Here is a 56,464-nt window from a genome sequence, read left to right on the forward strand (position 1 = left end):
GATGAAAAAAATACTGTGGATGAGCGGTCTGGTTTTGGTATTGATTGCCGCTGGATATGTCGCCTTGCCGTTTTATTCCATCGAGCAATTGCAACGTGCGGCGAAAATGGCTAAATCCGATCAGCCGCAGGTTAGAACTGAGAGTATCGACACGTTAGAGCATTATGTCGATTTTCCTGTTTTACGTGACAATTTAAAGATCCGCATACAGCAGCAACTTAGGAACTCCCTAAGTAATTCTATTCCTCAGGAATTTGATGAATTACTGAGTGCTGGTGCAAATTTCTTTATGGATCCACTTTTACAACAGTTTATTACTCCTGAGGGCATTGCCGACCTTCTTCGTGGGGGAGAGGATCTGGAGGCATTTCAGCGGGAAATTTATCGACAGGGTAGTGAAACACCGGATATTTCCGGGAATGAGACTTCTGCAGCGGAAGAAGATGAAGATTCCTGGCAGCGCATGGGGTGGCATTTTACCGACCTCAATCATCTGAGTGTTGAATATGGTGAGCATGGCCGCCCTGAATTGCGTCTGTTGATGCAACGCAATGGTCTGCGCTGGCAACTGGTGGATATCCAGCTAATTGGTGATAAAAGTGGAGAGAGTCAGGAATGGAGATAGAAAATTCAGTCAACGTCTTTGGCGATCCACTGGTGCCTTGTAGCCTGGACCCGAAGACAGGCTTCTTTCGCGATGGCTGCTGTAACACCTGTAAAGAGGATCTCGGTTCTCACACCGTTTGCGTTGCCGTGACTGATAAGTTCCTGGAATTTTCCCGCAGTCGCGGCAATGACTTGAGTACGCCGGTAGAGGAGTTTAATTTTCCCGGTTTAAAGGAAGGGGATCGTTGGTGTCTCTGTGCCGCGCGCTGGCTCGAAGCGGAGAAATTGGATATGGCTCCCCGGGTATTTTTACAGAGTACACATGTGAAGGCGCTGGAAATTATTCCTATGCAAACATTGCGTCGCTATGCGCTGGATTTACTTTAGTTAATTGGGTGGATCAGCTTCTTGTCCACCTATTAACTCCCTTCAAATGGCGGCACGTCCCTGTGTCGCCACGCTACAGACAAGATAGCTACTCGGAACTTAAGAAGGCAGGAAGTCGATTGAGTAGTTCTTGGTAGTACTCTCAACGTTGGCAGAACCAAAATTGATCATGCGGATTCTCGCCAGCAACTTGCGTTCAAGTGCCGGGTTATTGAGCTCGCTCTCTACCAATTTGATCGACGCGATAGCACCATTCGGTGCGATCACCAACTGTACGGTGAGCCTTCCCTGCAGAGTTGGGTCCCTGCGCAACGCACGGTTATAGATTCCAATAATAGCCTCTTTATTGGCTTCCATAACACTGCGAATGGAATCGTCGGTACGTATGGATTTTTGCCCTCTGGCCTTGGCCACCGCTTCATTGGCTGAACCCTTTGCCTGGGTACTTTGCACTCGGGTGTTCTCACGCCCGGCCAGTGAGACACCACCGGTATCGCGACTCACTCTGCCGGCGGCAACGCCGCCGCTGGAGGCTTTTGACTTATCCGCGATCATACTGCGTTCTATTTTAGTGGCAGTAGCATTCCCCGAGCTGAGCTGGCCCCGGCTAATATCCGATGTATTAAAACTCTCGCGCATATCCAACAGATCATCGGCGAGTGCATTCAGGCCGCTATTGGCCGCTTTCTCCCGGGCCTGCTGTACTTTGGCAACCGGGGGATTTTCAACCTTGCGCGGCTTCTCCACAGGCTTGGGCTTGTCGGGTGTTTCCGCTTTCTTTTTGGGTTTCTCTTCGGGCTTTTTCTTTTCCTTGGGCTTCTTTTGCTCTTTGGGTTTCGGCTTTGGCTTGGGTTTTGGCAATTCCTTTTTTTCCAAAATCACTTTGGCCAGCTGTGGAGGTACCCTTTCGGCCTGCTCCCGGGTGAGTTCGGGTACTGGCGCCAGTGCAACGGCAATACCACTGATTGCCAGGGCTATCAGGCCACCGCGCAGTAATTTGATAAATCGCTGATCCTCCTCTCTCGAGGCGGACCAGGGAAGTACTGTTTCCTGTAGTTGCCAGGGGGCGTAACTAATGGTTGCTGTACTCATATCAGGATTCCACCCCCGAAGGATCTTCCGGCGCTGTTTGTTCTACGGCGAAAGACATATCGCGGAAGTCTGCGGCTGCGCAAGTGTGCATGATCTGCTTTAGCAATTCATAAGGAACTTGTTCATCACCTAAAATAGTCACTGCTCGGCCCAGAGTTTTCTGGGCTTCGCTCAGCTCTCCCGCTCGTTCAGCACGATATTCAAGCTCTGTTACCAGGGCCTCAATATTCTCTGCGCTGGGATCGATATCATCGATGTTGGCGATAAATCGGTCCCCGACAAACAACTGTTTATTGTTGACCCGCACTACAGTAGTCACCTCGGGCTTCTGTTGTGAGGTGGACTTGGGCAGTTTTATGGTTTTATCAGTCTGCAGAACCTGAACATCACTGGTTGAGTTCACCAGAAGGAAAAATACCAGGATGGTGAAGATATCCATCAGTGATACCAGGTTCAGTTTTGACTGCTGCTTTTTTTGCCTTTGCCTGCGCTCTTGCAGTTTTGCGGCTGCATTTATCTTCATAGTTTGGCCCCGCTATTTTGTCTGCTCCGGTGCATCGCCGAGAGATATCTGGGGGAACAGTTCTGCATCAACAACAGATGCGGCCACTACAGCCCGGTAGCTGCGTGCAGTATCCATGGCGGCGACCAGAGTTTTGTAAGGCGTTCCCTTTTCTGACAGGATCACCAGATCATCTTTGTCGATAGATTTTTCCCGCAACTGCCGTTTTATCTGCTGTAAAACGACAGATATCGTGGCGAAATCCGGTGAGTTTTCCTCGTGTGGGATGCGTTTAACCCGCTGTCCAGCGGGATAATTGATATCGACATACTGCGTGCGCAAAACGAGTTCGAGCTGGCGGTTTTCCTCCACACTACTGGAGCTTCCGTCACTGATACCCGGCAGATTCAACTTGAGCACTGAGATATGGGAAAACACCATATTTAGTAGTAACACTGGAACCAAAATGGTCATCAAACTCATAAACGAGGTGATATCAAGTTCTGCTTCCTCATGTCCACGCCGGCGAATATTTATGTTCAGCATGGCGGTATCCCTTAGCTGTTAGCGGTGCGTTGTTCCGCTTTCTGTGGGCGTCCCATGGTCAGCAGATTAAGGAATTTAACCCCGGCCATTTGCAAACTATCGACAATCTCATTGGTTTTATTTTGTAGCATTGAGTTAAACAACAGCAGGGGAATGGCAGAAATCAAACCGAATGCTGTAGTGTTCATCGCTACGGAAATACTGGTGGAGAGCATGGTCGCTTTTTCAGATGGGTCGGCACTGGCTACTGCAGTAAATGCAGCAATCAGACCCATAATAGTGCCGAGTAGGCCCAGCAGAGTGGCAATATTAGCGAGAGTGGCCAAGTAACTGGTGCGTTTTTCCAGACGGGGAACAGCTTCGAGAATCCCTTCCTCAATAGCCAGGGCAATATTTTCCTCGCGCTTGGCAAATTGCAAAGTGTTGATGCCCGCTGCGGCGATACGGCCCATTGCTGCATCGTTGTCTCGGGCCAGCTGCAAGACACTTTGATAGCTGCGTTTTTGCAACATGGGCAATACTTGTTGATACGCCTTTTTATTGGCATTCCGCGCGCGTGATAAAAATATCCAGCGCTCTACTACCATTGCCAGTCCGATAACCAGGACCACTGCAATTGGGTACATGAAGGGTCCGCCATTTTGGAAAAAACGCAGCATCGCTTGAGTGAATTCCATGATTTAATTCTCCACAGATAAAGTTATAAATTTGTAGTGCAAAGGGAGAGCGATTGAGTTCCCACCCTTGGTGTATAAAGAGGGCCGCGGGACGTTGAAGCCTGCTGCGGCGGTTCCATGTCTTCGCTGTATAAATTAAGCAGTGCCGCTTCCATACGCCGCAAAAAATTATTTTTAATTTTGTTGGGCCAGCCTAATCGGTTTTTTCCTGTTCAGCTTGTAACAGCTTTATTTCCCGCCGAAATTCAGAATATTCCTGATGTTCAAATACAGAGGAGAAAGTTTGCGGCAGAACGCTGTCGAGCCTTTGTAAACTGTCGGCTTGCTTCCAGGGAATGATATATAAAACCTTAGGTTGTTCCTGACTGCCAATTACGGTGGACTCCAGCGCTGTTATTTCCTCTGCTGTTGCGCCGTATGCAAAGATAGACAGGCTCAGTATGAGGCTAGAAAATAATTTCATTGTTAAAGTCTCCGCTCCAGCTCGAGTATCCATGCACTGAGCAATTTATCCTGTTCAGTACCGGAATCTTGCGCTGCCATATAATGCTGAAGGGCACGCTCGGGTTGTTGCAGGTAAAGGTCGTAGAGGATTCCCAGGTTGCGGTGTGCATCGGCATAGTGTGGCCAACGCTCTATGGCGGCGTTGTAGTATTGCTCTGCATCTTCGAACCGCCCCCGGTCACGCATCAGGGCGGCAAGACGATTCCAGGCAAATACATTGTTATCGTTTACAGCAATAGCCTGGCGAAAGCTGCGCTCGGATTCCTCGTATTTCTCGCCGGACTGTTGCACGATTGCCAGGTTAAGCCAGGCTCCAGAGAGCTCCGGCCACTTTTCAGTAATTTGGAGCAGTTGCGATTCAGACGCAGGTAAATCATTTGCCTGAAAATTCTGGCGAGCCAGTTCCATTGCCGCACGGGCCTGTTGCGGTACTCTTTTACCATCCCGCAAGTAGGGGTTCTCTGTCAGTTGTTGCGCGGCGTCACTATCTGCGGGCGATGTCGTCTTTTGCAGGCCGCTACATGCAGAGAGTAGAAAAACCAATAGCGCAGTAGTGAATAACCGTGCGATTGAAGATAATTTATGGGCGCTAAATTCAGTGCAGTGCATCACTCCACTCCAGGGTTTTTTCTTCTTTTTTGTAGCGTGCGGGTAACAGCTCTCCCAGTGAATGGAAGCTGCGTTTAACCCAGTCGTCGTAAATACCCTCAACCGTGCGCTGGATATTGGCCTCGTGAAGCTCTATAGACTTCTCCTCAAAGGGATAGGCCTGTTCCTCCAGTAGAATTTCGTATTGTTCCAATTCCAGCTCGTTCAGGTTTTTAGGGCGCTGTGAGTCCATCAGGTCACGGCTGAGCTGTCGGTACACTTCCGCGAGGCGATAGTTTGCTTGAGGGGTGAATTCTGCGATGCCAAACTCCAGGACTTTGCGGTAATCCGCCACGGTGGTTTGCATGGCCCGCTTTTTATTAGCGAGACTGGTCTTTAACGGCAAGCGCAGTGCCAGTTCAGCAAATTTCGCATAACTTTGTTCCGCCAGTTCACTTTGAGAATAAGCGGCCAGGTAACGCCCGCGGGGTGACTGCAGCGAGTTCTGTGCAAGTTGTTGTAGCCAGTAATTCCGCTTAGTGGGCTTTTTGGTCTGAGCGTAGATTTCGACCAGCTGAAATTGCGCTTCCAGACGTTGCTCAGCGGGCTCTGGCCACAATTTGCTGTAGTTGCGATAGCTTTCAATAGCCCTGTTGTACTCACCGGCTTTTTGCAGGTTTTCTGCAGCCATAAACAGGGATTGACGGCGAACTTCCCGATCCGGATCTGTAGCGGCTAATTGCAGTAATTCTGAGGCGGCAGCCGCCGGCATTTCCAGAGCTTCAAAGATAACGATGGCTTTGGCAGCCAGTGTCGGCGTCAAGGTGTGCGCGGGATAAAACTGGCGGAAATCAGCGAGTTCTGTGCTGGCGCGCTGCCACTGCCCTAATTGAATAAGAAAATTAATCGCATCATATTGGGCGGTGGCCGCAACCTCTGTGCGCCCGCTATCGCGGATACGCAGCAGGTGATTGAGGGCTTCCTCACTGGGAGCGGCATCCTCACTCTCGCGCTGGGCCAAAATGATTTCTGCCTGGCGATAGATGGATAACTGCAATTGGCGCAATGCGTCTTTGCGCAGCTTATCGTCTGGCTGGTAGCCGAGCGCGCGGGTATAGGCAGCCTCTGCCTGGGGATATTGCTTCAGGGAAAAATGGCTGTGGGCCAGTATTATTGCAATACTTAGTTGCTGTTGCCTATTGGCTGGCGGTTGCCATTGATCGGCGTGCTCGGCAGCGGCGATGGCTTCGGCAAAGCGCGATTGTTGTAACAACTTATCGGCAGCGGCCAGCTGTACTGGCAGAGCTCTCGGGTCTTGGGGCCAGCTCTGTGCAAATTTCAGGCTCGCTTCGATATTGCGATCGAGCCACAGGATTTTCTGTTCCGACTCTTGATCCGGAGTTTGTTCATGCACTCTGGCTGCACTGAGGATGGCTCCGTAGCCGGCTTCGGCAGCATACTTGGGATCTTGGTATTCCCAGGCTACCTGGCTGTAAGCGCGCCAGGCGGCGGGGTGATCTGCAGCCTGTTCAAGACACTCTGCCATTAGGAAAACCATGGAGGGCGTGCGCGGGTCTTGTGGAAAAGTCTGCGCGTATTCCCGATATAAAGCAGCGGCACTGCGATAGGCACCCAGTGATTGTGTGCTGACAAGGCGGCGCTCTTTCACTTTACTTGCGGGCAGCTTTGCCACCTGCTGAGCTAATTCTTGTGCGCGGGCGTGGTCAAATTGGGCCAATTCGTACAGCCATGGTTGCAGGGTTTTGGCTAATTCCTGCTGCTGAGTTTCATCTGCTGCTTGCCAGTAATCACTGTTCACACCATAGCGCCGTACAAAGTCCCGCTTCGTCGGCAGAACTTCTTTATGTAGTCTCCCCGCTTGCAAGGTTTCGACGGCGAGAAGATGGAGCTGTGGGGCCTGTTGGGTTTGCGGGTAGTGATTTACGAATTGTAAAAAGGTATCGGCACTGTTGCGGAACAACTCTTTTTCCCGATACCAGGTGCCGAGTGCGCTGTATAGTTGGTGCTGATAGGGACGTGGCTCTCCATTGAGGTTAAAAGACTCAATGGCTTCAGCGCCGCCCAGGTAGCTGAAGTTTAATGCGAGCCCACGCAGGCTGTCTTCACGCAGGCGCTGTCGTCCAACAGGGAGTTCCTCTTCTTGTTCCTCGCTGTGCAAAATATCCAGTGACTGGAGAAAAATTTCTGTGGATGCGCGGTAATTGCTCGATTTAAATTCTGACCAAGCCAGCATATAGCGAGCATTATCCGTAAATGGACTCGGCCCCTGCTTGAGCAATGCTCGGAAGTCTCGGGCGGCGCTGGGGTAGTCTTTGCGGTTAAATGCCGCTTCGCCACGGCGGAATAACACTTCGCCAATAAATGGTGAATCCGGTGAGCTGCCAGCAATCTTTTCCAATGCCTGTAAGGCTGCAGGCATTTCCCCATCCAGTGCCCGGGCGCGAGCTAAGCGATAGAGAATATAGTCATCTTTCGGACGCTGTGCGGATAGGCTCTGGTAATAATCGACCGCGCTGGAGTAGTCGACAATAGTGTCAGGGTTGTCGGACTGTTCTTGCTCCAGTCGCTCCATTTCCAAGTCCGCCAGGCGCAGATGGATTTTCTGCTGAACCTTTGGGTCGGTATGGCTCTCCAGTGCTGTGCGGTAACTTTGCACCAGGTTTTCCAGCGCGGCAGCGGTTTGTGCGGGCGGACTTTGCGGCGCCTCTTCCTGAGGGTTGGGGGCGGTAGCTCGGGGCAGGTCAGCGAGGGTTTGTACCGGCTGATTGCCACAGGCTGTCAGGGCACAGCAAATACCAATAGCCAGGGAGCGCAGGGTAAACACAGCAGCCGGATGCGGGGCGTTATTCATTGTCTGAGGCCCCGGTATTATCCGTGTCACTGTCAGCCTGAGAGGCTGCGGGGATCGCCTGCATTTCAGCGTCTTGCAGACGTGCGATAGCCAGTCGTGTGTGGGCCATATAATTGTGAATTTGCTGCTGCTCTCTACCCAGCTGAGCGATAACCTCTCGGCGTAGGTCGGCTTCAATTAATTCGCTGGCTCGACCTATCGCCGCTTGCTTAGCTGGAATTTCGTCACCGGCGGTGACCACCCGATAGGCTAGTTGGCGAAGTTGTGGCCCCCGCTGTGCTTCGGTATCTGTTTTCTTGCGTTGTTCCCGCCCCCTGCGTAACTGCTCTTCGAGCAGTTGTAGGGATTTTTGCTGCTGCCACAACTTCTCGTGATACTGTTCACTGGCTTGCCAGAGCAAAATCCCCCGGGCTTTCGCCAGGGTTTCTGCTTGTTGTTGGCTGGCCTTGCCGCTGTGCTGGATTTTTTTAAGACGTTCTTGAGCGCCGGTGAGAATTTCCAGTAATTCGAGGCTTTCACTTTGATCATCCGGAGTGGCGGTGGTCGACAATAAAGTGAGTGCGTCGCGCTCCTGTTCAATATCCTCGAGAGCTGCCCTCAAATGATCATATTGCTGTGTTGCCATCTGCAATTGCTGGTCAAACTGGGCGCTATTGTAGTTATCAATAATCGTTGTACGGCGCAGGTGACGCTCTTCGATAAGGTCGGCAAATTGGGGTAGTTTATCTTGCCAGGTCTGTAGGACCTGGGTGAGCTGCTGCAGATCGCGCAGCTCGGTGAGCCGCAATTGGAAGTGGTCACTTTGTAGGATTGGCCGCAGAAAGTGTTGGTTATCGCGCAATAGGGGAGAGGCCTGGGCTAGTTGTAACCAGCCATAGCGCCAAGCCTCGCGCTGAACAGGATCATAGGCCAGCGGTTCCGTCGCCAGGTCTTGCTGTAACTGGTGTAACTCAGTGAGCGTTTCCAGGTAATAAGCTTCAGCGCTTTGATATGCTCTGAGGGCTACAGAGCGATTTTCCAGTTTTTCGTAACCATAAGGCAGGGCTACCATCGCTTCCCGTGCGGCGGGACTGTAGCGGTGTTTATCCAGTAAAAATTGCAGTGCGTCTATGCCCGCTTGGTAGTCCTCACCATTGATAGAGGACCAAGCCATTCCCAGGAGTGCGCGAGTTGCCCAGGGCGTGTTGAGGCGAACCCTGGAAAAGGCTTCTTTAGCTGCGCTGTGTTGCTCTGCAAGAGCCAGGGCGTACCCCATACCAATATGGGCTTTATCAATGAGTATGGGAATTTCAGATGAAGGAATATCAATTGTTTCTGCAAAATCAACAGCGACTTGATATTCGTGAATTGCTGCAGGCAATTGGCCGGACCTGGCAAAGGCAGCGCCTAAGTTGATATGTCCCAATAACTTTTCCGCAGGGTATAAATCGCTGGTTTCCAGTAATTTTTGAGCCGTGGTGAGGTCTTTATTGCGCAGCGCTAAGTTGAGAGGTAGAGAGGACTCCTCGGCAACCCCTGACTTTTCCAAGTGTGCTGCTGCGCTGACAAAATCACCGTTCAGGTAATTTAATTCGGCCAGCTTTAACCAGGCAGTGCGGCGATATTTTGGCGCAGCCTCGACATTACTCTGCTGTTCAAAAAGTTCAGCTGCTCGTCTATGTAAACCAAACCCTAGGCTGATCCCGCCCTCTATCAATGCGGCGTTATCCCTGTGAATTTGAATTGAATCCCGCTGTTGAGCAACCAGCAGTGTGCTCAGGGCATCAAAGTAATTCCCTTGAAAATACTCGTAAAGCGTAGCGCCATAAGCCAGGTCTTGAGCCCTTTGGTATTTTTGTGGGGCTCGCTGCTCATTGCTGGGACCGTTTGTTTCGGCCACAGTATCAGCTTCCTGAGCGCAAAGGTTACTTGCGGCAAGGATGAGCGCCAGGGATAGGGTGCGGGTAAAAGATGGGTAGTACATGGCTAATCAGGGCGTTGGCCACTGCACCAACTCAAACTCCGGCTGTTGTTTTCCGGAGTTGTCTGAGATAACCAGTTCAATAACGGCGGGCTCATCACTTTTATTCAATTCCAACTTGGCTGCCCGCTTGTATTCGCGCCCTTCGGGCCCAAGGCCAGTTATAAAAGCAGAAATAGTGTAATCACCGGATTTTAGGTTGCTTTTGTAAAGCGGTTGAATACCACCGCGAATCAACGCTTCCCGCTGATGTTCCGTATACAGATGACTTGCACTTAACTTGTTATCGATGTGTAGCTTTACTGCATCCAAAGTAAAATAGTGGCCTACATCCATAGACACATAAAAGGCGATTTGGCTCTGTGCGGGATAGAGCAAATCTTCTTCAAGAATCAATAAATCCCTGTTTAATTTAAGTACATCGCGCTTTAATTCTTCCAATTTCTCCGCAGAGAAATCGCTTTCCTGAGCCTGCACAAACGCAGAGCCTAAAAGGCCGATAAATAAAATAAAGCACTGAAAGGGGCGTCTCATGGCAGACCTTTTGATAGGAATTGGCATTATTCTTTGGTCGGCGCAAATTATGTCAGGGGATCAACGATCTGATGTGATCTTGTTGGCAAATTTTCTATGAAGATAAAACGGATTACTCAAAGATTCTCCAAACCGCGACTGAAAAACAACTTCCGGTTACTATCTATAACTACTGCTTCAAATTGGGGCAATCGATTAATAAGTGCCAAGCCTTTCTCTTTTCCCAGAACAAACACACTGGTAGAAAGGGGGTCGGTATCAAAGCCGCGGGGGCCAATAATGCTGACACTAATCAACTTATCAGTGTCTTTTGCAGAAGTTTCCGAGGGTTTTCCTGTGGATGGATTAAAAATATGGTGCACTCTATCATGCTGCTCATCAATAAAATAACGCTCGTAATCACCTGAGGTAGAGATAGCAATATCACGCAGGGGGATAACCGCAGCATTTTTACTTTTTTCACGGGGGTGGCGAATACCCACTAACCAGGGTTGCCCCTGTTTATCTCCCAGCATGCGTGCATCGCCACCGGCACTGACGCTGGCGCAGCAAATGTCTGCCTGCTTGAGGATCTCAATTGCCCGATCAACCGCATAGCCTTTGGCAATGCCCCCTAAGTCTATTTTTGTGTTTTTGTGGCCAAAACGGAGTGTATTGGCCTTTTTATTCAGTTTTAAGTGGCGGTAATTCAACGCTTCTAACAACGAGTCTGTCAGCTGGGCGTCTGCCTGTTTCTGCTGGCGAAAATCATAGTGCTTGCCCAGGGTGGCGTAGCTGATATCGAATGCACCGTCGGTGAGCTGGCTAAACCAAAGGGATTTATCAATCAGGTTGGTGAGCTCTTTGGAAATATTGACGTTTCCCCGGCCAGCTGTGCGGTTAACGAGTGATAGTTCACTGTTTTTCTTATAGGGCGAGAGCTGATCGTCAAGTCGATGAAACTCTGTCATGACCTCTTCAATAAGGTGCTCAGCCTCATTGTCGTCTTCGTGCCATAGTTGCAGGCGAACCTGGGTTCCCATAATTGCACGTTCAGCGTAGTGCCATTCGGCCACAGAAGGAATCGCGCAAAGTGTGGCACCACACAGTAATAGTGATTTAAAAACGCGGAACATCACTTATCCAACTTAAATAATGGGGGCGAAGGCAGTCATACTGTCTTGTAAGTTACTATCGCCGAGACCGTGATTCGGAAATAAGGTTGAGAAATTACCTTGCTCCCCGTGCAGGGCCATATAATTGAGCACTACAGTTTCCACTAATAAATTGACGTTGTTAGCGGCTGGGGTGGATGTTGTTTCTACGTCACCGGAGCTGCGCATATAGCCGAGTTGCTGGTGAATCGCCTGCTCATCCGCTGTGCCACCGAGTAATTGTGGTCGGCCCGCCGGGTTGTATACCAGGAAAAATGAGGCGGCTGTCTGTTGGTCATCGCCAGTCCAGACGCCTTTGCCACGGCCTTCTACCGAGTCGTCCAGCATTCCGTTGGAGAAAACGGAACCATCACTAAAAACGTAAATCATCAGGGGCTGGTTGCGGCGGGCGGCATACTCCAGGCAAGCGCCAATACAGCGCCCAGCGCGCAAATCGCGAATCTCTCCTGTGGCGCGGTCGCCGGTATGGTAGTCATAGCCACCCATGGTAATAGTGCCTGCACCGGCATATCCATTGACGACCAGCTTCATCACTGAGGCGGTCTTTTGGAACTCTCTGTCTCCACTCAATTCTGAACTGGTAAAAACACCGGATGGCCCGACGATATCTGGATCGGATTCGGGATTTAAATCGGCCGGGTTGCCAAAGCGATCAGCCAGGTCAGCACTTTTCATATAGCCGCAACGCACCAGGTCTTTAATGACTGCATCGGTGCTGACTTTAGTATTTACGTTGCTGAGTTTCGCTTCGGAGATGCGGTACATGGACTCCATCACTGCGACAGTGTCCTCCTGACTGAGCAGCCCCACCAGGTCTCCTACATCTACAAGGCCGGTAACGTCGGAAGAGCGATCCACTTTGGTGGGGCGAACTTCGGGGTTGATCATGGCGGAAGGAGCCATGGAGTTGCCACCGGAATCACTGGAGCTGGAGCCGATCAGGGCCAGCAGGGAACCGTTGGCTCCCGCCTGGTTAATACCGTACATGGGATTGTGTGGGTTGTTGCCTGTATCATTTTCCGAGCGAGCGGGAATAACTGCGCCGTTGGTCGCCGATGCTGTGCCAGCAGCGATTTTTTCCAGAATGCCTCGCAACATGCCGCTGTCACTATGGAAGGCGAGACCCAGGTCAGTATTGATAAATTCATCACCGAGGGAGGGAACCATATCTCCGGGGAGGCCTTGCTTGTTGTAGCCGGCTGTGCCGAGAAAATCCATTTGTCCGCCCTCTTTACCTACCAGCACATTGGAGCCTGCGATATTGGCGCCGCCGGCGAGATCGAAACAAATAAAAGGAATTTTACCGGCACCGAATGCACTGACGTCACAGGGGCCGCCATTGGTTTTTCGCAGTGCTTCCAGGTCCGAGGAAAGGGCTGCATGGGCACTACGGGGATTGGCAAACAAGCTGAAGACAGAGCCGCCCAGCACTGTTCCCATACCCGCTCGGAAGCCTTGAGCGAGAAAGTCGCGGCGTGTTACCGGGCGGTGGTGGTCCGGGTGCCGTAGGGGCTGGTCCAGATCAAAGTGTTTTTTCTTGCTCATAATATTCCCGGATAGAGTTTTCGGTGTGCCGGCTCTTTATTGTGGAGGGGCTTTACCGGCGAAAGTTTTGCCGACAAAGCCGCTAGTCTTTTTTATGCGATCAGTGAATCAGGATCATGGCACTGCCCATGGCGGCAGCACATACGGCTTTCACCGTAGTTTCTGTGCGACCTGAATCGCAGCTGCTGCCACAGGCGGTCATGGTGTCGATAAGCGTGTCCAGTTCTGTCTCTACAGAGGCCAGGTCCGGGGCGCTGGCAAGCTGCGAGACGCTGCCGTCGTGCCAGTTCATCTCGTGGCCAAGCAAACCTTCCATGAGCGGATCAATAATCTGCGCGCGTTTGCTGGCGCTGTCGAAGGCGGTGTCTGCGGAAGCGCTGAAGTCAAATCCACTGAAGTAGCTGCTGCGCTCACTGGAGTCCACCAGGGTGCTGCAATACTTCACTGCCAGCTGGGTAATACCCATTTGCTGTGCAGCGAGGAATCCTTCAATGTCACTTTCAACCGGAAGCTGGCGTTTCACAGTTTCCCAGGTTTCATAAATATCGGGGTGGGACATGGAGACTCCGGTCGCCTGGGACAGGCTTGCATGGATTTGTTCAAATCGGCGCAGACCAATGCGTGATTGCGCTTCCAGATCAGCGGCATCCGCAGGTTCAGCTGGAGTAGCCTCAACCCGGTTATAGGTTTCGCTGCCGATTTTTTCGAAGGTCAGGAAAAATTCATCATCGAGGGGGCCCTTATCCAGAGTGATAATGGTCCCGAGCCTGGAAAGCTGCTGGCCTTCACCTGCTACGTAGCTATTGTCGACTGCAGTGGATAACTTGGACCAGGCCTGGCCCACCTCCGCTTCGCGGCCATTAATACCGATACGCATTCCCTCAATGGCGATTCCAGATGGATCGACACTGTCGTCGAGGCTGACAAAGGTGGGTTCACTAAACAGATAGGCATAATTATCAAATTGCTGCACAGTAAACATGACATAGCTTTCGGCAATGCCTGTGTGCTCTTCAACTTTGAATAACAGCAGATATTTTTCACCGACGCCAACTTCGTAGTTGGTAGCAATATCCTCTTCCGATAGGGCGCGGGAGTGAATCGCCAATAGGCGAATGGAGCCTTCCCAACTATTGCCGTTACTGACTTCGCTTCCTACTGCGAGGGCAAAGGTATCGTCCCAGGTAGAGAGCAAACCGGATTCACTTGGGTCCGGCTCCCCGGTATTTGCACCGTTAACGTAAAGCTTGCGTCCGTTAATTGGATCGTAAGTGGCCACCACATGCTGGAGACTGGCTTGTACAACCTGGTCGGCATCATCGGTTGCCAGGGCAGGCATACCGTCCGCATCGGTGTTGTCATTGCGGTTTTGCACGGTGTAACTGTATTGATCCTGGCCAAGAGTGAAGTTGCGAATATCATCGCCACCGGAATAGGTGACGATACGCGCGGGCCCATCCTGTGAGACATTGGCTGGTGCCGCCCAGATTTCAATTGAGTATTCACCGGTGGCTGTGAGGGTATCGTAAAGTTTGCTGCTGGTTGCAGTAGCCCCCTGTGCTTTACCCCCCTTCAATTGCAGCCCCCAGGAGTCGATCCACTCCACATCGCCAGATAGGGCGAGATCAATTGCAGGGTTAACTCCGGAGGTATCGTAGGCAGTGGTGCCGCTGCCGGTTTTAAATTCATAGAGAGCAATTGCATTGCTCTCTATACGGCCGCCACTACTCGCAACAATACCGTCTGTGAGGCGCAGTGCCTTACTGATAACCCAGTCGGGGTCTACCTCGGTGACACTGATAGTATCGGCGAAGGCTTGGATCGCATCGGTCATTTCCGCTTCGTTATCTGAGCAGTCATCCCAGCAGTTGTGAAATTCACTGCCCAGGCGCACAGAGAAACGGGAGTCGGCCGGAGAATCCAGGTTAATTTTGCTGACCGCAGATGCGTAGGCGAGATCGACATCAGAGCTGGCAAAGTAGGGGGTTTGTGCCGTTGTCGCATCTTCACTGTGACAGTTGGCACAGTAGCTGCGCAACAGAGGGTAAACTGTAGTGCTAAAGCTGCCGCTGGATTCGGGGAAACTTTTACTGGCACCCACCTCACGCTCGACAGGTGCGACAAGGGTGATTGTATTGCTTAGGCCGCCGCTAGCCCGAGCCCATTCCTCGATGTAGTTGGTAATAATTTCCGCACAGGTATCATCGCTGGAAAGCCAACAATTGTGCCCACCACCAACCTTGGTTACCAAACGGGATTCATCGGGAACTGATAGGTTAATTAACTCGCGTCCGGCATCGTAGGCAGCATTAATATCATCGCCGCGGACAAAATGTGGGCTCTGGTTATTTTCAATATGACAGCTGCCGCATCGATTTGTCGCTGCCAGGTTATCCCAGATGTACTGTTTATATTGATTGACATCATCGGTTTCAGGATCCGGTCCGGAATAGGCAGCGGTGCCATCGTTGTCGCTGGTATCCGGTTGGCTTTCGGTGCCCTCTCCACTGCCACCACTACAGGCACTGATTGCCAGGGCAGCACAAAATAGTGAAGCGATACGAAGCGTGCGAACTATCAGTGTATTTTCTATCACTGGGAGACTTTTATAGGTTTTCATTTTTTAATCTCCCGCGCAGTAAACCGCAGTGTCTGCGTATACCTGCTTAAGTTTGTAGCCGGTATTGCTGAAATCATCGGTAATAGTTTCAATTCGGTTGCGGTCGGTAGAATCTTCCGGCTCGCGCAGACAAACTTGGCGAAACACCTTAGTTACTTGGCATTTGGCGAAAGCTCGGCTGTTAGACAACTCCTCTCCCAGGGATTTGATGCCGTTGCCGTTGCCGGACAAGGTGTCGCTCCAACCCAGATGCATATTTATGCCCTCGCGCCAGTAGTTAACCCAGCTGTCGTCGGGAATAATAAAACCGTGGGGAAAATTGCCGCTGTTGATCAGGTTTTTGGCCTTAACACGGCTGCCGGTTTCTGGATCTATATCACCGGCTGCGTTGTAATCCAGGGCTCCCTCTTCTCCATCGGGATCATTGTCTGCATCGTATACATAGTCGTAATAAGCGAATGCCTGTGCCATGGGGTCCATGCCGCTGTGGCAACCGATACAGTTATTTTGGAATACCCGACTGTCGCCCCCAGGGCTGCGGCTTACATCCTGGCGAATACGATCCGGTGAGCGGGAAGTATCCTGCACCTGCTCCATGTCGTTACACAGGTGATTGAGCATGGTAAAGCGAAACATGGCGCGATTGGTTCCCGCACTAAAAAAAGCCTTGGCGGCGGCGCGGCTGGTAAGAACGCCGGCGGTGGCATCTGCGGGGAGACCATTGAGAGAGGATTGAGCTTCCTGCACCAGATTGTCCTGCAGGGAATAACCCCCGGCTTCCAGTGTCTCGTAGTGGTCGTTATTTCCCGTGTTGTAGGAGGGCAGGCCAGAAATATCACCGGTGTAGAGAATATTTGCCGAGAGCAGTTGGCGGAAGTCCATATCGTCCCGAACCATGCCGATTACCGTCGCAGTGTAATCATTTAATGGTTCAAATACGTCCTGCTCCTCATTAGTCCAGGGAGTGGCCAGATTTTTTAGAGTGACATTATAGAAGGCGTCATTCTCCATTGCCGTATACGCCGCAGCGGTGGGATCACCGTTTTCTATATCCTCTGCCATATCCAGCAATACGCTCTCGCTGGGAATGGTTCCGGTGATGCGGCTGTGAATTTGGAGAGCCTGGTCCTGCGATGCTGATAGGGCAGAATTACTCCACAAACCTACTCCGAGCAGTGCGGTTACCGTGGTGAGCCGGAGTACACGCGCTCGAGACGAATTATTTTTCATTGGACTATTTTTGTCGGTGAGATCACTGGGATGTGGCAAAGCAGTCTAAAAGCAGATTTCAACAATGTCAGAATGACTTTCAATATTTGCGTCCCAGTTGGCAAACTTTTTGTGCGCAACTTGCGAGAATTAGCCTCAGCGGTCAAAGCCGTATAAAAAAGTTCTTAGGCTAAGAGCACAAAAAAGGCGTGTGCTGCTCGTGCCAAACCCGGGTGGATAACAAAAATGAAATGTTTGCGTGCGCTACCGCTTTTGCTATTGGTGGCGGCCTGTAGTGGCGGTGGCAGTTCCAGTGGTGGTGAAGACCAAGCCGAAGATCCCGTGGTGGAGGACTATCCTGTTGCTTTTGTACTTCGTCAATTAAGTAGTGACGATGATGGCAGCCTCCTTCAGGATAATATTTATGAGCCCGGGGAATTTTTTGCCGGAGCCCAATTGATTTTAAAAGACCGTGCAACCGCCAGTGCAGCAGAAACTGTCATTACTGCAAATATATTTGACGGTGATTACGATGTAAAAGACCTGAATACTTCAGCAGATGGCAGCCAGCTTATATTTTCTATGCGGGCACCGGAAATAGAAGACGCTGATGACGATGAGCAGCCTACCTGGAATATTTGGGTATACAACACCGAAACAGAAGAACTCAATCGGGTAATTGAGTCAGATTTAACTGCTGAAGAAGGCCAGGATATCGCTCCCGCTTTTTTACCCGATGGACGCATAATTTTTTCTTCTACCCGCCAGCGGCGCTCCAGAGCTCTTCTACTGGATGACGGTAAACCGCAATTCTCAGCCCTGACTGAAAATCGAGAGGAGCCGGCATTTGTACTCCATGTAATGGAAGCGGACGGGACCGATATCACTCAGATATCGTTTAATCAGAGCCATGATTTAAATCCAGTTGTACTGAGCGATGGACGGATCCTGTTTAATCGCTGGGACAATGCGGCAGGTATCGATAAATTAAGCTTATATACAGTAAATCCAGATGGTTCGGACCTGGCGGTTTATTACGGTTATCACAGTCAAAATACGGGTACAGAAGAGACTGAGGCCGCCTTCAATCGACCGCACGAAATGCCGGATGGCCGCCTTTTGGTAACGTTGCGCGCTCCCTCTGGGCTCACTTATGGTGGCGATCTCGTGACTATCGACGGCATTGTTTATAGCGAAGCCTACAGTGAGCCGGAGCAAAGTGGTGAAATGGTCGGGCAGGCTTCTATCACTGTCGGAGAAGTCACTACCGACGATACTATTTCTCCCCACGGTACTTTTGCTTCCGCATGGCCATTCTACGATGGGACAAGTCGTTTGCTGGTAACCTGGAGTGAATGCCGGGTTATCAATGAAGAAACCGAGCTGCTGGAGACCTGCCCGGATACTCTTGCCGAAGATGAAGAAGTTCAATTGGCAGACCCACTCTACGGCCTGTGGATTTACGATTATATCGCCGGCACCCAGCTTCCTATTGTGGTTGTGGAAGAGGGAGAAATGATATCCGAAGGGGTTACTCTGGAGCCTCGCACTGAGCCCACCTATATTCCAGACCCCGTCCCGGGAGTCGATGTCGATGCGGATCTGGTGGAGGAATCTGTCGGAATCCTGGATATTCGCAGTGTTTATGATTTTGATGGTGAAGATATTGCCGGAATCGAAACCTTGGCGGATCCCGCCCAAACCACAGCAGATTTTCGGCCTGCACGATTCTTGAAAATCTCCAAGGCCGTGGGCATTCCCGATGATGATGTTCTGGACTTTGATGGGGCAGCATTTGGCCGCAATGGTAATCAGGGCATGCGTGAAATATTGGGTTATACCCCAATTCAGCCCGACGGCTCCGTAAGGGTAAAAGTTCCCGCAGATATGCCCCTGGCAATTTCCGTTGTCGATGCAGATGGAAAACGCATTTTCGATAGTCATAACAACTGGTTACAGCTACAAGCGGGTGAAGTGCGCAGTTGTAACGGTTGTCATACTAGCGATAGCGAAGCTCCTCATGGCCGCACGGATATGCAGTTGGAATCAGCTTGGGTTGGAGCGCCGACCTCGGCAGCACCATTTGCCAATACTGAGCCCGCGCTACTGGCGGAAATGGGCGAGACTATGGCTCAATTATTGGCCCGTTATATTGGTGAGGCTGAACTTGAAGGAGATCTGCACTTTACCGATTTATGGACTGATCCTGCGGTACGGACTAAGGATGATGAGTTATTGCTTTCATACGGTGATTTGAGTACGGATGCACCGGTGGAATCCACTTGTTTAACAGAGTGGGAAAGTAACTGTCGAATCGTCATTCACTATGAACAACATATTCAGCCGCTCTGGGATTTCCCCCGTGAAGTATTGGATAGTACAGGAGCAGTAATAGCTGATTATACCTGTACAGTCTGTCACTCTCCTGTTGATGCTGCTGGAGCAACTCAAATACCCGATGGGCAATTAGATCTCACAACCTCGGCTTCCTCTGTTAATGATGCTTGGTTTGTTTCCTATTCCGAGCTGGTGGCCGATCGCGCTGAATTGGAGTTATCCAGTGGGGTGCTAACACCGCGGCTTGTACAGGAATTTGATGATGATGGAAATCCTGTTTACGAGGTTGATGAGGATGGTGAATTAGTTCTCGACAGTAACGGTGATCCGATTCCGGTAATGGTTACCGTCAATATTTCCTCTCCCTTGACGAGCTCTGCTCTTGAGAGCTCGTTTTTTTCTCTCTTTGAAAGTGGTGGCGCACATCAAGGGTACTTAGAAGATACCGAGTTGCGCTTGATTGCCGAGTGGTTTGATATTGGCGCTCAATACTATAACGATCCTTTTGCGGCGCCGGCAGATTAAAGCATGTTGAAGTTACACCAAAATTCTATTGGCAGTTTCGCGGTATTTGTATTGCTGCTACTTTTTTCTGGGCAGGCTTCTTCTGGACAAACTTTGATGGAATCTGATTCTTCAGATGATACCCCACAAGAAGAATTGGTTGAGACTGAGACTGAGACTGAGACTGAGACTGAGAAAAAATATAAAGGCCTTGAGGATGCAGAGCCGGTTACAGTCGGTAATGCATTTATTAATATTTACCGAGGCCCGGGGCGCGGTTACCCGATATTCTATGTCGCTGAGTATGGTGAACAAATTTGGCTGCTTAAACGCCGCACCGACTGGGTAAAAGTGCTTACTTCACGCAATAAAAGTGGCTGGGTAAAAGTTGACGACTTACGTGAAATCTACGGAGAAAATGGAGAAATTGTTCGAGTTCCTCTGCCGGATTTTTCCGATGTTGACGACGGTTACTTTTACCTAGGTATGAATTACGGTGATTTTGCTGGAGCGGACTCTCTGGGAGTTAGCCTGGGCTACCAATTTACTGTCAATCTGGCTACTGAAATACGTGCAACCCAGGCGGTAGGTTCCTATTCAGACAGCCAAGTCTATCAGGTGGCAATGGTCCACCAGCCATTTCCACGTTGGAAAATATCCCCTTATTTTGTTTTGGGAGCCGGGATAAATGTTACCTCTCCAAACGCAACTATCGTTGCCACCGAAGATCGGCAAGATACAACGATGTTGGCGGGCGTAGGGTTGCGTACTTACTTATCGCGCCGTTTTGCCATCAGGGCTGAATACACAAATCACTACTTGCTTACTACGCAGGAAAATAATCAGGAGATAGTCGAGTGGAAACTTGGTTTCGACGTATATCTGTAGGCTCTGCGGCGCTTTCCGCACTGGTGGGGACCCAGGTATGCAGTGCTCAGCAGGATGATGAAGTACTTGCGGATATTGTCGCACCTGAACTGGAGCGGCGAGAGATACGTGACGCCCTGATAGATAGTGAAAATATAGAAATTGGTTTGTTTGCTGGTGTTATCAATGTCGAGGATTTTGGCTCAAACTCCCTGTACGGCACTTCAGCGGCCTACCATATCAGCGAAGATTTCTTTATTGAGGCCACCTATGCCCAGACTGAGTTGGGAGAATCCAGCTTTGAAAGATTGAGCGGTGCAGCACCGCTGTTGACTGATGAGCAGCGTGAACTCAGTTATTACAATACCTCTGTGGGCTGGAATATTTTCCAGGGTGAGTACTTTGTATTTGATGACTGGGCTTTTAATGCCAATTTTTATGTTGCGGGAGGTGTGGGAAATACCTCGTTTGCTGACGAGGAGCACTTCACTTACAACTTTGGTGCAGGAGTGAGAATGCTTGCCAACGATTGGCTCGCAGTGCGCCTGGATGTTCGCGACCATGTTTTTGAGCATGAATTATTTGGCGAGGCCCAAGTCACCAATAATCTGTCTGCCCAATTGGGACTTACCATCTTTTTTTAATTGATCATCAAAAAATAACAAGGACTCTTCCATGAAATACCTGGCTGCTTTCCTGACGCTGCTTTTATCGATGTCACAGGCTTCCGCCGCAGAGCCCTCTAAGGATTTTACCTTGAGTTCCAACCAAGGCGGAAATTTGAGGCTTGCAGAGCAGCGCGGCGATGTCATTATGCTGAATTTCTGGGCTTCCTGGTGTGGCCCTTGTCGTCAGGAAATGCCGCTGTTGGATCAGCTACATGCTCGCTATGAAGCTGCTGGCTTCCAGGTTTGGGGAGTCAATGTGGATGCACAGCGTAAGGATGCGGACTCGCTATTAGCGAAAATTCCAGTGGATTTTCCGATTCTTTTTGATAGCAAAGGGGAAGTGAGCAAAATGTATGGTGTTGCCGCTATGCCCAGCACCGTATTTATTGATCGTGATGGCAACGTTCGCTATATCCATAAAGGTTATCGTGATGGGGATGAAGCTGCCTATAAAAAAATGATTAAGGAATTGATTCGGGAGTAGTGTCATGCGTGCACTATTGCTAGTTTGCACTTTCTTGATGAGTACAGGTTGCACTGTTAACCCGTGGATTGCACCCTACGAACGGCAATTTCTTGCGGATCCTATTATGGGCTTTGAGCAGGATCCGGTAGCTGCTCGCTATATGAATCACGTGTATGAAGCTCGCGAAGCTGCGCGTGGAGCTGAAGGAGGCAGTGGAGGTGGATGTGGTTGTAACTAAGCTTCTATCTCGCTGGGGCGGGTTGGCATTTTTGGCACCGCTCGCTGCCGTGGCCGCAGTGCTTCCCGAAGAGCGGGCAGACAATATGTATCACGCCTATAGCGGTGGTGGAGTGACCATTGATGGGCCTTCAGTATTGATTCGCCAGAATGTTGGCAATAATGTTTCCCTGTCTGCCAATTACTATGTGGACATGATTTCCGGGGCCTCTATTGATGTGGAGGCCACGGCCAGTGAGTATTCGGAGCAACGGGATGAGTACTCTTTGGGCGCTGACTACCTGGTGGATAAAACTACGATCAGCGTGGGGTACACCAACAGTTCTGAGAATGACTACGAGGCACAAACCGTTGCTTTCGGCATCAGTCAGGGTTTCTTTGGCGATTTAAGTACTATCGACCTGCGGGTTAGTTACGGAAGTGATGATGTGTTCCGCAATGGCGACGATAATTTTGCCGAGGAAGCGCAACACCGTCGCTACGCATTTAGTTGGAATCAGATTCTCACGCAAAAGCTGATTGCAGAGGTGAGTGTCGAAACTGTATCGGATGAAGGGTATCTCAACAACCCTTATCGCAGTGTTAGGTATCTCGATGAAGCATCTGGAACAGGATTTAGCTATCAGGCCGAGGTTTACCCCAGAACTCGAAACAGTGATGCGGTTGCCCTAAGGGCCAAATATAGATTGCCCTATCGCGCAGCGATTAAAGGGGAGTATCGACACTATGCGGATAGTTGGGGAATCGTTGCAGACAATGTAGAGTTTCGCTATACCCATCCTTGGAAAGAACAAGACGAGTGGGTTTTTGAAGGAAAGATCCGTTACTATCAGCAGAGTAGTGCAGATTTTTACAGCGACCTTTTTCCCTATCTCAACGCTACCAACTTTCGTGCTCGTGATAAGGAGTTGAGCAATTTCACAACCTTGGCCCTTGGCCTGGGAGTGTCCTATGAGTTGCCACGGCGCTGGTCTCTATTAAATCGCAGGAATACAATTAATCTTTACTGGGATCATATTCTATTTGACTACGATGACTTTCTCGATGTCACAGTACACGGTTCAGCTACATCTATCAGTCCCGGTGACGAACCCGCTTATAGTTTCTCTGCCAATGTAATTCGATTATTTTGGTCGGTACGTTTTTAGGAATGGGGGCCTCTGCGTTCTGTTTTTCAGTAAAAGAACAAGATGCAGAGGCTTTATAGTTTGAGTCAAATTTGACTGTTGATTTATTGCATAGAGTAATCCCGAAGAATTTTTCCAATCCTTATACGATAGGTGTCAAATAGTTGTTTTTTTCCTAGGTGTTGTGCATCACAGTGAGCCTTGTGATTTTTCCAGCTCACTACAGATTCTTCATCCCGCCAAATAGAGAGTGACAAAATTTTTTCTGGCTGATTGAGGCTTTGAAATCTCTCGACAGAGATAAATCCATCGAAGCTGGTTAGGTGTTCTTTTAGGTCGGCTGCAACGGCCAGATATTTGTCTTTTCCTGAAGGCTTTGGTGTAACTTCAAATATGACGGCGATCATCAGTGATTTTCCTGTGGGAACTTCAGGTAGGTTTCTGGCACAGCATTTAAAAAGCTTCGCTTCTCTTCAAGAATAAACTTCTCTCTCGTCGCAAACTGAAAATTTTCACTGCCCTGAGGAGACTGCTTAAGCAGTTTTCGATATTGTTCATAATGAGCCAAGCTATCGAAATTAATAATACCAAAGGCCTGAAAGTTGGTGCCCTCAGAAGGTAGAAAATATCCTAATAGTCGTCCGCCACAATTGGGAATGATCTTGCCCCAGTTCTCAGCATACTGCCGGAAAGCATCAAGCTTAAACGGATCGATCTTGTATTCAATAAAACAGGTAACAGTCATCTAAGTTGCCTCTATTCATAATTTGCTGGCATTCTAGATGGTTTAATTTTCTATACTTCGGTGTTCAGCGAACTGTTGCGAGGATAACCATGGAACCTGACATTTCGGTAATATCCAGTTTGATTGGGGATCGGGCGCGCTCAAAAATATTGATGGCGCTTATGAGTGGAAAAGCACTGACAGCAACAGAGTTAGCCTGTGAGGCTGATGTGACTGCACAGACTGCAAGTAACCATCTTTTCAAGCTGGTAGATAGCAAGCTGCTGATAGTTCGCAAGCAGGGTAGGCACAAGTACTTTCAGCTGGCGAGTCATCAAGTTGCCGAAGCGCTAGAGGCACTGCTCAATCTGAGTAGCACCCTGGTACCTCAAAAAGTTACCACTGGACCCGCAGATCCAGATTTAAGGAAGTCCCGCATCTGCTATGACCATTTAGCAGGAATGGCTGGTGTACTATTGTACGAGGCCCTCTTGGCTAGTGAGTTGCTCTCCGAGCAATCACAGCAAGTTTCCTTGACTAGAGAGGGTGAAATATTTTTTCAGGAGCGAGGGGCAGCCGTAGCTAGTTTTAAGCAGCGTAAGCGCCCTGTTTGCAAGTCATGCTTAGACTGGAGCGAACGAAAAAGCCACCTTGCAGGCAGCTTGGGTCAATGGATACTCGAAGATGCCTTGGCAAAGCAGTGGGCGGTAAGAAGAGCGGACTCCAGGGCGATTACTTTCTCCCAGAAGGGGCTTTTACTGTTCTCGAAGCGTTATCAGATTGATCACTCCAAGTTGCTATAAATTATTTGTCAGCTCGTTATCAGATTAAAGGAAAGCCCCGTTAACCATATCAACTGTGCTCCATAGCTGAGACGTTGGTGCAGACCGGGGTTGGTTTTTTCTTCGTAGGCTTTTTTTAAGGTAACAGTAAAATAGATAGAAGCGAGCAAGCAGGCTGTACTAAATAGCCTGAATTCTATTGAGAAGTAACTACTGAAAGTACTTAGCAATGGCGCAATGAGTAAAGACAACAACATAAGCATCCCCGCCCAGGAGTGTATCTGGCATTCAAGACTAGGGGTTTTTGTATAGGGATCTGCATCCATAGGAAAATAACCCGCAACCCAGGTTCCAATACCGTGGATGATAATTAAAACTCCAATGATGGTAAGTACAACTGGGGCCTGTTCAATTTGAATTATATGCAGGCCAAATAAGAAGAATAATATGCCAAGTGGGTAGTTGTTAATGAGGGGGGAGAGCTTCTGGGTTGGGCTTCCAACGGCTCCTAGTTCGCTACAGAATTGTCTTGAATGGCTATAGCCAGAGTATTTTGCTCCTGCCAATGTAACACCTACAACCATCCATACCAGCGAGATAAACCCCAAGTAAGCAAAAACTGTATGAGCCCCGACTGGTTATGTTGGGGCAGAAGATAGCACTAGATAAAAAGTCCTTTCAAGTTAATCCTTGTCTTCAAACGTGCCAGGTTTATTGTTATTTCAACTTTATCTAAAAGCGATTCTTGCCATAAAGATAGGTGTTTTTGTCCTTATTGTTCGTATCGTTTTAATTAATTTTTTATTAGTTTAAGTCTAATAGAGTAATTAATTTTTTATACTAGATCAGGTACTGGAAAAGGAGTTGAGGGGGCGAAGATGGATAATAATGACAGCAAAAATTTTTCTAATGCCATAGAAGTACTATCCCTGGCAGCGCGGTACGCTGAGGAGTATGTTTCCGATATTCGCGATCGCCGCGTAAGTCCGTCCGCCTTTGATATTGATCAAATGCAATTTTTTAACAGCGACTTGGCCCGGGCTGGGGAACCGGCAGAGGCTGTTGTCGAGAGCCTGCATCGTTATGGTTCTCCGGCAACAGTTGCCAGTAAAGGTGGGCGATTTTTCGGATTGGTGGTAGGTGGGGCTACGCCAGCTTCTATGGGCGCGGCGGTAATGAACGCCGTTTGGGACCAAGTGGCGGTTCTGGAGGCGTCGGCGCCTTCTGCAATTTATCTGGAGCGTATTGCGGCAAACTGGATATTGGAATTGTTAACCTTGCCGATGGAAAGTAGTGTGGGTTTCACCACAGGGTCATCTATGGCCAATATGGTGTGCTTGGCTGCTGCGCGAAATACGCTTTATCAAAAATTAAATATCGACCTGGCAAAAAGCGGGCTAGCCGGTGCGCCGCCACTGCGTATTGTTGTTTCTGAACAGTCCCATGTCACAGTTCACAAGGCGCTCTCTATTCTTGGATTTGGTATGGATCAGGTGATTAAAGCGCTCTGTGATGAACAGGGGAGGGTGCGAGCAGATACTTTTCCCGAGGTTGATGAAACCACCATTATTTGCCTTCAGGCGGGCAACGTAAACTCCGGCAGTTTTGATCCGTTTGCAGACATAATTCTCGAAGCTAAATCCAAAGGTGCCTGGGTACATGTCGACGGTGCCTTTGGTTTGTGGGCAGCGGCATCTCCAGTGAAATCAGTGTTGACTACTGGAGTAGAACAAGCAGATTCCTGGGCTGTAGATGCTCATAAATGGCTAAATACGCCTTATGACTGCGGTTTGGCAATTTGTCGAAAGCCGGGGGCTGTACACAATGTGATGACAACCCAGGCGCCATACTTGCAAGTGGGATCGCTGGTGCCCCCCAAGGATATGGTGCCAGAATTCTCACGTCGGGCCAGAGGGGTGGAAGTGTGGGCGGCGATTCAGGAGATGGGCCCGAAGGGAGTAGCGGCGATGATTGATCGCTGCTGTATCCATGCCCAGCATCTGTGCGAAGGCCTGGCAGAAATGGGCTATGAGATCCTTAACGATGTAGTGTTAAACCAGGTGGTGGCAACTATTGGCACTGCGGAAGACATTCAAGAGATAGTCAGGACCATACAGGAGGAGGGCGTTTGCTGGTTTGGAACGACTACCTGGAGAGGAAAAGCGGCCCTGCGTATTAGCGTCTGTTCCTGGGCGACTACCGATAATGATATTGCCCTTACCCTGGATGCTATTTGCCGGGCGACGGAGGCTCAGATGTCCAGATAACCCTTTGTGTGACTTGAAGTACTAGGGGGCCTTCTAAAGTAAATAGCACTTAATGTTTACGTCTTTTAGGTCAGGCTGGGGTAGTTGGTGAATTATTTGGAGGCCCTCTTGTTTCCACCTTTGGCGGTAGCAGCCAGTTTCAGTGGCGAGAGCCGTCTATCCTTGTTGAATGGGCGCGGATCTGGGCCATTATTTTCAAGCTTTTGCTTGCGGTATTACTATTTCCGCCAACTCAGCCACTTTTTCAGCGCATAAAGGTGAGGGGCTCGGGTAGAACGATGACTTTTTGGCTGGTTTTAATTCTTTTTCTAATTCTACTCTGGCTTCTGTGGATGGCGTTTTGTAGTCCCAGTTTAAGTCGCAATGAGCTACTGAAATTCTCTTTTAATCAACTTACGCTAGCCGGTGGTTTATCCGTTAATTATCGCGAGATGGGGCCAATTGATGGCGTTAATATACTTTGCCTTCACGGTGGTGGTGATTCACTGAGCGCCTGGAATGCCTGGGCGACAAAATTGGTAGAAAAATATCATGTTATTTTGGTGGACTTACCTGGGCATGGATTGACCGACCCGTTACCAGGAGGCACTTATACACCTAAGCATTTTGCCGATTTTATTGCAGAATTTGTCGCAACCCTGAAACTTAGGGACTATGTGATCGCTGGCCATTCATTTGGTGGAAATGGGGTTTTACGCTATTTAACAGGACATCCGAATATACCCAAGGCCGCTATTCTTGTCTCTCCCGGTGGTTATAAATGTGGCAAGGGACTGGAAATGCCTGCTGGTATTGCTCGATTTGCCACCAGCCATTGGGGGCGAAAAATGGTTGCGCACATTGGTAGTCGTGGATTATTGAGAAAAATGCTGGCTTCCAAATTTTTCTACAATCCGCAGGCTCTGCCGGGGGAAATGCTGGAACGAATCTATTTGCTTTCCCGCTATGAGAAGAACCGCGGTACAGCGATCAATTTGGTTGCTAATGCCACAATCAATTTCCAGCCGTTGCCGGACTTGGAGACTATTAAAATTCCAGTTTTATTTATCTGGGGGGCAGAAGATCAAATTATTCCCTTGTCCGTAGGAAAGTATTTCTCTGACAAGTTGCCTAATGGAGAGTTAATCGTGTATCAGAAGATGGGGCATATGTCCCATGTCGAAAATGCTGAACAAAGTGTCACCGACGCAATGGAGTTTTTGCAGCGTCAGGGGCTGTGACAATACTGTGAAAAATTTAAAAAAGAGGCCGCAGTGCGGCCGAGTTTGGGGGGATGAAAATCAAGAGCGCCTAATTGATGACAACCAGGCCGGCTTTCACTATGTCGTAGTGACTGAGTTCTGGTACCTGCTGGTGTAGGTCGCTTTCCAGTCGATCGATGGATTCCAATTGTGTACACAAGCGGTTTGCAGACTGCTCAATACTTTTACCGCGCTGTTCCAGTAAGCGCTCCGCCTCTTCAGTGGCCTGTTCTTCAATGCTTTCCCCGCCGGTAAAGGCAGCTTTGAAGGCATGCCAGGCAATAGTCCCCGCGGACTCCATAGCGAGGCGTTCGATACGGGGTTCAAACTCTTCAGAGATGGTTTTCTCTATATAGTTACCCATTTCCTCGTTTCCCAGCTGGTAGATTTCGCCCTCTCGATTGAGGCGGTCCTCAGTGCGCTGGATCAGGTCGGCGGAAAACTGTTGGAGTTCGAGGATATCCGGGTGGTCCGGCCCGGCGAGGGTGCTGATGGCAATGGATAGGCCATCCATTGCAATATCGACCGCCTCAAGGGTGAGTACCAGTGTGTCGCGACCGGCGATGTGTAGCTGTTGGCGGTATTCCTGAAGCAGTTGCTCCTGCTGAGAATTGAGGGACAGCAACTCACCATCCACTGATAGCTGGTTGGGCAGCTGAAATGTCACCAGTTTTCCGTCTTCCCCATCGACGGTAAAGAAGTCCGGGCCTACTTCAATAGCGTAATTCGTAGACACTGTGCAGGTGCTGGTATCGACATGAAAAGAATCGTGGGCCATTGCCTGGGTACTGATACCGAGGCCTATCAAGGTTGAAAGTGCGATTGGCTTCCACATATGCCGGTTTCCTATTGTGTGTCTTTTCAATGTGACGCGTCTGAGTAGCCGGACAGATGCAGGCAGCTAGAAATATTTTTCATTTTTTCCTGACGCAGGCCCGGGGAGTGATGGCCAGGCGTGGATGTTCCAGTGGGTATTCTGTATTTTTAGCCCATAACACTTAATAAATTGAGGGTATTCAATGTTCATAAGCAGGCACATTGCCGCACTGTGCTTCTTGATAGTCAGCACAATGGCACAGGCCGGGAGCATCGCGGAGTACACCGCAGGCATGCATAGGCACAGCGGCTTCCACGACTTTTACTGGGACGAGGCTAACGGCCGGGTGTTGCTGGAGATCGATGAGTTTGAGCGCGAGTTGCTCTTGCTCACCGGGCTGGCCCAGGGACTGGGCTCAAACCCAGTGGGCCTGGATCGCAACCAAGTGGGTGAGAGCCGCTTGGTGAAGTTCCAGCAGTCGGGTAACAAGGTTTTACTGCATCAGGTGAACCTGAAATACCGTGCCCAATCAGCAAATGCGGCTGAGCGCCGCGCGGTTGAGGAAGCTTTCGCTTCGTCCGTACTCTGGGGCTTCAAGGTGCTTGCCCAGAGCGATAAGGCGGTACTGGTGGACTTTACGCCCTTCCTGTTGAGCGATCAGCACGGCATTGCTACACGTCTCAAGGGCGCAGAGCAGGGCAGTTACAGTGTGGATAAGAGCAAGTCAGCAGTTTATCTGCCCCGCACAAAAAACTTTCCCAAGAACAGTGAGTTTGAGGCCCAGTTAACTTTTGCTGGATCAGCTCCGGGAAACTATCTGCGCGAAGTGGTTCCGACCCCTACATTGGTGTCCCTGCGCCAGCATATCTCCCTGATTGAATTGCCGGATAACGACTATGAGCCCCGCCGTTTTCACAGCCGCAGTGGCTACTTCCCGTTCGCTTATCGAGATTACGCTACGGCGATTGAAGAGCCTCTGGACCAGCGTTATATCTACCGTCATCGACTGGAGAAGAAGTCGGGTAGCGATGAGGTTGTGGAGCCGATTGTTTACTACGTAGATTCCGGAGTTCCTGAGCCGGTGCGCAGCGCCCTGATCGAAGGGGCGAGCTGGTGGGACCAGGCATTCGCTGCAGCAGGATTTAAAAATGCGTTTCGCGTAGAGATTCTGCCGGAGGGCGTCGATCCTTTGGATGTTCGCTATAACGTGATTAATTGGGTACACCGCTCCACTCGCGGTTGGTCCTACGGTTATTCGGTTTACGATCCCCGCACCGGCGAAATTCTAAAAGGCAATGTTACCTTGGGGTCCCTGCGTGTTCGCCAGGACTTTCTGATTGCTCAAGGGCTTGTACAGCCCTACCGCGGCCACACCGTCAGTACTGAGCAGCTAAAGAATATGGCCCTGGCCCGTATCCGTCAGCTATCCGCTCACGAAGTAGGCCACACCCTGGGGCTGGCGCACAACTTTGCTGCCAGTAGCGAAGAGCGCGCTTCAGTAATGGATTACCCGGCTCCGCTGGTCTCTCTGCTGGGAGGTAAGTTGGACCTGACAGATGCCTACGCCACTGGCATCGGCAGTTGGGATAAGTTGGCGGTTCGCTACGGCTATGGCGAGAGCGATGATGAAAAAAGTTATCTCGACAGTGTTATCGCTGAGGCCGGGGAACAAGAGCTGCGCTTTATTTCAGACCCGGACTCCCGCACCATCAATAATGCTCACGCAGTCTCACACCTTTGGGACAACGGCACCGACCCATTGATGGAATTCCAGCGGATGGTCGACTTGAGGCGTCATGCCCTGGATAACTTCTCTGCGGCGGCAGCGCCGTTATCCGCGCCCCGCTCTGACCTGGAAGAGACCCTGGTGCCTGTGTACTACGGTCATCGCTACCAGGCGGAGGCTGTGGGCAAATTGATTGGTGGCTTGGACTATGACTATGTCTACAACGGTACCGATCAAAATAGCTATACCCTGGTGCCCGCAGAGCGACAACAGCGGGCAATTGATGCACTGTTGGATACACTTTCGCCGCAGTTTCTCACCTTGCCGGAGCAGGTCTTGCAGCTGATTCCGCCCAAGTCCTATGGCTACGAACGTACTATCGAGAGCTTCCCCTCATATACGGGGGTAGCTTTTGATGGGGTGGCTCTGGCGGAAGCGGCTGCTGGGCATACGCTATCAATCCTGATGGACCCGCAGCGCGCGGCGCGAATGAATCAACAGAGTGCCCGCAGCAGTGAGGTACCGGGGTTTGCTAGCCTATTGCAGCGCTTGAGCGCGCTGGCTCTGCAGGGTGAGGGTTATACCGGTCTGCAGGCGAGTGTGCACCAGCGGGTTAATCACGCCTATATCGAGCAGTTGATGTTACTGGCCAGTAATGCAAAGGCAGACGAATCAGTGCGGGCCAAAGCGCATTTGGAGCTGGCAAAACTTCTTCAGGAAATTGGTTCTATGCGGCTGTTTGGCGATGATCCTGAGGGCTATAGTGCGCACTATTACTATGAGGCACAGCGCATCGATGCCTTTAAGCAGGGCAAGCTGGAAGTAAAACCTGGTGCGGTTAAAGCGTTGCCGCCAGGATCTCCGATCTGATCTGAAACGGATAAAAGGGGTGGGCTGTAAACGCTCACCCCCTTTGGGCATTAACCGCGAATAAACTGGGACTTCTTTACCCAGTGATTTCCTCGGTATTGTCGAGTGGGGGTTGGGTTTTTCTTCGCCCAGAAAAAGTGGCGGTTAAACTGAAATTCCGCATCGTAACCCTCCGCCAGCGCTGCCAGGGGCATGGCTTGCCAGCTGGTCTGGCGGCGTTTGCTGGTTGCCTCCAGCAGGTACTCTTGATCGTTCAAGATGGCCACTACCCAGGCGTGACCCTGACCTTTATGGGTTCCGAGTGCCACCCGCGCATCAACTCCCAATTCGATCAGCCAATCTGCCAGTAAAATAGCGTGGTCTTCACAGTCACCACGCTTTTGGTAATAGGCCTGCCGGGATGTTTGCCAAATGTCTGACAAACCGGCGTATTGCAGGTGATCGTATTGGTACTCTTTATTCATAGCCAGTGTATAAAGAGGCACCCAAAGCTGTTGAGTCTTAAAGGGCTTGAACCCCACCAGGTAGCTGTTGGCAAAGTGGTGTTGCTGGTCCAGTCCCCGGGCGGACGCTGTCGCCGCCTCAATTCCCTGCCAGTTCCACACTGAGACATGAGCGCTCTCTTCCAGTGAGCGTTTGTCGACTACTTTCTGGATGGTTTTTTCTTCCAGAGGGTAGCGGGTACCCACCACTCGCACTACACCTTGTTGTGAGTCCACAATACTGGCTAACTGACTGCCGCTGCTACCAAAGCTCCGTAAATTATCGGAAAGGGGGATTTCCGGTGTGCTTTTAGTTGGCGGCTCCTGTGTATTCGCTCGCCGTACAAGTTCAGGGGTGATCAGTGCGAGGGAAAGTATCAGTGTGATAGCCAGCCACTTGCGCATAGTGCTATCCCTTGAGGCCAAACGAAATAATGATGGCAACAAATATCAATATGGTTGATGCAAATATAGATACGGCGATATTGCCATTTTTTAGCTCGCCTTCGATATCTACAGAGCGAAGCAGTTTCTTATCAATGGTAATCAGTGCGGTGATACCAATAAATAACGCTAGCAGCGTATAAATCAGGTTAATGCCCAGGTTAAACAGGGTTGCCGTTAAAAATTCCAGTTCCATAAATCCTTCAGGCTAATTATGTTTATTAGTGACTGTTAATGGAATAATTTAAGCATAGGGTCTGATTGAGTGCAAAGGATGGCCGACCCAGATAAACCGACAGCTTAATTTACAGGTGATTATCAACCTTAATTGGCAATCCGGACTTGTTGATTAGTATTTTATTTGGCTGGGTTGCTATTGGGGAATAGCTCTAGACGAAGAGTTGCTCCGTCGAAGGGATTTTACGCTTAATTTACCGGGAAAGCCTTTTGAAGAAGTGTATTTATTAGCTCGGTGTTATCCAGGCGGGAACCTGGATAACACACCGAGTTTGATTAGTTATCAATCTCGGTCATTTCATTCAATACAAACTCTTCAACGGCGCCCTCGGTTGCCTTCATATAGTCTTCCAGGTGCTTATTGTTCATGTGGGTTTGCCACAGATCGCGAGTTTCCCAATTTTCATAAAACAGGAAGTGTGCAGGATTGTCATTGTCTTGATGAAGGTTGTAATTAATGCAACCAGCTTCTGCTCGTGTTGTATTAATGAGTTTTAACAATTCAGATTTCACCAGGTCAATTTTGTCGGCCTTGGCTTTAATGTTGGCAACGATAGTGAGCCTGCTCATGTGAACACCTCTTTGTTTCAATATGTGTTGGATTAAGGTTTGTACTCTTTTCCTTGATCCTTTCAGAGGAGACCTAGTGAACAGCTTAGCTGCCTCCTGGGTAAGGACTGGGATGTCGAGCTGATGAAGTCATTCTAGATCTAGATTGCATTGCTAGAAACACTATAATCTTTGAATCTTTATCAAAAATATATTGAAAATATGCAGCTTGAAGACTTGAGGGTCATTCTTAAAGTGGCCGAGTTTCGCAGTATCACTGCGGCCGCCGCCAGTCTCGACTTACGCACTGCAACTGCCAGCGCAGCGATCAAGCGTGTGGAGAGCGCGCTAGGAGCGGACTTGTTTATTCGCACTACGCGGCAATTGCGGCTATCCAGTGCTGGGGAAAGGTTTATTCCCAAATGTGAGGAGGCCCTCCTGACTTTGGACCTCGCCCGGCAAAATCTCAAGGAAGACAGTGGTCAGATAGATGGCGAGCTTCGCATAGGTGCATCCTCGGACCTGGGAAGGAACCTCGTAACTCCTTGGTTAGATCAATTGTTGCAGGAACACCCGGGGCTGAGTCTAAGAGTGAATATCAGTGATAGCCAAGTGGACTTTTACCGGGATCCTGTGGATATCGCGTTGCGCTACGGCCCCCCAGCGGATGCCAACCTGTATGGTTTTAAGATTTGTGACGTGCCCCGTTTATTGTGTGCAACCCCGGCCTACTTACAGGAAAAGGGTTCCCCGAAAACACCGGAGGATCTCTCCGCACATAATGGCCTTTTTTATCAGCTTCACGAGATTGTGCACAATAATTGGGAATTTTTTCGGGGCGAAGAGATATACAAGATACGTATGTCTGGGAACAGGTCGTCAAATGACGGTGACCTGGTGCGACGTTGGTGTACCTCTGGCTATGGACTTGCCATTAAGTCATGTCTGGATATGTCTGCGGATTTACTTTCCGGTCAGGTAGTGGCCACTATGCGAGACTATAAACCCAAGGCAACGGAGCTATGGTTGGTATCTCCGGGGAGGCAGTCAATAACACCGACGGTACGATTAGTGCGCGACACTTTGAGAGAACGGTGTTCGGGGGTTTTAAAGCAGCTGCACGCTGAGGGATTACTCTCTGAGAGCGATTTCAGTACGGGGGTGGATATATCTTGAGTCCCAAATAGTTTCTTAACCCTGTGGCTATCTATAAAAACTCTCAACAGGTTTTTCTCGGTTCTGGCAAAGGAAAGGGGAGCTTTGCTCCCCTTTCTTATTTAAGCCCTAGTTAATCCGAATGGGATCAGGAGCCGGAGCAGCCGTAGGTATCCAGGTAGTCATAGGCTGCTTTTGCCTGGACGAGGCCGTAGCCGTAAGCATTATCTCTTCCCGCATCACCGAGATCTTCCGCTGTGGCCGTAAGGGCGTTGCGGATCTCTGTATTGCTACAGTTGGGGAAGTGGCTCCATACCAATGCGGCAACACCGGCAACGTGTGGGGTAGCCATGGAAGTGCCATTGAAATATTCGTAGCTTGTAGCCTCATTTTCCAAATCTACGCTGGCACTCAGCTGCGTGAGCAGAGTTGCACCGTCAGTGTCAGAAATACCAACCGAGGGAATAGTGGTTACAGTATCGCTCAGGGTTGCGCTGGAGAGTAATCCCTCTTCATTGTTGTAAATAATCGCTCCGATACCACCACCGGACTCACAATTTAAAACTTTCTCCGCAAAGCTGATATTGCCTCTCGCAATTAGGCAAATCTTACCCGCTGCACTGGTGCAAGCGGATTCAGCCGTACCACAGTCTTCCATTGAACCGGTGATTGCACCAGCTGGGGTGCCTGATATTGGGGCTGATTCGATGTCAACACTGCCGACGGTTAAGCTAGAGATTCTGCCAGTATCAGTGGGAACAGAAGATAGAACCTGTACTCCGGGGGCGGAAAGTTCTACCTGGTCAGTCTGCTGAGAGGAGGACCAGATAGCTTTATCGCTATCGATAGCACCGACGGATACAACGGAAGAGTATGAGGCTGGATAGGAGTGCGCGGTGTTGCCGTCGTTTCCGGCTGCCGCGATGGACAGGATTCCCTGACGATTTAGATTGTTAAAGGTTCGTCTTTCGAGGAAGTTGGCACTTTCACCGCCCAGACTCATATTGATGATGTTGGCACCATTGTCGGCACAAACCTCTGCGGCTGCCATTAGGGAGGAGGAGTAGGCCCAGCCGTCGCCATCAAACACTTTTACAATATGCAGGTTAATATTACTGCTGGGCATCACGCCAACGACACCAGTACCATTATTCATCGCAGCGATAGTGCCGGCTACATGGGTGCCGTGACCGCTTTGATCTTCATACCAGTTACCTGCGCCGCTTGGGTCACTGGTACCAGTGACGGCGTTTCCGGACAAATCTTCGTGAACCAGGTCGTAGCCGGAATCAATAATACAGACTGTGCGGTTGCCGGCCTGAGTATCACCTAGTTGATCTGCCTGCACCATGGTGATCCCGTAGGGGGTTTCCTGGGACATCGGATACCGCTTAACGTCTTCTTCAATAAAAGCAACATCCGGGTTCGAGCGCATTTCTTTTAGGGTGGTTGCAGACATATGTGCTGCCATCGCATTCTGGCGGCGTATTTCAAGAGCCTGTCTTCCGCCTCTCTTCTTCATAAAAGACTTAACGGATTCGCCTTTTCCCTGCTTGAAAGTCACGATATAACGCTTGTCCTCAGCAGTGGCGTTGCCGGTTACGGCGAGCGCTAAAATGCTGGCTGCAAATACAGACAAGGATTTATTCATTGGATGCTCCTGAAGATTTCTATGTTTATTGTTGCTTTTGTCGACGTTCTAATTTCAAGTTTTTTAGTTGTTGATATTTACTTGAGCGTCGAAGAGGGGAATTTATCAGGCTTTTCTTGTCGTATGAATAATTATTTTTTAATTGCTGTTGTTTTTGTTTTCTTATTGAATTTATATTTTGTTTTATTTTTATCTTTTTAAGGATATTTTTAATTTTTTTTAAGTGTGGTCGTAGCTATTGTTTTTTGTTTGTTAGATTTTTAGGCTGTTTCTATTTCTGGGGGGAGTTATTGGGGTTTTAAAGTTGAAGCTCCGAGAATCATCTTGATACCTAATAATGGAAATTGTGAATCGGAGCAAAGAATTCTAGTTTGAATGCAGTATGTCAATTATTATTGACTAGATGAGTAGCATTAAGGTGTGTTTCTATTTTTCATTGGTATTCATCCGTTTGGAACGATATAAGGCGGCCAGTCATACATGAGAGTACAGGCTGGCCGCTATCGCTAGCTTTTATCCCTCTTCGGTCGAAGTTGCGCCAGGTAAATCCTTATCTACTTTGAGCTCGGTAACTGATCCCATACCAAGTTTACCAATTTTATCTTTTATCTTGGTTTTGTCTCCAACGATAATCCAGGTAAATTGATCAACCTTTAAAGTGTCTCGAGCAAGTGAATGGATCGAAGGTAGATCGACATTGCGAACTTCATTTGCATAACCTTCCATATAATTCAAAGGTCGATCGTAGGTAACCATTCCAGAAATAGCTCCTGATACAGCTCGAACTGTTTCAAAACGGCCGGGCAATTCATTGATTCGCTTGTCTTTAATTTTCTGCAGCTCGTCTTCTTTTGCTGGAGAATCGCCGACATAGGCTTGGAGTTCTTTATAAAGCTCTTTTAAAGATTCACTGGTCTTGTCCGTTTGAACTGGTGCATAGACTAAGAGCGGTTGCTGTCCTTTGGCCCCAGTCATAAATGAATAGGCTCCATAAGCCCAGTGCTTATCCTCCCGCAAATTCATATTAATTCGCGCGGTAAAAGTGCCTCCAAATATATCATTCATCATATGTAAGGCTTCTCGCTGTGGCATCGTTTCCGACGGAGCCAGGAGACCGCCAATAATTATGCTCTGTTCAGCTCCCGGTTTATCAATTAGATAAATTCTGGTTTTTTCTGGGTGCGCAACCTGTTGTAGATTCTTTGTAGGTAACGGCTCTTCGGGTGCTTTCCAATCCGCAAAGTGCTGCTCTAATTTTTTTGTCAGATCACCCATGCTGATGTCTCCGACTGCAACCAGAGTGGCATTATCGGGGCGCATCCAGGTTTTGTGGTAATTTACCAGATCTTCACGGTTCAGGGAGCTGATAGAGCTTTCTGTTCCCGAACCGGTGAGAGGAACTGCATAAGCATGTCCTTCACCATATAAAAGAGGTGGCAGATTCCGCAAAGCCATGTTTACCGGCTGGGTTTTTTCCTGCTGGATTCCTGCTATCCACCGAGCACGTTTCCGCTCAATCTCTTCATCGGAATAGGCTGGATGCATTACGATATCGGCAAACAAGGATATGGAGCTATCGAGATTGTTTTTTAATGCGTTGAGCCGTACAGAAGAAGTATCAATGTTCGAACCAGCCGAGATTCTGGCCCCTAACATTTCTGCTTTGGCATCAATCTCTAAGGCGCTTAATTTTGTAGTCCCTTCCTTTAGCATGGACATGGCATAGCTAGAGGTTCCCAATTTAGCACCCTGGTCTGCAGCGTAACCGGCATCAAACATAAGGCGAATATCGACTACTGGCGCAGAGTCGCGTTGGGCAAGTATCACTTTTAGACCGTTAGAGAGTTTCGTGGTCTGTAATTCTGGAAATGGGATGCTGGGGAATTCACCGGTATCGGGTAATTTAGACCTATCTGCACCAGTCTCGGAAGTAGTGTATTTGGGGAAAGGGTGTACTTCCAGATTATAATCACCACTGGAAAGCCATTTTACTGCGGCTTCTTTTACCTTTTGAGGGCTGGTGTTTTGCATTTTGGTTAACGCTTCCAGGTAAGCGTTGGGATTGTCGAGGTAGAGTTCACCCCGAGCCAAAATTACGCCCTTACCGCCCCAGCCACCTACCTGCTCGAGGTTGCGTGCTTGGGATGCATAGTGGCTCATATTAACCCTTGCTAGTTCCTCTTTGCTTGGCCCTTCCTTGAGAAAACGTTGTAGTTCTTCCTCAATGGCGGCCTCTACTGTTGCGAGTTCAACCCCGGGCTTTACATCGGCAACAATAGGGAAGATGGAAGACAATTCAAATTCATGCAGCCCAATATTAACTTTGGTAGCGATTTGATCTTTGTATACGAGGCGCTGGTAGAGCCGGGAGTTTTTTCCATCCCCCAAAACTGCTGCTGCTAGAGCAATAGCTCCAGCATCGTCGTGAGCTAGATTAGGGGTATTCCAGACTTTATAAAGACGCGATTGAGCAACTTGATCAAACATCTGCTCACGGCTGGACTGATCTCGCTTGGCAATCCACGCTTTTTTCTTGATAAGAGGAGGGCCGGAGGGAATGTCGCCAAAAAAATGGGCTGCTTTTTCTTTTGCTGTTTCTACATCAATATCACCGGCAAGTACTAGTACGGTATTAGCTGCGCCGTAATACTGTTTAAACCACTCGTGAACATCTTCAAGAGAAGCTGCATTCAGGTCTTCCATTGAGCCGATGGTGGTCCAGGAGTAGGGATGCCCAGCTGGATAAATTGCTTTCTGCATCCGCTCCCATACTTTCCCATAGGGCTGGTTCTGGCCCTGGCGCTTCTCATTCTGCACAACGCCACGTTGCTCATCGAGTTTTTCCTGAGTAATTGCGCCCAATAGATGACCCATTCGGTCAGACTCCATCCATAGAGCCATGTCTAAGGCGTTGGTGGGTACTGTCTCGAAGTAATTTGTGCGATCCAGCCAGGTGGTACCATTCATACCAGTTGCACCAGCTAGTTCAAACGGTTTAAAAAACTCATCATTATAGTTTTCTGAACCATTGAACATCAGGTGCTCAAATAAATGTGCAAACCCTGTTCTTCCAGGTTTTTCATCTTTTGAGCCAACGTGGTACCAAACGCCCACGGAAACAATAGGAGCCTTGCGATCCTCGTGGACGATTACACGTAGGCCATTGGGCAGAGTAAATTTCTCATAACCTATTTTTAGGGACTCAAACTTATTTTCTAAATTCTCGGAGGCAAACAGCTCTTTCTTGGCCTCGGGGTTTTTATTATTTTGGGGAGCGTCACTGCAAGCTGAGAGCGCTATAGCGAGCGCTAATGGAATGCTGTACTTCCGTACCGTTTTCATAATGGTTTCCTTGTCCCTTTTTCCTGTAGGAGAGAGTTATCGTTCCATGGCTTTAATTTTTTATAGTTCTAAACTGGCATTAGGTGATTTTCTTTGCGCTCCCTTTAAATTAGATTTGGAGCACCAAACCAGCATTGGTAAACCCTGCATTGATATAAGCAGAGAAAAGTTGCCAGAAAGTCTGATAATAAATGGCTGGCTTGGGGCTTAGCAAATTTAAGTTGTACTTTTTGGGGCGTACGACTCAGTAGGCTTGGCGTATGATTTCAATACCTGGAAGGATTGCTCGATTCCAGGCAGCATCAACTTCTGGCGAGTATTCCTCGTCGTGCTGCCTAATGGTGGCGAGTAGGGCGTCGAGCCAGAGGCGATACCATTCTGGGCGGATATTATAGCCGTTGCGATCGTGACTTTTACCCAGAGCGCGCAGCTTGGTGTCTGGCATGCCGCGAGAATAAAGCACTAGCTGCATAATGCCGTTACGCAAAAGATGGCGCTGGGCTTTCATATCTGTATTGGCAAAGAGCTGACGGATGTCTGTAGAACTTCCCATAAAACGATCATAAAAATCCACAAAAAACTGTTCTTTATTGCAACAGCGTCCATAGCTTTGAAAAACGATATCACTATCCGTTGGTTGCATCGTTTTGGTTACCTCTTATGTTGGCCACCCTCAGTTTTACTTTTAAGTGGCCTCTGTGACTAATATGCATTTGGAAGGGGGGCGGCGATTCTAGCGATCGAATTTAGAAGCGGGAAGTACAATTTGGCTGTGCCTGCTTGTTATCTGGCGTAATTAATTAGTAACTCTCTGTGTGTGAATGGCTGTTTCAGGGCTGATACTCTGAGTTCTATAAGGCTTTATTTACATTGTCTGGTGTCGATTGCTACTTGAATCGCAATTACATGGCCTTTTATTTATTTAACTGGCTTAGGTAGTCCTTTGGAGGTTGGAGGATTGATCCTGAAAGCATTGCCATTAGTTGGCGTTAGGTGTCAATTCTGTTTGAAGTAACTACTCGCTTACCTCCTGGGCGAACAGCTATCAACTAAGGTCGCTTTTGGCTTGATGACCCCTAAGACAGTATCAGCTGCGCTAATAATGCGTAGATTGGCTGATATAACAACGTATTCCCCTGTTTTTAATATCGGCATCAATAGGTTCCAGTTGATATAATCGCCGCCCACATTTTTCAGTTAATCGAAGTAGAAGAGGATTGGCTAATGGCGGTCAAACTGATGGCAGATCTCGATCTCGCTGGTAAGCGCTTACTTATCCGTGAGGACCTGAATGTACCGGTTAAGGACGGTCGTGTAACTTCCGATGCACGTATTCGCGCGGCACTACCGACGATAAAAGCCGCCATCGAAGCCGGGGCTAAAGTGCTGTTGATGTCCCATCTGGGGCGCCCTACAGAGGGTGAGTACGCGGAAGAATTCTCCCTGGCCCCTGTTGCTGCACACCTGGGTGAGCTGTTGGGCCGTGATGTGGCGCTGGTCAAAGAGTGGCGCGATGGCGTTGAACTGGCCGATGGGGAAGTTGCCCTGCTGGAAAATGTACGTTTCAACAGCGGTGAAAAAAAGGACGATGAGTCTCTGGCAAAGGCCTATGCGCAATTGTGCGACATCTTCGTGATGGATGCCTTTGGTACTGCCCACCGGGCCCAGGCTTCCACCCATGGTGTGGCTAAATTTGCCCCGGTTGCTTGCGCCGGCCCTCTGTTGGCTGCTGAGCTGGACGCATTGGAGAAAGCCCTGGCTGAACCGGCGCGCCCGCTGGTTGCTATTGTTGGTGGTTCCAAAGTTTCTACAAAATTGACGGTACTCGAAAGCCTGGCTGACAAAGTCGATCAGCTGATTGTTGGTGGTGGTATTGCCAATACCTTCCTGGCAGCCAGCGGCAAGCCAGTGGGCAAGTCCCTTTGCGAGCACGATCTGGTAGATACCGCCAAGGCCCTGATGCAGAAGTGTGATATTCCTGTGCCAACTGATGTCGTCACAGGTAAAGAGTTCAGTGAATCCGCCGCAGCGGAAACCAAAAGTGCCGATGCTGTGGTTGAAGACGATATGATTTTTGATATCGGTCCGAAATCCTCCGAGCAACTGGAAGATATTCTCAGCAGTGCGAAAACCATTATCTGGAATGGTCCTGTAGGTGTGTTTGAATTTGACCAGTTTGGCAACGGTACCGAGCACCTCTCTAAAGCCATTGCCGAGAGCGCAGCGTTTTCTATAGCTGGTGGCGGCGACACCCTGGCAGCTGTGGATAAGTATGGCATTGCCGACAAGGTTTCCTATATCTCCACGGGTGGCGGTGCCTTCCTTGAATATGTTGAAGGTAAGAAGCTTCCAGCGGTCGCTATACTGGAAAGCCGCGCACAAGACTAAATAACGAAAAATAAGGCCTGTCGCAATTTGCAGGCAGGTCATAAAAGCAAAAATACAAATACTACGAGTAGACGAGAAAGGAATTAATTATGGCTCTTATCAGCCTGCGCCAAATGTTGGACCATGCCGCAGAGCATGGCTACGGTGTACCCGCATTTAATGTAAACAATCTAGAGCAGATGCGTGCGATTATGGAAGCGGCCAAAGAGACCGATTCTCCAGTAATCGTTCAAGCTTCTGCGGGCGCCCGCAAGTACGCCGGCGCTCCCTTCCTGCGCCACCTTATCCTTGCGGCTATTGAGGAGTTCCCTGAGATCCCGGTAGTTATGCACCAGGATCACGGCACCAGCCCCGCCGTTTGCCAGCGCTCTATCCAACTGGGCTTTAGCTCAGTGATGATGGACGGCTCCCTTGAGGAAGACGGCAAGACCCCGGCTTCTTACGAGTACAACGTAGATGTCACCAAGCGCGCGGTGGATATGGCCCACGCCTGTGGTGTTTCTGTTGAAGGTGAGCTGGGCTGCCTGGGTTCCCTGGAAACCGGTATGGCTGGAGAGGAAGATGGTGTTGGCGCTGAGGGCAAGTTGTCCCACGACCAGCTGCTGACCGATCCGGAAGAGGCCGCTGACTTCGTACAGAAAACCAAGGTGGATGCCCTGGCAATTGCCTGTGGTACCAGCCACGGTGCTTACAAGTTTACTCGTCCGCCCACAGGGGACATCCTGGCCATCGACCGTATCAAAGAGATTCACGCTCGTATTCCAGGCACCCACCTGGTAATGCACGGTTCCTCTTCTGTACCCCAGGAGTGGCTGGCTGTAATCAATGAGTTTGGTGGTGAGATCCCGGAAACCTACGGCGTTCCTGTTGAGCAGATCTGTGAAGGTATCAAGTACGGTGTGCGCAAGGTCAATATCGATACCGACCTGCGTTTGGCCTCGACTGGTGCCACACGTCGCTTCCTGGCTCAGAACCCATCTGAGTTTGACCCGCGTAAGTTCTACAAAGCCGCTATGCAAGCGATGAAGGAAATCTGTATCGCTCGTTATGAGGCGTTTGGCACTGCTGGTAATGCCAGCAAGATTCGTCCTGTTAGCCTCGATGTTATGAGCGAACGCTACGCTGCCGGTGAGCTGGAGCCGCAAATCAAGTAACAGTCTTCCACTGTTGCGAAGAGGTGGGATCTATGCCCACCTTTTTTCTTTTCAGGTTGTCTTTCCCGCTACGATATCACTACCCCTACTGCCAAAATGCAGTACCATTGCACTAATGGATACTTTGCAAGACCTCAGCACCTACGATAATAGCCCGGTAATAAAGCGCCCGGACTACTCGGCATTGCGTCAGAAGTTGCCTGAACTGGATTTTGGCGCTGACGAAACCCCTTTGTGCAAAGAGCTGCGGGATTATCGTAATTTTTACGATTTGCATTTTCCACGAGCCCATAAGACCGGGGTAGGCACATTTAAAGTTGCCGGATTTGAACTGGTTTCACAGTATTGGATGGTCGAGAATCCCAAGGGCACTTTGTTTATTTGCCACGGCTATTTTGATCATACGGGTATTTATGGTCCGGCAATCCGCTTTGGCCTGGAGCGGGATCTCAATGTAGTGATTTTTGATTTCCCCGGACATGGTTTATCCAGTGGTGAGCGTGTTGCTATCCATACTTTCCTGCAATACCGCCAGGCGTTTGATGGACTGTTGGAAATTGCGCGAAATAACTTGCCTGGGCCCTGGCATGCAATGGGCCAGAGCACCGGTGGCGCTGCACTACTGGCCCATCTGCAATACAGCCGCTGGCAGCCTCTGGATAAGGTCTTTTTGTTGGCTCCCTTGGTAAGGCCGTCAAACTGGGCCTGGCTAAATCGCTGGAAATATTATGTGGGCCGCCTGTTTATCCGCGAACCCGGCCGGGCCTTTACGATTAATACCCACGATGTGGAGTTTTCTCGACGTCAGGCACTCAGGGACCCCCTTCAATCTCAATCAATCTCTATGAGCTGGCTGAGGGCGATGGTGGATTGGTTGCAGACATTTCCCCGCACGGCACGCAACCCGCGCCCGATCCTTTTGGTTCAGGGAACGGATGATAAAACCGTTGATTGGCGTTATGGTCTTCATGCTGTTCGGAATCGTTTTCCCAATTGCCATCGGGTATTGATACGCGGTGCCCGGCACCAGATGATTAACGAAACCCAACCTTATCGCCATCAAATATTAGCGGCGATGGATGAGTGGTTAACCAAATAGGCTGTGAGCGATAACTTGTATCGCTCAACTCGCAGAGTTTTGACTTGCACTTTTCACTCGAAAAGCCTTAGCGAATCTACTTAGGGAGCTTCTGAATAACTCCGTGATACCTCTGGCATACAGAGCGGTTCACAATCAAGGCGCGGCTTCGCAGGAATGTCTAGACCTTTCAAGAAGTCGCAACGCTGAGTGTGAGTCGCTCTGTAAGCCCCGAAGGGCGGGCCTTGAAGGCCACAGCTGCTGCGTTGCAGCTCTTGCAAAGGACTAGGCCATTCGCGGCTAGCTGCGCCTAACATCTGCAGCCTTCAAGACCCGCAGAGGCATTACGGAGTTATTTAGAGGCTCCTTAGTTAGAAGAAATGAACACTCTGTAAATTTCCACTATAAGGTCGAAGGCGTCATCCATGCCTTATGCGGCGGTGCCCAAGTACAATATGTTCTTTCCTTCTCCTTTGGTCAAAAACTCTATTAATACTCCTCATGAGGCCAGCGCCAAGCCAGCCAAATAATAGCTAATTTGAGAATAATCTCGATAAATCCCAGATAGAAGTAGAAATACCAGGTGGACATTAAAAATGTTACAAATAAGAAAATAATGAAAGCTGAGGATGTAATAATATTTATCCAGCGAGAGATAGATGGTTTAAGTAATAAAGTAAGGGCAACCATAATACAGGGGAGTGACACAATGATTGATACAGTAAGTAGTGACTCTTGTGTGACCGCTCCAAATGGCCCGAACCCCTCAATTATTCTATCTATTTTTCCTGTCCTAAATAGCCCAAAGAAATCCCCATAGATGTAAAGTAGTACTACTGAAGCCCATAGCCCGGCTATTTTAATCTTAACATCTATATGACTGTCAGTGAGCTTGGTCGATGTGCTCTTTAAGTTGTCTTTATCGTTCATGACATTCCCTCGATCTTACTGGTAGATAACTTTTGATTTGATTCGGTAATAGTTGGTGGAGTTCTAATGCCCATAATTAGTAACCATAGACAGGTTCCGATCTCCCCTAGAGAGGCGGGTACTCTAATAAAAGCGGGGATTTGATATTCAGGGAAAAGTAAATTTGCGCAGAACCTTACTAAATAGCTAAGGCATCCTGCCATTAACAGTATGCCCAGTATTTTTGGTAGTAAGTTTGATTTGTAGACCAGGTATCCGAAAGGAAGTAACCATAATCCCCAGAGAGCATGGATTATTTGGATTCCGTTACTATACGATTTTAATAACAATAATACCTGGGTATAAATTTGTTCTTTTTCAAAAGTTAGGAGATATTCTGCTCCGCTAAGAAGTGTGAGAGCATCAACTTTGTTAACTATATTGAGTAGAGTAAATGGAATACTGGTGAGAGAAAAAATAACCATTAACAACGCACATCCTCTATTTACAGGTGCAAGTGTGCGATATAAAGCTAGTGGCAGTATTGAAAATAGTATATAGAGAAGTATCCCGCCTAAAATTCCTAATCTATATAGAAATTCATATTCCAGGATGTTTTGCGCTGTTAATGATGCATTTTCCCACGCTGTGGGAATTTTAGAAGGCACATATACTAAAGAAAATATTCCCAACAATATAGTAAGTAAATAAATAAGCCCAGAAAGTCTGGCATATTCTTTTTGAGTCATTTTATATCCTTGTAAAATCAAATTGACAGATAGAGAGCCAATAGTCGGTTAGGTCCTAGTCGCGGTACCCATATAAAGGGGACTGCGATGAAATTCCAACCACGGTAATCAGCTGGAATTTCATAAGAAGAATATGGTCAGCAAAGACGTACTTATGGTGTTGTTCCGTTGTGAATAGAGGTAAAGATTCTGTATCGCTAACGGTACTGAGACTATTGGGTGTGCGGTACTAGCTATTGACGCCATGGTGGTCTCTTTAGAGTCACTGTATGCAAAGAAACCTATTGGAATATTGAGTTGTGCGCTACCCAGCTAGGCATAGGCTGCGGAAAGCGTGGTTTGAAGTGCGGAATAGTGAGATAAGTGATTTGGGATGGTATGGCCATCCAGAAGCTTTGTGAGTCGCCAACCGTATGCGGCTCACACTGTTTAGCCTGCTGTTAATCGGGTTGTTGACTGGCTTTCTTGGATTCGGAGGGACTCGGTGTGGAGGCTGGCTTCTTGCGGGGTTTATCACTTTTCTCCGAAGTCTGTTTTGCACTTGTGGGAACTTTGTTAGTAGGGTATTCAACCTTACAGGTACCCTGTCCATTGTCCGATAGCACAATTTCATCCAGGTCATCCATTACCCGAATTGGGCCCGAATAGAATTTACGCATTCCCTTAATAAAGCCGATCTTGTCAGCTTCAGTAACGGGGGGTGGTATTAGGTGTGTTAAGGCAACCGATTTTACTCCCGCTTTGGTTGCCATCTTGGCAATGTCCAGAGTATTGGAATGGTAGTGGATAATTTGATTTGCCTTCTCATATCGCAAACGAGCGCGACGGTTATCCCCGGTTTGCTTCAGCTTGCTGATGTATTGGGCATAGCTGAGAGCCTCAGAAATCAGTAGATCGGCATCCCGTTCAATTGGCTCTAGCGCATCGAAAACATGGGTATCACCAGTAATGATGACTTTACAGGGGCCAAAACGTATCTCGTAACCAAATGCGGGAAAAACCGGTTCGTGATGTACGGCAAACACAGAGACATAAGTATCCCTGTGGTGCCACACATCTTGTACGACCTCGCTTTGATCCCCGGCAATATTCACTAGGTGGGGAGTGGCGACCGCTAGGACTGGATCGAGAATTCCCTGCCTATTTGCCGATCGAAAAAGGATGTCCGGCCCAAAACTCTTGTTAATTCCATCCAAAATGCGATGGATGCCGTAGGGTCCGTAGACATTAATAGGCGAGTCGGCACCAACAAACCAGGACTCGTTGATCACCATGGCCAAACCACCAAAGTGATCCGAGTGCCAGTGGGTAATAAAAATGGGGTCCAGCTGGGCGAGATTAAGGCCGAGCTGGCCAATTCTTGCTGTAGCTCCTTCGCCCGCATCGACGAGGAATAGTTTCCCACTGCTGCGAATAGCAACGCAGGCGGGATGGCGCAAGTATTGATAGCCCGGATCTGGCGTGCCAGTTCCACAAAAGTAGATGTGCATTTTGCCATCATCTTCCACATAAGGTGGGTAACGCTTCAGAGATTCAGGCTGCTCGGCCAGGCTTGAAATCGCGAAAAACACCCCGAGGGCAAGAGTGGCAAATATATCAACGATCAGTCGCATGGTTTTATAGATTCCAGTCGGTGCGGAAAATACATACCAAGGATATGCAGACATTTTTAAACGTACAAAAAAATGATTAACAATTTTGGTCAAGTATGTAGATGACGTGGACTCATGCCTTGTAAAGGATCAGGATTTAGGCTGCTATTAACTTAGTTTGTCATCAGGATTTTTATAGATGGTGGTTGGCTGTCCTTCCAGGCCGGAGTAAAAGAGAATAATAGTTACCGGAGTATCACCATCATTGCGCCCATAATGCCATTTGTCGGTAACTTCGATAAATGCCTTACCTGCCCCCAGAGTAAGCGTTTCCTTCTGTCCTGGGAGTACAATGGTTAAAGTGCCCTCTGCTACATAGACACCATTTAGCACTGGATGCTTGTGTACGGGCATCTGTTCGCCCACCGGGATAGTAACGCTAACAATCGTTAATTCCGGTTGCCCCGGTTTCATTTTTGGTAGGGAATGTCCTTCCCAGTCCTTTGTAGAGGAAACTAGAGTTTCAAACTTTACGTCGTTGGTTTTGTCCTGGCCAAATATATTTTCCGAGATAAATGCAAGTGTCAGAATAGCAAGGAAAAGCAGGTGGCGGCTCATTGAACTTTCCGGCAATCTTATGGAGATTTATGTAATTCTCGTTCAAGAATTAATGCTGTCCAATAAATTCGGGATAATCTCTACGGACCTACGTCGGAGAAAAAATTGGCTTTTAAATGCCCCCTACTAAAAAACTGATTACATTTGGCGGAATAGATGCAAGTAACGCCGGCTTACGGGGAGTATTTCTTCCCTATTTAGCAGGGTAATTTGAGCGGTATCTCCGTCCCTTATTACATGGCGAACGGCCTTTAAATTGACGACAACAGAGCGATGAACCTGGGCAAAGAGTTCGGGGTCAAGTTGGTGGGTTAGATCCTTTAATGGCGTGCGAATACAGGCTTCGAGATTGTTATTGCCGGATTCGCTCCAGGCGACCAGGGTATACTTCTCATCTGAACGTAAATAGTGCACATCTTCTACCGGTATCATCCGCAATTGCTGGCCTATGGAAGCGCGAATCCAGCGCAGGTATGGTTTGTCTTCCTTGGATTGAAGCTGTCTCGCTAATTGCTCGAGTAACTCCTGTTGATGATTGACGGGTTTGCAACTGCTGAGCCTTTCCCTAAGCCGCTCGGCGGTATCGGCGAGCCGCTCAATCTCTACCGGTTTTACCAGGTAGTCCAGTGCACCCTGGCTAAAAGCTTCCACGGCGTAGTTGTCGTATGCGGTAACGAAAACTAAATGGGCCCGACGCCCGATACTCTGGGCTGCCTCAATACCGGACTTACCCGGCATATGGATATCCAGAAAACAGATATCGGGCTGCTTTTCTTCAAATAGTTTTACGGCTTCACGACCATTGCGGGCCTCCGCAACAACCTTCAGCTCCGGCCAGACACTTTTGAGTTTGCGGACCAAAGACTGGCGCAGCAGTGGTTCATCGTCAGCTACTAAGGCGGTGATGGGCGTGGCACTCATATTTGCTCCTCGGCGGGGAATAGCAATTCGGCACAAAGACCTGTGGGCTGTTGGTCGATCAAACGCAAGCCTGCACTATCGCCATAGGTCAGTTGTAGCCGCTCTCTCAAAGTTGCCAACCCTGTCCCGAGACTGTTGGAATTGTCCTGGATGCCGATACCGCTATCGGTGACGGTGGCAATACAGAGGCCCTGTTCCAGCTTTATTTCAATATCAATGCGTCCCCCTTCCTCACTGGGGTCTATGCCATGGCGGACGGCATTTTCAACCAGTGACATCAGAGACATGGGCAGGCAAGACTGACTTCGCACCTCGTCATCAGCGTTGATAGAAAATTCCAGGCGATCCGGCATGCGCATTTGCATCAGGCCCAGGTAAGCCTGTACCAGAGTTAGCTCTTGCTCGACGGTACTTTGCTCCGACTCAAGTTTCGGTACTGCGGCGCGCAGGTAGGCAATCAGGTTGTTCAGTAGTGCGGGTGCCTGAGGGGATGAAGACTCTACCAGCTCTTGTACATTGGCGAGTGTATTAAATAAGAAGTGTGGGGCCACCTGGGATTGCAATAAACGCAGCCGCGCATTGAGCGCCTGGTGCTCCAGGGCACCCCGCTGCCGTTCAAAAAGTTGCGCCTGCTCTCGTACAGCAATATCCCGCTGGCGCAACAGCGCAGACATAGCGAGCCAGGGCCCGAATAACATGCCGGTCACCGCTATCAGGAGAAAACTCCAGTGTCGGCTGTGGTCCTGCCAAAGTGGAAGTGCCCCCGGTTTTGTCAAGGCAGGGGACAGGATTAGCAGCGATAGTGGAATAGAGATTGCCACACCCACCACCTGTATTACCCAGCGAGGTAATCGTTGAGGCAAGTTGCGCGGCCATTGCTCGAACAGGCAAAAAGTAACCAGTGCTGATATGGCAGCTGTGCTGGTTTGCAGTAGGAGCTCTGTATAAGTACCTTTCCAGCCGAAGCTGAGTAGCAGGGTCCAAAGCAGAGTAGCGAGCAAAACAGTCAGCGACCGCTGCCTGCTGGGTAGCAGTCGCACTTGAGCTGGGTTGGCTGTCGGCGAGTAATTCATGATGGCCGCCTTCGGTTAATTTAGGCGGCCATTCTTACACAGGTTTTACCGTTAAAGCGCTGCCTTACCTTGTAGATGCAGCTTTCTCCGCTGTGCCAACGCATCGACAGAGTAGAGTGCTAGACCCAGCCAGACAAACATAAAGGTGGTGAGCTTTTCTTCGCTGAAAGACTCGCCCAATACCTGGGTGGCGACCACCAGCATCAGTGTGGGGCCGATGTATTGCAGGAAGCCCAGTGTAGATAAGTTGAGCCTGCGCGCGGCGATCGTAAACAGCAGCAGGGGAACCAGGGTAATGGGGCCGGCAAAGAGCAGTAAGCTGTTTAACTCCAGGTTGTTGTTCAGCAAGTTGCTGGTGGGGCTGTCGCTCCAAAACAGGTAGATTACGGCCACTGGCAATATAAAGAGAGTTTCCACCGCGAGGCCGGTAAGGCTTTCCACTGGGGCCTGCTTGCGGGCCAAACCGTATAGCGCAAAGGAGCAGGCCAGGAACAGGGCAATCATCGGTATGCGACCAAACTGCCAAAGCTCATAGGCAATGCCGGTAGCGGCCAGCGCTACAGCGATCCATTGCAGTCGCCGCAGTTTCTCACCCAGGAACAGGACGCCCAGCAAAATATTGATCAGTGGATTGATGTAGTAACCCAGGCTGCCCTCGAGCAAATGGCCGTTATTGATCGCCCAGATAAACACCAGCCAGTTACCGCCGATCAATACCGTGGTCAGGGCCAGCATCCGCATCTTCTTGCCATCGCGCAGGGTGGCCAGAAAGTCCGGCATTTTGCGTACAATCAGCAGAATACCAATAGCGAGTACCAGCGACCAGATACTGCGGTGGGCAAGGATTTCCGCAGCGGGAATATCCTGTAATTTATTGAAGTAAAGTGGCGCCAGCCCCCAAATGAGGAAGGCGGAAATCCCGGCGAGAAGGCCGGTTGAGGCGGAATCATTACTACGCAAGGGAGCACCTGCTGTGGATAACTCTGGCTTTGATTCAGGGGTGGCACGTGGATGTGGTCACCTGGGTCTGAAGCAAAAGAATAGGTCTGGCCATTGTAGAAGCGGTGGCCGGGGGGGATCAATCTTTTTTACCGCGAGGAAGGCTCCGATTGGCGTGTCATTGGCGGGTATTTGTGGGTACCCGCCAACGACCGAAAGGCTTAGAAAAGCACGCGGCAGCGCAGGGTGCCGGGGATACTCTTCAATTTTTCCAGTGCCAGATCAGAATACTCTGCGTCCACATCGATCACTACATAGCCCACTGTTTCATTGGTTTGCAGGAACTGTGCGGAGATATTGATGGCATTTTCTGAGAACACCTGGTTGATAGCGCTCAGTACACCGGGCACATTCTTGTGAATATGCAGCAGGCGGTGGGTATCCAGGTGACCGGGCAGTGCTACTTCCGGGAAGTTCACAGAGCTGGTGGTGGTGCCGTTATCGGAGTAGTGAGCGAGTTTCTCCGATACTTCTGTACCGATATTCTCCTGGGCCTCCACAGTGGAGCCACCTACGTGAGGGGTCAGCAGCGCCTTATCGATTCCGCGTAGGGGAGAGACGAATTCGTCGCTGTTGCCACGGGGCTCAACCGGGAAGACATCGATCGCCGCACCGGCCAGGTGATTGCTCTTCAGTGCTTCTGCCAGGGCATCAATATCTACCACAGTGCCGCGAGAGGCGTTGAGGAGAATACTGCCGGGCTTCATCTGTGCGATCTGCTCGGCGCCCATCATCATTTTGGTGGAAGGCAACTCTGGTACATGCAGGGAGACCACATCGGATTCCGCCAACAATTCCGGAAGTGAGTTTACTTGGGTGGCATTGCCCAGCGGCAATTTGGTAATCACATCGTAGAATCTGACTCGCATCCCGATAGCTTCGGCCATAACAGAAACCTGGGAGCCGATAGCGCCGTAGCCGATAATGCCCAGGGTTTTGCCACGGGCCTCATATGAGCCCACCGCTGACTTCTGCCAGCCGCCGCGATGACACACTGCGTTTTTCTCTGGAATACCGCGCAGCATAAAAATAGTTTCTGCAATAATCAGCTCGGCAACGCTGCGAGTGTTGGAGTAGGGCGCATTAAATACCGCGATACCCAGTTCCGTCGCCGCCTGTAAATCCACTTGATTGGTGCCGATGCAAAAACAGCCTACGGCTACCAGCTTGGACGCGTGTTCCAACACTTTGCGGGTTAACTGGGTACGCGAGCGAATACCGATAAAGTGCGCATCGGCAATTTTCTCGATCAATTGATCTTCAGGCAGGGAGGTCTTGAGGTACTCCACATTGGTGTAGCCTCGGGAGCTGAGTAAGTCGACGGCGGACTGGTGTACGCCTTCCAGCAACAGGATGCGGATTTTATCTTTTTGCAGGGACTTCTTTTGATCGGAACTGTGCGCAGCCATAAACTATCTCTTCACTGAGTGCGAATAACAGGTGCAAAGTGCTTAGATCACTTCTTCGGGGGTGCCGCAATTTTGGCGAAGGCGCGATCATAGCACATGCAGCCTCCAAGGCTTTATTCGAAATTTCTATCCTAACTATCTTGTTTATCTATGTACCAACATCAATTTACCTGTGGCAGTGAAGTACCGTTTGGTTTGGGGAAGGTTGTCTGTGTGGGGCGCAATTACGCAGACCACGCGGCGGAGTTAAATAATCCGGTGCCAGAAGAACCCCTGCTATTTATCAAGCCGGCAACAGCAGCGGTACCTATGGCAGACACCATCCATTTACCAGCGGGGCGCGGCAGTTGTCACTTTGAAGGGGAGCTTGCCCTGTTGATTGGTAAGCGCTTGAGTAATGCCAACGTGGCAGAAGTCCCTGGGGCCATTGCTGGCTTGGGCCTCTCCCTGGATTTAACTTTGCGCGACCTCCAAACGAAGCTGAAAAAAGCGGGACATCCTTGGGAAAAGGCCAAGGGGTTTGATAAGTCATGCCCTCTTTCTCCCTTTGTGAAACTCGATTGGTTGCCGGACTGGGACAAGCTCAGCTATTCCCTATGGCTGAATGGTGAACTGCGCCAGCAGGGTAAAACCGAAAATATGCTGACACCAATTCTCGATCTGGTGGCCTATGTCAGCAGTTACTTTACGCTCGAACCCGGTGATGTGGTTTTGACGGGCACACCGGCGGGAGTGGGCGAATTACACCACGGCGATAATCTGGCGATGCAGTTGGAAGATGATTGGCTGCGTGTGGAAACGCAGGTTGCTTAATTCGCAACTATGATATGACTCTTTGATTTGTGATCACATTTTCGATATAACCGGGAAAACTATCTCCAAATTAAATGAGGTGTGTCATGTCAGCGAAAAATAATGTCCCCCAAAACCTGCAGGAATGGCAGGCTCTGGCGGCCTCACTGAAGATCGAGAGTCGTGCCTTTATCAATGGCAGCTATGTCGATGCCCTCTCCGGTGAAACTCGCGCCACTTTTAATCCCGCAAATGGTGAAGAGCTGGCGCAAGTTGCCAGCTGCGGTCCAAGTGACGCGGATTTGGTGGTAAAGGTGGCTCGGGAAACCTTCGAGTCTGGTGTTTGGTCGAAAATGCCGCCAATGCAGCGCAAAAAAATTATGGTGCGCTTTGCAGAGCTGATTGAAGAGAATCTGGTGGAAATTGCCCTGCTCGAGAGCCTCGATGCGGGTAAGCCGATTGGCGATACCATGGCCGTGGATGTCCCTGGAGCGGCCACTACGATTCGCTGGAGCGGTGAAGCAATCGACAAGATTTACGATGAAGTGGCCCCAACCGGCCCCGGTGAGCTGGGCTTGGTTACCCGTATGCCCCTGGGGGTGGTGGCCGCCATTGTGCCCTGGAACTTCCCTTTATCCACCACCGCCTGGAAACTGGGGCCGGCCCTGGCCACCGGCAACAGCGTTATCCTGAAGCCCGCGTCTAACACACCGCTGACAGCGATTAAGCTGGCGGGCCTGGCTAAGGACGCGGGCCTGCCGGATGGCGTGTTAAATGTGCTACCGGGACCGGGAAGTAGCTTGGGCAAGGCCTTGGGTCTGCATATGGATATCGATTGCCTGACCTTTACAGGCTCCACCGAAGTAGGCAAAACCCTGACCGAGTACTCAGGTCAGTCCAACCTCAAGCGTACTTTCCTTGAGCTCGGCGGTAAAAGCCCGAATATTGTATTTGCCGATGCAGATCTGGATAAGGCGGCAGAAGCAGCGGCCCTGGCCATTTTCTACAACCAGGGGGAGACCTGCACCGCCGGATCGCGTCTGCTGGTTGAAAAATCTATTGCCGATGAATTTATTCAAAAGGTGGCTAAAGCGGCAGAGTGCTTTAAGCCCGGGCATCCTCAAAACCCAAACACCCGTATGGGTGCCCTGATCGATCGCAGCCAGTTTGATACGGTTGAATTTTACGTGGCCAAGGGCCTGGAGCAGGGTGCGCAATTGGTTTGCGGCGGCAAACCGGTAGATGAAGTAGCAGGCGGTTACTACTATGAGCCAACGGTATTTCGCGGTGTTACCGGCGACATGACGATCGCCCGTGAAGAAATCTTTGGCCCGGTGCTGTCTGTTATCGAGTTCGAGATAGAGGAAGAAGCACTCGCCATTGCCAATGACTCAATCTACGGCCTGGCGGCGGGTATCTGGACCAATAACCTGGGTCGTGCCCACCGTATGGCCCGGGATATATACGCCGGCTCTGTTTGGGTAAATAACTATTTTGGCGGTGATATCACCGTACCGTTTGGTGGTTTTAAGCAGTCTGGAAATGGCCGCGATAAGTCGCTACATGCGCTGGATAAGTACTGTGAACTCAAGTCCACCTGGATTGATTTGAGTTAGCTTCTCAGATTTGAGGGCCGGACTCCCGGTCCTCATGCATTTTTCCCACTCACCCCGGAATTGCCACTAGATATACAGGGCTCCGGTGTAGTCAGTGTTTATCTCCCTCTACCTCCATACCAGCTACTGGATCGACGCGCAGTGGATTTTCTGGCGTGAATTATCTAGTCAGCTATACCTAACTTATTGCCCTGAGAAAAGTTTGGGGCGACATTTTCAGGATATGAGTATTCCAGTTCACGAGTTTTATAGCGTGTAGGGGTGCTGATTTGAACAAAACTACCGTTCTATTTGTGGCTTTAAGTGCCATTGGTGCGACCTATGCCCATGCTGAAAAAGCGCCAATTTTTGGCGAAATAGCAGGGCTTGTTAGCGCAGAAAAAATTTATACGAGTATGTCTCACAATAACAATCTCAAGCAGAGGCAAAGAGAGTGGATCAGGCTATTTGTCAATCGTGGTGATCAAGTCAGAAAAGGGCAGAAAATTGCTGAGCATCGCAATAGAAAAGGAAAAGTTGTCCTTGAATATATTGCCAATCGCTCAGGCAGAATTCTATTGAACAGCCGTTCAGCAGTTGACTCCGTAGAGTCTATTCTGGAGATCATTACGGTTGGAGAAGAGAAATACTGTGAATATGAAAATTGTGGTTTGATCGGTGTACGCTGAGAATTTTCAGGAATTGCCTGCTTGGCAGAAGCAGGGTTTGTTTGCAGATTAATAGCTGTGTAATCTGGGGATTCCTGATATTTGTGCGGCCCAATTATGAAACTTATTTATACCCATGAAAACCGTTTGTTGGTTGAGTTGGCAAAGAGTCGACTTGAAGTTGCGGGAATAAAAACACAATTAAAAAATGAATATGCCCAGGGGGCTACTGGTGAATTAGCCCCCAACCAGGTTTGGCCAGAATTATGGTTAGAGCGTGACCGCGATTTGGAGCGAGCCCGACAGGTCCTGGCTGAGGCTGAGGTGGATTCGAATAGCTGGTTCTGCCAGGCATGTGGGGAAGATAACGGTGCAGCTTTTGATTACTGCTGGCAATGTGGAGAACCCAAGCCAGCAGGAGCTGACTAAAGCGGAGTTTTGTGGGTCGCATATCACAATGCAAGTACTTCTCAACATTGATGTCGATGACTTAAACCGGGCGATCAATTTTTATCGAGATGCATTTGGCCTCTACGAAGGTCGCCGCCTGGGAACGGATATGATTGAGATGCTCGGTGGCACTGTGCCTATATTTCTACAGCAAAGGGATTCGGGGATCTGGCCGATAAACAGTAAAAAAAATATAGGTAGCTATGATCGGCACTGGACGCCGGCAAATATGGATATTGTTGTAGAGGATTTGCTTCTGGCAATAGAGCAGGTGGTCGATGCTGGTGGACAGATACAGGGTGAAATCCAGCAAAAAGAATGGGGAGTTAAGTCTTCATTAACTGACCCCTTTGGAAATGAGTTCTGTCTGGTACAGTTTGATGGCAGTGGTTCTGATACTATCAGCTTGTAAGAGAGTAGCTATTCAAATACTTAAACCTATCACCTTTCAATTAATATGATCTTTTTATCTTAACTCATGAATTCATGGCTTTTTCGATGATTTAAGTATGGATTATGTAGTGATAATTGGTAAAAGATTTACAGGTGTCTTATGACTGTTACGTCCCATGGTGTGTCTATCGGTTTGGAACAGAAATCCGATTATATTTTCCTTACTGTGAAGGCCCGTGGTAAGTTGACCCATGATGATTACGAAACCATGGTACCAATGTTGACCGCAGCAATAGAAAAAGTTGAGCACCCAAAGATAAACGTATTTATGGATGCTCGAGAATTGGAGGGGTGGGAGCCTCGGGCGGCTTGGGATGATTTTAAGTT

General features: G+C 49.5%; 54 protein-coding genes (1 of these 54 cut by a window edge). 23 read left to right on the forward strand and 31 right to left on the reverse strand.

What is annotated here, in order from left to right:
- Nucleotide 1 precedes the first annotated feature (1 nt).
- The gene (locus ACJJIR_RS00690; RefSeq protein WP_444906960.1) at nucleotides 2-625 is read left to right on the forward strand and encodes a DUF2939 domain-containing protein; all 624 of its coding nucleotides are present in this window, start codon (nucleotides 2-4) and stop codon (nucleotides 623-625) included.
- The gene (locus ACJJIR_RS00695; protein ID WP_413663688.1) at nucleotides 616-993 is read left to right on the forward strand and encodes a DUF2237 family protein; all 378 of its coding nucleotides are present in this window, start codon (nucleotides 616-618) and stop codon (nucleotides 991-993) included. The genes ACJJIR_RS00690 and ACJJIR_RS00695 overlap by 10 nt, the downstream gene beginning before the upstream one ends.
- 99 nt (nucleotides 994-1,092) lie before the next feature.
- Here ACJJIR_RS00695 and ACJJIR_RS00700 read toward each other — a convergent pair whose 3' ends face one another.
- From ACJJIR_RS00700 to ACJJIR_RS00760, 13 genes are all read right to left on the reverse strand, one after another.
- Nucleotides 1,093-2,085: an AgmX/PglI C-terminal domain-containing protein gene (locus ACJJIR_RS00700; protein ID WP_444906961.1), complete on the reverse strand. Its 993-nt coding sequence runs from the start codon at nucleotides 2,083-2,085 to the stop codon at nucleotides 1,093-1,095.
- A gap of 1 nt (nucleotide 2,086) precedes the next feature.
- Entirely contained in the window at nucleotides 2,087-2,608 is a 522-nt protein-coding gene (locus tag ACJJIR_RS00705; protein WP_444906962.1) for an ExbD/TolR family protein, read from the reverse strand.
- A gap of 12 nt (nucleotides 2,609-2,620) precedes the next feature.
- Nucleotides 2,621-3,133: a biopolymer transporter ExbD gene (locus ACJJIR_RS00710; protein WP_108734862.1), complete on the reverse strand. Its 513-nt coding sequence runs from the start codon at nucleotides 3,131-3,133 to the stop codon at nucleotides 2,621-2,623.
- An 11-nt stretch (nucleotides 3,134-3,144) separates the two neighbouring features.
- On the reverse strand, nucleotides 3,145-3,810 hold the full coding sequence (locus tag ACJJIR_RS00715) for a MotA/TolQ/ExbB proton channel family protein (RefSeq protein ID WP_108734861.1): 666 nt from the start codon (nucleotides 3,808-3,810) through the stop codon (nucleotides 3,145-3,147).
- A gap of 193 nt (nucleotides 3,811-4,003) precedes the next feature.
- The gene (locus tag ACJJIR_RS00720) at nucleotides 4,004-4,273 is read right to left on the reverse strand and encodes a hypothetical protein (RefSeq protein WP_444906963.1); all 270 of its coding nucleotides are present in this window, start codon (nucleotides 4,271-4,273) and stop codon (nucleotides 4,004-4,006) included.
- Nucleotides 4,274-4,275: 2 nt separating this feature from the next.
- On the reverse strand, nucleotides 4,276-4,923 hold the full coding sequence (locus ACJJIR_RS00725; protein WP_413663683.1) for a tetratricopeptide repeat protein: 648 nt from the start codon (nucleotides 4,921-4,923) through the stop codon (nucleotides 4,276-4,278).
- Nucleotides 4,910-7,774, reverse strand: a complete 2,865-nt coding sequence (locus tag ACJJIR_RS00730) for a tetratricopeptide repeat protein (RefSeq protein WP_444906964.1) — start codon at nucleotides 7,772-7,774, stop codon at nucleotides 4,910-4,912. Before ACJJIR_RS00730 ends, ACJJIR_RS00725 begins: the two co-directional genes overlap by 14 nt.
- The gene (locus ACJJIR_RS00735) at nucleotides 7,767-9,737 is read right to left on the reverse strand and encodes an ATP-binding protein (RefSeq protein ID WP_444906965.1); all 1,971 of its coding nucleotides are present in this window, start codon (nucleotides 9,735-9,737) and stop codon (nucleotides 7,767-7,769) included. The genes ACJJIR_RS00730 and ACJJIR_RS00735 overlap by 8 nt, the downstream gene beginning before the upstream one ends.
- A gap of 6 nt (nucleotides 9,738-9,743) precedes the next feature.
- Complete coding sequence (locus ACJJIR_RS00740; RefSeq protein WP_444895798.1) at nucleotides 9,744-10,268, reverse strand: AraC family transcriptional regulator; 525 nt, start codon at nucleotides 10,266-10,268, stop codon at nucleotides 9,744-9,746.
- Between the two features lie 116 nt (nucleotides 10,269-10,384).
- The gene (locus ACJJIR_RS00745; RefSeq protein ID WP_444906966.1) at nucleotides 10,385-11,383 is read right to left on the reverse strand and encodes an FAD:protein FMN transferase; all 999 of its coding nucleotides are present in this window, start codon (nucleotides 11,381-11,383) and stop codon (nucleotides 10,385-10,387) included.
- Between the two features lie 12 nt (nucleotides 11,384-11,395).
- Nucleotides 11,396-12,967, reverse strand: coding sequence for a hypothetical protein (locus tag ACJJIR_RS00750; protein ID WP_413663678.1), 1,572 nt, complete (start codon nucleotides 12,965-12,967; stop codon nucleotides 11,396-11,398).
- A 100-nt stretch (nucleotides 12,968-13,067) separates the two neighbouring features.
- The gene (locus ACJJIR_RS00755) at nucleotides 13,068-15,587 is read right to left on the reverse strand and encodes a LamG domain-containing protein (RefSeq protein WP_444906967.1); all 2,520 of its coding nucleotides are present in this window, start codon (nucleotides 15,585-15,587) and stop codon (nucleotides 13,068-13,070) included.
- A 3-nt stretch (nucleotides 15,588-15,590) separates the two neighbouring features.
- Complete coding sequence (locus ACJJIR_RS00760) at nucleotides 15,591-16,817, reverse strand: hypothetical protein (RefSeq protein WP_413663676.1); 1,227 nt, start codon at nucleotides 16,815-16,817, stop codon at nucleotides 15,591-15,593.
- Between the two features lie 225 nt (nucleotides 16,818-17,042).
- Between ACJJIR_RS00760 and ACJJIR_RS00765 the strand changes: the two genes are divergently transcribed.
- Genes ACJJIR_RS00765 through ACJJIR_RS00790 form a run of 6 tightly spaced genes read left to right on the forward strand, consistent with a single transcriptional unit; the run spans nucleotide 17,043 to nucleotide 23,023 of the window.
- A complete protein-coding gene (locus tag ACJJIR_RS00765) occupies nucleotides 17,043-19,658 on the forward strand; it encodes an HzsA-related protein (RefSeq protein ID WP_444906968.1) in 2,616 nt (871 codons plus the stop codon).
- Nucleotides 19,659-19,661: 3 nt separating this feature from the next.
- Nucleotides 19,662-20,525, forward strand: coding sequence for an outer membrane beta-barrel protein (locus tag ACJJIR_RS00770; protein WP_444906969.1), 864 nt, complete (start codon nucleotides 19,662-19,664; stop codon nucleotides 20,523-20,525).
- The gene (locus ACJJIR_RS00775; RefSeq protein WP_413663673.1) at nucleotides 20,495-21,148 is read left to right on the forward strand and encodes an outer membrane beta-barrel domain-containing protein; all 654 of its coding nucleotides are present in this window, start codon (nucleotides 20,495-20,497) and stop codon (nucleotides 21,146-21,148) included. The genes ACJJIR_RS00770 and ACJJIR_RS00775 overlap by 31 nt, the downstream gene beginning before the upstream one ends.
- A 31-nt stretch (nucleotides 21,149-21,179) precedes the next feature.
- On the forward strand, nucleotides 21,180-21,656 hold the full coding sequence (locus tag ACJJIR_RS00780) for a TlpA disulfide reductase family protein (protein ID WP_413663672.1): 477 nt from the start codon (nucleotides 21,180-21,182) through the stop codon (nucleotides 21,654-21,656).
- Between the two features lie 4 nt (nucleotides 21,657-21,660).
- The gene (locus ACJJIR_RS00785) at nucleotides 21,661-21,876 is read left to right on the forward strand and encodes a DUF4266 domain-containing protein (RefSeq protein WP_413663671.1); all 216 of its coding nucleotides are present in this window, start codon (nucleotides 21,661-21,663) and stop codon (nucleotides 21,874-21,876) included.
- Nucleotides 21,812-23,023, forward strand: a complete 1,212-nt coding sequence (locus tag ACJJIR_RS00790; protein WP_413663670.1) for a DUF3570 domain-containing protein — start codon at nucleotides 21,812-21,814, stop codon at nucleotides 23,021-23,023. Before ACJJIR_RS00785 ends, ACJJIR_RS00790 begins: the two co-directional genes overlap by 65 nt.
- A gap of 83 nt (nucleotides 23,024-23,106) precedes the next feature.
- Here the strand turns inward: ACJJIR_RS00790 and ACJJIR_RS00795 are convergent, their stop codons facing one another.
- Both ACJJIR_RS00795 and ACJJIR_RS00800 read right to left on the reverse strand, forming a co-directional pair.
- Nucleotides 23,107-23,409, reverse strand: coding sequence for an antibiotic biosynthesis monooxygenase family protein (locus ACJJIR_RS00795; RefSeq protein ID WP_444906970.1), 303 nt, complete (start codon nucleotides 23,407-23,409; stop codon nucleotides 23,107-23,109).
- Nucleotides 23,409-23,747, reverse strand: a complete 339-nt coding sequence (locus ACJJIR_RS00800; protein ID WP_444906971.1) for an NIPSNAP family protein — start codon at nucleotides 23,745-23,747, stop codon at nucleotides 23,409-23,411. The genes ACJJIR_RS00795 and ACJJIR_RS00800 overlap by 1 nt, the downstream gene beginning before the upstream one ends.
- Before the next feature lie 89 nt (nucleotides 23,748-23,836).
- Here ACJJIR_RS00800 and ACJJIR_RS00805 point away from each other — a divergent pair, with 89 nt between their 5' ends.
- A complete protein-coding gene (locus tag ACJJIR_RS00805; protein WP_444906972.1) occupies nucleotides 23,837-24,529 on the forward strand; it encodes an ArsR/SmtB family transcription factor in 693 nt (230 codons plus the stop codon).
- Between the two features lie 8 nt (nucleotides 24,530-24,537).
- On the opposite strand, the gene ACJJIR_RS00810 is transcribed toward ACJJIR_RS00805, so the two are convergent.
- The gene (locus tag ACJJIR_RS00810) at nucleotides 24,538-25,074 is read right to left on the reverse strand and encodes a DUF998 domain-containing protein (RefSeq protein WP_444906973.1); all 537 of its coding nucleotides are present in this window, start codon (nucleotides 25,072-25,074) and stop codon (nucleotides 24,538-24,540) included.
- A 312-nt stretch (nucleotides 25,075-25,386) separates the two neighbouring features.
- Between ACJJIR_RS00810 and ACJJIR_RS00815 the strand changes: the two genes are divergently transcribed.
- Both ACJJIR_RS00815 and ACJJIR_RS00820 read left to right on the forward strand, forming a co-directional pair.
- Nucleotides 25,387-26,775, forward strand: coding sequence for a pyridoxal phosphate-dependent decarboxylase family protein (locus ACJJIR_RS00815; protein WP_444906974.1), 1,389 nt, complete (start codon nucleotides 25,387-25,389; stop codon nucleotides 26,773-26,775).
- A gap of 278 nt (nucleotides 26,776-27,053) precedes the next feature.
- The gene (locus ACJJIR_RS00820; RefSeq protein ID WP_444906975.1) at nucleotides 27,054-27,995 is read left to right on the forward strand and encodes an alpha/beta fold hydrolase; all 942 of its coding nucleotides are present in this window, start codon (nucleotides 27,054-27,056) and stop codon (nucleotides 27,993-27,995) included.
- A gap of 70 nt (nucleotides 27,996-28,065) precedes the next feature.
- Here the strand turns inward: ACJJIR_RS00820 and ACJJIR_RS00825 are convergent, their stop codons facing one another.
- Nucleotides 28,066-28,851, reverse strand: coding sequence for a DUF2884 family protein (locus tag ACJJIR_RS00825; protein WP_413663664.1), 786 nt, complete (start codon nucleotides 28,849-28,851; stop codon nucleotides 28,066-28,068).
- 184 nt (nucleotides 28,852-29,035) lie between these two features.
- Here ACJJIR_RS00825 and ACJJIR_RS00830 point away from each other — a divergent pair, with 184 nt between their 5' ends.
- Entirely contained in the window at nucleotides 29,036-31,429 is a 2,394-nt protein-coding gene (locus ACJJIR_RS00830) for a zinc-dependent metalloprotease (RefSeq protein WP_444906976.1), read from the forward strand.
- Between the two features lie 50 nt (nucleotides 31,430-31,479).
- On the opposite strand, the gene ACJJIR_RS00835 is transcribed toward ACJJIR_RS00830, so the two are convergent.
- From ACJJIR_RS00835 to ACJJIR_RS00845, 3 genes are all read right to left on the reverse strand, one after another.
- Nucleotides 31,480-32,316: a transglutaminase domain-containing protein gene (locus ACJJIR_RS00835; RefSeq protein ID WP_282930871.1), complete on the reverse strand. Its 837-nt coding sequence runs from the start codon at nucleotides 32,314-32,316 to the stop codon at nucleotides 31,480-31,482.
- 4 nt (nucleotides 32,317-32,320) lie between these two features.
- Nucleotides 32,321-32,551, reverse strand: coding sequence for a DUF350 domain-containing protein (locus ACJJIR_RS00840; protein WP_108734840.1), 231 nt, complete (start codon nucleotides 32,549-32,551; stop codon nucleotides 32,321-32,323).
- Between the two features lie 317 nt (nucleotides 32,552-32,868).
- Complete coding sequence (locus ACJJIR_RS00845; RefSeq protein WP_282930872.1) at nucleotides 32,869-33,162, reverse strand: putative quinol monooxygenase; 294 nt, start codon at nucleotides 33,160-33,162, stop codon at nucleotides 32,869-32,871.
- Between the two features lie 201 nt (nucleotides 33,163-33,363).
- On the opposite strand from ACJJIR_RS00845, the gene ACJJIR_RS00850 reads away from it, so the two are divergent.
- The gene (locus ACJJIR_RS00850) at nucleotides 33,364-34,317 is read left to right on the forward strand and encodes a LysR family transcriptional regulator (protein WP_444906977.1); all 954 of its coding nucleotides are present in this window, start codon (nucleotides 33,364-33,366) and stop codon (nucleotides 34,315-34,317) included.
- A 127-nt stretch (nucleotides 34,318-34,444) separates the two neighbouring features.
- Here the strand turns inward: ACJJIR_RS00850 and ACJJIR_RS00855 are convergent, their stop codons facing one another.
- A complete protein-coding gene (locus tag ACJJIR_RS00855; protein ID WP_444895811.1) occupies nucleotides 34,445-35,947 on the reverse strand; it encodes a S8 family serine peptidase in 1,503 nt (500 codons plus the stop codon).
- Between the two features lie 513 nt (nucleotides 35,948-36,460).
- Nucleotides 36,461-39,289, reverse strand: coding sequence for a M16 family metallopeptidase (locus ACJJIR_RS00860; RefSeq protein WP_444906978.1), 2,829 nt, complete (start codon nucleotides 39,287-39,289; stop codon nucleotides 36,461-36,463).
- Nucleotides 39,290-39,335: 46 nt separating this feature from the next.
- Here ACJJIR_RS00860 and ACJJIR_RS00865 point away from each other — a divergent pair, with 46 nt between their 5' ends.
- Nucleotides 39,336-39,500 (forward strand): hypothetical protein, encoded by a 165-nt coding sequence (locus ACJJIR_RS00865; RefSeq protein ID WP_444906979.1) that lies wholly within the window; start codon nucleotides 39,336-39,338, stop codon nucleotides 39,498-39,500.
- A gap of 33 nt (nucleotides 39,501-39,533) precedes the next feature.
- Here ACJJIR_RS00865 and ACJJIR_RS00870 read toward each other — a convergent pair whose 3' ends face one another.
- A complete protein-coding gene (locus tag ACJJIR_RS00870; RefSeq protein WP_413663658.1) occupies nucleotides 39,534-39,932 on the reverse strand; it encodes a globin in 399 nt (132 codons plus the stop codon).
- 581 nt (nucleotides 39,933-40,513) lie between these two features.
- Between ACJJIR_RS00870 and ACJJIR_RS00875 the strand changes: the two genes are divergently transcribed.
- The 3 genes from ACJJIR_RS00875 (at nucleotide 40,514) to ACJJIR_RS00885 (ending at nucleotide 43,930) form a co-directional block, all read left to right on the forward strand.
- A complete protein-coding gene (locus tag ACJJIR_RS00875) occupies nucleotides 40,514-41,677 on the forward strand; it encodes a phosphoglycerate kinase (protein ID WP_444906980.1) in 1,164 nt (387 codons plus the stop codon).
- An 89-nt stretch (nucleotides 41,678-41,766) separates the two neighbouring features.
- Nucleotides 41,767-42,831: a class II fructose-bisphosphate aldolase gene (fba, locus tag ACJJIR_RS00880; RefSeq protein ID WP_282930878.1), complete on the forward strand. Its 1,065-nt coding sequence runs from the start codon at nucleotides 41,767-41,769 to the stop codon at nucleotides 42,829-42,831.
- A gap of 115 nt (nucleotides 42,832-42,946) precedes the next feature.
- Complete coding sequence (locus ACJJIR_RS00885; protein ID WP_444906981.1) at nucleotides 42,947-43,930, forward strand: alpha/beta hydrolase; 984 nt, start codon at nucleotides 42,947-42,949, stop codon at nucleotides 43,928-43,930.
- 468 nt (nucleotides 43,931-44,398) lie between these two features.
- Here ACJJIR_RS00885 and ACJJIR_RS00890 read toward each other — a convergent pair whose 3' ends face one another.
- The 8 genes from ACJJIR_RS00890 to serA form a co-directional block, all read right to left on the reverse strand.
- On the reverse strand, nucleotides 44,399-44,839 hold the full coding sequence (locus ACJJIR_RS00890; protein WP_413663655.1) for a DUF6326 family protein: 441 nt from the start codon (nucleotides 44,837-44,839) through the stop codon (nucleotides 44,399-44,401).
- On the reverse strand, nucleotides 44,836-45,567 hold the full coding sequence (locus ACJJIR_RS00895; protein ID WP_444895815.1) for a DUF4386 domain-containing protein: 732 nt from the start codon (nucleotides 45,565-45,567) through the stop codon (nucleotides 44,836-44,838). The genes ACJJIR_RS00890 and ACJJIR_RS00895 overlap by 4 nt, the downstream gene beginning before the upstream one ends.
- A gap of 440 nt (nucleotides 45,568-46,007) precedes the next feature.
- Nucleotides 46,008-47,180: an MBL fold metallo-hydrolase gene (locus ACJJIR_RS00900; protein WP_444906982.1), complete on the reverse strand. Its 1,173-nt coding sequence runs from the start codon at nucleotides 47,178-47,180 to the stop codon at nucleotides 46,008-46,010.
- Nucleotides 47,181-47,327: 147 nt separating this feature from the next.
- A complete protein-coding gene (locus tag ACJJIR_RS00905; protein WP_444895817.1) occupies nucleotides 47,328-47,777 on the reverse strand; it encodes a cupin domain-containing protein in 450 nt (149 codons plus the stop codon).
- Nucleotides 47,778-47,915: 138 nt separating this feature from the next.
- Nucleotides 47,916-48,698 (reverse strand): LytR/AlgR family response regulator transcription factor, encoded by a 783-nt coding sequence (locus tag ACJJIR_RS00910; RefSeq protein ID WP_444906983.1) that lies wholly within the window; start codon nucleotides 48,696-48,698, stop codon nucleotides 47,916-47,918.
- Nucleotides 48,695-49,771 (reverse strand): sensor histidine kinase, encoded by a 1,077-nt coding sequence (locus ACJJIR_RS00915; protein ID WP_444906984.1) that lies wholly within the window; start codon nucleotides 49,769-49,771, stop codon nucleotides 48,695-48,697. Before ACJJIR_RS00915 ends, ACJJIR_RS00910 begins: the two co-directional genes overlap by 4 nt.
- 51 nt (nucleotides 49,772-49,822) lie before the next feature.
- The gene (gene rarD / locus ACJJIR_RS00920; protein WP_444906985.1) at nucleotides 49,823-50,731 is read right to left on the reverse strand and encodes an EamA family transporter RarD; all 909 of its coding nucleotides are present in this window, start codon (nucleotides 50,729-50,731) and stop codon (nucleotides 49,823-49,825) included.
- 200 nt (nucleotides 50,732-50,931) lie between these two features.
- The gene (serA, locus tag ACJJIR_RS00925; RefSeq protein WP_282930886.1) at nucleotides 50,932-52,179 is read right to left on the reverse strand and encodes a phosphoglycerate dehydrogenase; all 1,248 of its coding nucleotides are present in this window, start codon (nucleotides 52,177-52,179) and stop codon (nucleotides 50,932-50,934) included.
- A gap of 150 nt (nucleotides 52,180-52,329) precedes the next feature.
- Here serA and ACJJIR_RS00930 point away from each other — a divergent pair, with 150 nt between their 5' ends.
- The 6 genes from ACJJIR_RS00930 to ACJJIR_RS00955 all read left to right on the forward strand — a co-directional run.
- Entirely contained in the window at nucleotides 52,330-52,992 is a 663-nt protein-coding gene (locus ACJJIR_RS00930; protein WP_282930887.1) for a fumarylacetoacetate hydrolase family protein, read from the forward strand.
- Between the two features lie 86 nt (nucleotides 52,993-53,078).
- On the forward strand, nucleotides 53,079-54,587 hold the full coding sequence (locus ACJJIR_RS00935; RefSeq protein ID WP_444906986.1) for an aldehyde dehydrogenase: 1,509 nt from the start codon (nucleotides 53,079-53,081) through the stop codon (nucleotides 54,585-54,587).
- 269 nt (nucleotides 54,588-54,856) lie between these two features.
- Nucleotides 54,857-55,255, forward strand: coding sequence for a hypothetical protein (locus tag ACJJIR_RS00940; RefSeq protein ID WP_413663646.1), 399 nt, complete (start codon nucleotides 54,857-54,859; stop codon nucleotides 55,253-55,255).
- A 96-nt stretch (nucleotides 55,256-55,351) separates the two neighbouring features.
- On the forward strand, nucleotides 55,352-55,663 hold the full coding sequence (locus ACJJIR_RS00945; RefSeq protein ID WP_282930890.1) for a putative signal transducing protein: 312 nt from the start codon (nucleotides 55,352-55,354) through the stop codon (nucleotides 55,661-55,663).
- Nucleotides 55,605-56,096, forward strand: a complete 492-nt coding sequence (locus tag ACJJIR_RS00950; protein WP_444906987.1) for a VOC family protein — start codon at nucleotides 55,605-55,607, stop codon at nucleotides 56,094-56,096. The genes ACJJIR_RS00945 and ACJJIR_RS00950 overlap by 59 nt, the downstream gene beginning before the upstream one ends.
- A 141-nt stretch (nucleotides 56,097-56,237) precedes the next feature.
- Nucleotides 56,238-56,464: the 5' portion of a SpoIIAA family protein gene (locus ACJJIR_RS00955; RefSeq protein ID WP_413663643.1), read on the forward strand. 160 nt of this gene lie beyond the right edge of the window; the window shows 227 of its 387 coding nt (coding positions 1-227); it begins with the start codon at nucleotides 56,238-56,240; its stop codon lies off the right edge, out of view.

The organism is Microbulbifer maximicatervae (SeqCode), assembly GCF_052467385.1.

Excerpts from the sequence above, each read along its gene's own strand:
- ACJJIR_RS00690 (WP_444906960.1), top strand. The coding sequence starts at position 2 with ATGAAAAAAATACTGTGGATGAGCGGTCTGGTTTTGGTATTGATTGCC.
- ACJJIR_RS00695 (WP_413663688.1), top strand. The coding sequence starts at position 616 with ATGGAGATAGAAAATTCAGTCAACGTCTTTGGCGATCCACTGGTGCCT.
- ACJJIR_RS00700 (WP_444906961.1), bottom strand. The coding sequence starts at position 2,085 with ATGAGTACAGCAACCATTAGTTACGCCCCCTGGCAACTACAGGAAACA.
- ACJJIR_RS00705 (WP_444906962.1), bottom strand. The coding sequence starts at position 2,608 with ATGAAGATAAATGCAGCCGCAAAACTGCAAGAGCGCAGGCAAAGGCAA.
- ACJJIR_RS00710 (WP_108734862.1), bottom strand. The coding sequence starts at position 3,133 with ATGCTGAACATAAATATTCGCCGGCGTGGACATGAGGAAGCAGAACTT.
- ACJJIR_RS00715 (WP_108734861.1), bottom strand. The coding sequence starts at position 3,810 with ATGGAATTCACTCAAGCGATGCTGCGTTTTTTCCAAAATGGCGGACCC.
- ACJJIR_RS00720 (WP_444906963.1), bottom strand. The coding sequence starts at position 4,273 with ATGAAATTATTTTCTAGCCTCATACTGAGCCTGTCTATCTTTGCATAC.
- ACJJIR_RS00725 (WP_413663683.1), bottom strand. The coding sequence starts at position 4,923 with ATGCACTGCACTGAATTTAGCGCCCATAAATTATCTTCAATCGCACGG.
- ACJJIR_RS00730 (WP_444906964.1), bottom strand. The coding sequence starts at position 7,774 with ATGAATAACGCCCCGCATCCGGCTGCTGTGTTTACCCTGCGCTCCCTG.
- ACJJIR_RS00735 (WP_444906965.1), bottom strand. The coding sequence starts at position 9,737 with ATGTACTACCCATCTTTTACCCGCACCCTATCCCTGGCGCTCATCCTT.
- ACJJIR_RS00740 (WP_444895798.1), bottom strand. The coding sequence starts at position 10,268 with ATGAGACGCCCCTTTCAGTGCTTTATTTTATTTATCGGCCTTTTAGGC.
- ACJJIR_RS00745 (WP_444906966.1), bottom strand. The coding sequence starts at position 11,383 with ATGTTCCGCGTTTTTAAATCACTATTACTGTGTGGTGCCACACTTTGC.
- ACJJIR_RS00750 (WP_413663678.1), bottom strand. The coding sequence starts at position 12,967 with ATGAGCAAGAAAAAACACTTTGATCTGGACCAGCCCCTACGGCACCCG.
- ACJJIR_RS00755 (WP_444906967.1), bottom strand. The coding sequence starts at position 15,587 with ATGAAAACCTATAAAAGTCTCCCAGTGATAGAAAATACACTGATAGTT.
- ACJJIR_RS00760 (WP_413663676.1), bottom strand. The coding sequence starts at position 16,817 with ATGAAAAATAATTCGTCTCGAGCGCGTGTACTCCGGCTCACCACGGTA.
- ACJJIR_RS00765 (WP_444906968.1), top strand. The coding sequence starts at position 17,043 with ATGAAATGTTTGCGTGCGCTACCGCTTTTGCTATTGGTGGCGGCCTGT.
- ACJJIR_RS00770 (WP_444906969.1), top strand. The coding sequence starts at position 19,662 with ATGTTGAAGTTACACCAAAATTCTATTGGCAGTTTCGCGGTATTTGTA.
- ACJJIR_RS00780 (WP_413663672.1), top strand. The coding sequence starts at position 21,180 with ATGAAATACCTGGCTGCTTTCCTGACGCTGCTTTTATCGATGTCACAG.
- ACJJIR_RS00785 (WP_413663671.1), top strand. The coding sequence starts at position 21,661 with ATGCGTGCACTATTGCTAGTTTGCACTTTCTTGATGAGTACAGGTTGC.
- ACJJIR_RS00790 (WP_413663670.1), top strand. The coding sequence starts at position 21,812 with ATGAAGCTCGCGAAGCTGCGCGTGGAGCTGAAGGAGGCAGTGGAGGTG.
- ACJJIR_RS00795 (WP_444906970.1), bottom strand. The coding sequence starts at position 23,409 with ATGATCGCCGTCATATTTGAAGTTACACCAAAGCCTTCAGGAAAAGAC.
- ACJJIR_RS00800 (WP_444906971.1), bottom strand. The coding sequence starts at position 23,747 with ATGACTGTTACCTGTTTTATTGAATACAAGATCGATCCGTTTAAGCTT.
- ACJJIR_RS00805 (WP_444906972.1), top strand. The coding sequence starts at position 23,837 with ATGGAACCTGACATTTCGGTAATATCCAGTTTGATTGGGGATCGGGCG.
- ACJJIR_RS00815 (WP_444906974.1), top strand. The coding sequence starts at position 25,387 with ATGGATAATAATGACAGCAAAAATTTTTCTAATGCCATAGAAGTACTA.
- ACJJIR_RS00820 (WP_444906975.1), top strand. The coding sequence starts at position 27,054 with ATGACTTTTTGGCTGGTTTTAATTCTTTTTCTAATTCTACTCTGGCTT.
- ACJJIR_RS00825 (WP_413663664.1), bottom strand. The coding sequence starts at position 28,851 with ATGTGGAAGCCAATCGCACTTTCAACCTTGATAGGCCTCGGTATCAGT.
- ACJJIR_RS00830 (WP_444906976.1), top strand. The coding sequence starts at position 29,036 with ATGTTCATAAGCAGGCACATTGCCGCACTGTGCTTCTTGATAGTCAGC.
- ACJJIR_RS00835 (WP_282930871.1), bottom strand. The coding sequence starts at position 32,316 with ATGCGCAAGTGGCTGGCTATCACACTGATACTTTCCCTCGCACTGATC.
- ACJJIR_RS00840 (WP_108734840.1), bottom strand. The coding sequence starts at position 32,551 with ATGGAACTGGAATTTTTAACGGCAACCCTGTTTAACCTGGGCATTAAC.
- ACJJIR_RS00845 (WP_282930872.1), bottom strand. The coding sequence starts at position 33,162 with ATGAGCAGGCTCACTATCGTTGCCAACATTAAAGCCAAGGCCGACAAA.
- ACJJIR_RS00850 (WP_444906977.1), top strand. The coding sequence starts at position 33,364 with ATGCAGCTTGAAGACTTGAGGGTCATTCTTAAAGTGGCCGAGTTTCGC.
- ACJJIR_RS00855 (WP_444895811.1), bottom strand. The coding sequence starts at position 35,947 with ATGAATAAATCCTTGTCTGTATTTGCAGCCAGCATTTTAGCGCTCGCC.
- ACJJIR_RS00860 (WP_444906978.1), bottom strand. The coding sequence starts at position 39,289 with ATGAAAACGGTACGGAAGTACAGCATTCCATTAGCGCTCGCTATAGCG.
- ACJJIR_RS00865 (WP_444906979.1), top strand. The coding sequence starts at position 39,336 with ATGGCTTTAATTTTTTATAGTTCTAAACTGGCATTAGGTGATTTTCTT.
- ACJJIR_RS00870 (WP_413663658.1), bottom strand. The coding sequence starts at position 39,932 with ATGCAACCAACGGATAGTGATATCGTTTTTCAAAGCTATGGACGCTGT.
- ACJJIR_RS00875 (WP_444906980.1), top strand. The coding sequence starts at position 40,514 with ATGGCGGTCAAACTGATGGCAGATCTCGATCTCGCTGGTAAGCGCTTA.
- fba (WP_282930878.1), top strand. The coding sequence starts at position 41,767 with ATGGCTCTTATCAGCCTGCGCCAAATGTTGGACCATGCCGCAGAGCAT.
- ACJJIR_RS00885 (WP_444906981.1), top strand. The coding sequence starts at position 42,947 with ATGGATACTTTGCAAGACCTCAGCACCTACGATAATAGCCCGGTAATA.
- ACJJIR_RS00890 (WP_413663655.1), bottom strand. The coding sequence starts at position 44,839 with ATGAACGATAAAGACAACTTAAAGAGCACATCGACCAAGCTCACTGAC.
- ACJJIR_RS00895 (WP_444895815.1), bottom strand. The coding sequence starts at position 45,567 with ATGACTCAAAAAGAATATGCCAGACTTTCTGGGCTTATTTATTTACTT.
- ACJJIR_RS00900 (WP_444906982.1), bottom strand. The coding sequence starts at position 47,180 with ATGCGACTGATCGTTGATATATTTGCCACTCTTGCCCTCGGGGTGTTT.
- ACJJIR_RS00905 (WP_444895817.1), bottom strand. The coding sequence starts at position 47,777 with ATGAGCCGCCACCTGCTTTTCCTTGCTATTCTGACACTTGCATTTATC.
- ACJJIR_RS00910 (WP_444906983.1), bottom strand. The coding sequence starts at position 48,698 with ATGAGTGCCACGCCCATCACCGCCTTAGTAGCTGACGATGAACCACTG.
- ACJJIR_RS00915 (WP_444906984.1), bottom strand. The coding sequence starts at position 49,771 with ATGAATTACTCGCCGACAGCCAACCCAGCTCAAGTGCGACTGCTACCC.
- serA (WP_282930886.1), bottom strand. The coding sequence starts at position 52,179 with ATGGCTGCGCACAGTTCCGATCAAAAGAAGTCCCTGCAAAAAGATAAA.
- ACJJIR_RS00930 (WP_282930887.1), top strand. The coding sequence starts at position 52,330 with ATGTACCAACATCAATTTACCTGTGGCAGTGAAGTACCGTTTGGTTTG.
- ACJJIR_RS00935 (WP_444906986.1), top strand. The coding sequence starts at position 53,079 with ATGTCAGCGAAAAATAATGTCCCCCAAAACCTGCAGGAATGGCAGGCT.
- ACJJIR_RS00945 (WP_282930890.1), top strand. The coding sequence starts at position 55,352 with ATGAAACTTATTTATACCCATGAAAACCGTTTGTTGGTTGAGTTGGCA.